The organism is Streptomyces sp. ATLC9 (assembly GCF_057196705.1).
Map to the genome: position 1 here is coordinate 1 of NZ_JBXUOY010000009.1, position 50,743 is coordinate 50,743.

Below are 50,743 nucleotides of genomic sequence, written 5' to 3' on the forward strand. Positions count from 1 at the left end.
GACGGTGGCAGGAACAAGGACCTCGACAATCCTCATTCTCGCTGGTCAGAGGCACTCTCTGTTTTCCTGACCGCCTGTCGGACAGCCCACCTCATGAAAGCCCGAGGCTAATGACGACCGACCACGTGCCGTTTCTCGCCGCCCTGCGCTACAAGCCCTCCGGGCTCAAGAAGCGCGCGGACTGGGAGCATGTCTGGGATCTCCAACGGCAGGAGGACGCAGCCCCCGACGAACCCGCCAAGCGCAAGATCAGGGACACCATCCCCGTGCCGCCGAAGTACACCTCGGCCGACTTCCTGCGTCCCTCCTATTGGCGGGCACGCGGCAAGCTGGACGTGCCCAAGGAGCGGTTCATCTCGTACGGGCGGACCAACGCGGCCACCCCCACCCTCTACGGCTGGGCCGGCTGGGACCACCGTGAGCAGGCCATCGCGCTCGACACGTACATCGCCACCCACGAGGGCCTGACCACCGAAGAGGTCACCCCGCTCCTAGCCGGGCTGCTCGAACTCCAGCCATGGCTGGACCAGTGGCACAACGAGCCCGATCCGCTCTTCGCCCCGACCCCAGCCAAGTTCTTCGAGGGCGACCGGCAAATGGAGCAAGGCAAGCACGGCCTCACCGACGACGACCTGCGCGCCTGGCGCCCGGCTGCGGCAACCCGAGGCCGCGCAACCAAGTAGGGAGCCGCCCGCAGACGCGTCGGGAGCGATCAGGCCCGGGGACGCCGTGAGCGTCCCCGGGCGCTTGTTTGCCCAGGGCGCGACGAAGTTGTGTCAGTTCCACCGGCGTATCGGACGTCACCGGTACGGTGGCCGACTCCATCGGCCTCACCGTTCCCGGAGGAGTCTCATGCCCCGTGCGCCCCACACTCCGGCCGAGTACTGGGACACCTACATGCCGCACCGTGGAGAGAGCGACCAGTCCGCCCCCGTGGTGGACCGCTTCGAATGGACCCAGTACCCCGGCCACGGCCCCGGTGCCGAGTTGCTCGGCGAGCCGCGCCGAGCCCTGGACCTCGGCCCCGCGGAAGGCAAGGAGGCCGTGTATCTGGCTCGGCAGGGCGTGGAGGTGACCGGCGTCGATCTCTCCCCCATCCAGGTGGAACGCGCCCGCAGGTGGTGGGACGGCGTGCCGGGACTCGCCTTCGTCCACGCGGACGCATGTGACTACCTCGCCTCAGGCACCCGGTTGTTCGACGCCGTCTACTCGGTGTGGGGAGCCGTGTGGTTCACCGACCCCGAGCAACTGTTCCCTCTGGTGGCCAGGCGCTTGGCACCGGGCGGTGTCCTCGCCTTCAGCCAGGCCGAGCCGAGCCCTGATGCTTACGGCCCGCAGCCGATGCGGGGCAAGTGGCTTGAGGGCCGCGAACACGAACTCACGGTGCTTCGCTGGCAGTACACCACCGAAACGTGGACCGATCTCCTCAAGCGCCATGGATTCACCGATATCCAAGCCTCGGTGCTGGGAGCGCCCACGCCGGGCAAGCTCGGTACGCTCCTGGTGCGGGCCCGCACCAGCACATAGCTACGGCGCTCTCGTTGCTGGGCACAGCCGCTGCGCGGAGGCATTCACGGTCCACGGCAGGCGACAGAGCGGCCCCGCGATCCGAACCGATCGCGGGGCCGACTGTGGCTGTCCCGGCTCAGGCAGTCAGTCGCCCGTTCCTGACCCCTCCGACGAAGGAGGACCAGCAGCCGGCCGGGAACACGAGCACCGGCCCGTGCGGAGCCTTGCCGTCCCGTACCGGCACGACAGCGGTGAAGTCGTCAGAGACCTCGACGCACTCGCCACCGTCCGAGTTGCTGTAGGAGCTCTTGCGCCACGTAGCTGCGCTCAGATCGATGCCTCGCACGGTACTTCCTCCAAGACGGCTAGGACGAACTTCCGCGACTCGGTCGGGGACAACGCCAGGTCGCGCATCGCATCGTATGCACGCTGCAGTCGCTCGACTGACACGTCCTCTTCGATGAGTTCGCCTCGATGTGCGTTCTCCGTGTACGCCACAGTAGCTCCGCCCGGGAGCCGCAGGAACATCAGTGCGGTGCTGTCCAATCCGTGCATGCCAGCGCTCAATGGAAGCACCTGCATGGTCACGTTCGGCCTATCCGCCAGCTCCACCACATGTTCCAACTGCTTCCGCCACTCCCCCACATCCCGCAACGGCGTCCGCAGCACCGCCTCCGACAGGATCGTCCGGAAGGGCGGCGCGTCCTCCCCCTCCAGCAGCTCACGCCGCCCCATCCGGGCCTCGACCTGCTGCTCCAGTTCCTTGCCCTTCAGCCCACCGGCCGCCAGCACCTCCCGTGCGTACCCCGGCGTCTGCAGCAGTCCAGGCAGCACGCTCACCGCGAAGTGCCACAGGCTCACCGCCTTCGACTCCAGCGCCATGTACCGCCGGTACCGCTCGCGGAACTGCGTGTGGTCCCCGGCCGCCAGCTCCCACAGCGCGAGCAGCAGCCCCGGCGTGCCGTAGTGCGTGTCGAGGGCCTGGACGACCTCCGGGCTGCCCAGCGTCTCGCCCTTCTCCATCTTGCCGAACAGGGACCAGTCCCAGCCCATCCGCTCCCCGAGCTGCCGCAGGCTCGTCCCGCTGGCCGCCCGCAGACTCCGCAGTTCCTCGGCGAATCGCTGGCGTGGTTCCTGGCTGCGGCCGGTGATGACGCGACGGGGCGGCATACGGCTGGCTCCTCTCCGGGGTGTCCGTGTGGGCGGCGTGGAACGGCCTCCGGGGCGCGGGGAAGCACGGGCCCGTCCACGGCGTGGCCGTCCTGATCCGGGCGCATTCTCGTAACGCCCGCACTACGCAGCGTAGTTCATCCAGCGCAGCCGGGGTGTGGATTCCGCAGGACCGGACCGACAAGGACGACGGTGCTCCCGCCACGCGACACCCGGACCACGCGACGACGGCCGACCGCGCCACCGTCCCGGACGGTCCGCCACCCGCCGCCCCGGAGAGCCGGGAGGCCCCCGACACCCGTAACGCCCCCGGCCCCACTCCCGGCCGGGCCGGCGTCCGGTTCCCCGCCGCGGACGTCCGCGCCCTCTGGGCGGACGACCCCGAGGGCGAGATCCGGTACGCGCTCGTCCACCTCGGAGTGTGCTGCGCGTCCGTGGCCCTGATGCTCGCGCACCTGATCCGAAAGGGGATCGGCGCATGACGGGGGCCGCCGGGAACGGAGACGGGGAGGGGATCCCGGAGGTCGGCGTGGTCGTCCGCGACACCGCACGCGACCGGGTCGGCCGGGTCATGGGCCATGAGGGCCCCTACCTCCAGCTCCGGCCGCTCGGCGGCGGCCGCGAGTGGGACGCCGATCCGCGCCACGTCCGGGCACTGGGCCGGGACGAGCTGATCAGCGCCCTTCTCTCCGAAGTCAACGCCCGCTCACGCCGGAGCACCAGGTGACCGCGCCGTCCGTCACCCGCCGTGGCCGGGTCCGTACGAAACCCCTCCTCCGGTCGCCGCGCTCACTCGGAACGGCGGCCGGAGATCTCGGCGGCCCGACGGGCCTCCTGATCTCCAACACCTGCAAGGTGCCGCCGACGCGGGCACGGTCGTCCACTCGACGGACCCGGAGACGCGCGAGAAGCCGCGCTCCCTCGTGCACCCCGCGTCCGGGGTGGAGGCGCCCGCGCTCGCGTAGCCGCGTGTGTGCGAAAAGTGGTCATCCGCTGTTGACGGTACGTCATACGATCGGATGAGCCAGCGCAGCCGCCCGTCGGAGAGTGATCGTTCATGGCCCAGCAGCCGCCCCTGCTCCGCGATGTCATCGACATCAAGGAGTCCATCTCCACGTCGGACTTCGTCCTCCAGCTCTCGGAGGCGACGACGGCCGAGGGCGCCGAGCGCGCGCTGCGGGACTACGTGGTCACGGAGCGGCTGCTGGAGAACTTCGACGAGGCGCTGGGGCTGATCCGGGCCGCGCTGGACGGGCGCACCTCGAAGGCGGCCTATCTGCACGGCTCGTTCGGTTCCGGTAAGTCGCACTTCATGGCCGTGCTGCACGCCCTGCTCAGCGGCAGCCCGGCCGCCCGCGCCCGGGTGGACCTGGACCCGGTGCTCACCAAGCACGAGTGGCTCGCCGCGGAGGGCAGGCGGTTCCTGCTCGTGCCGTACCACATGCTCGGGGCGAAGGCGCTGGAGCAGCGGGTCCTCGGCGGGTACGTCAGCCACGTCGGGAAGCTGCACCCCGAGGCGCCGACGCCGCAGGTGTACCGGACGGACGCCCTGTTCGAGGACATCCGGGCGATGCGCTCCCGCATGGGCGACGCGGCCGTCATCGCGGGGCTCACCTCGCCGGACGGCGGCGGGGCGGAGGAGGACGAGTGGGGCGAGGCGTTCGGCTGGACGCCCGGGCTGCTCGACACCGCGCTGGCCGCCGAGGAGGTCCACGAGGGCGGGAGGGCACTCAACCTGGTCAGCCCGTCCACACCCGCCGAGCTGCGGGCGCGTCTCGTGCAGGACGCGAGCACGCATCTGCTGCCCGGCTTCGCGAGGAACGCCGCCGAGGACGAGCACGGGTTCGTCTCGCTCGACGCCGGCCTGTCCGTGATCGCCGAGCACGCCAAGTCGCTCGGCTACGACGGGCTGATCCTGTTCATGGACGAGCTGATCCTCTGGCTGGCCACCCTCATCCACGACCAGAAGTTCGTGGCCCGGGAAGCCGGGAAGATCACCAACTTCGTGGAGGGCGGCGACGCCCGCCGCGCCATCCCGGTGATCTCCTTCATCGCCCGCCAGCGCGACCTGCGCGAGCTGGTCGGCGAGGAGGTCTCCGGAGCCGCCGAGGCGTCCATCCAGGACACCCTCAACCTGGCCTCCGGCCGCTTCGACAAGATCACACTGGAGGACCGCAACCTCCCCCAGGTCGCCCACGCCCGGCTGCTCAGGCCCAAGGACGCGGAGGCCGCCGCCCTCATCGAGGCGGAGTTCGACAGGACCCGCAGGATCCGCCAGGAGGTGTGGGACACCCTCCTGGGGTCCGACCGCGGTGCGGACGGGGTCGGCGCGGACGAGGAGAGTTTCCGGCTGACGTACCCGTTCTCGCCCGCGTTCATGGACACCCTCGTGCACGTGTCCTCCGCGCTCCAGCGCAACCGGACCGGGATGAAGCTGATGGGCCAGCTCCTCGCCGACCACCGCGCCGAGCTGCGACTGGGCGACCTGATCCCGGTCGGCGACCTCTATCCGCTGATCACGGCCGGCGGCGACAAGCCGTTCACCGACAGCCTGAAGGTCGTCTTCGAGGCAGCGGACAAGCTGTACCGGACCAAGCTGCGCCCCTACCTCCTGCTCACGCACAACGTGTCGGAGGAGGAGATAGAGCAGTACGCCAACCGCCCCGGCAGCATCACCGACCCGGAACTGCGCACCCGGATCAAGCAGTTCACCGGGGACAACCGGATCATCGGCACGCTGCTGCTGTCGGCGCTCGCCCCGAGCGTCCCCGCCCTGTCCGACCTGACCATCCGCCGTCTGTCCGCGCTGAACTACGGCTCGGTGACCGCCCCGATCCCGGGGCGCGAGTACGGCATCCTGAAGAACAAGATCGCCGAGTGGGCGGGCCGGTTCCCCGAGATCAAGGAGACCGGCACCGAGGCCAACCCGGGCGTCCGTCTCGAACTGTCCGGCGTCGACGTCGACTCGGTGATCGCCAACGCCGACGTCAACGACAACCCCGGCAACCGCCAGGCCCTCGCCCGGCGCATCCTCGTCAAGGAACTCGGCATCACCCAGGGGCAGTTGGTCGACCATCTGCAGTTCGTGTGGCGCGGCACGGAACGCAGCGTCGAGGCCGTCTTCGGCAACGTCGCCGACAAGGACGAACTGCCCGACCACGACCTCATGCCCCAGCAGGACGGGCTCTGGCGCCTTGTGATCGACCTGCCCTTCGACGACAGCGAGTACGGCGCCGTCGAGGACGCCAACCGGATGCGCGACCTGCGGGGACAGCAGGGAGAGCCGTCCCGTACCGTCGCCTGGCTGCCCACCCACCTGTCAGGCCAGCGCTACGCCGACTTCCGCCGCCTGGTCGTCATCGACAAGGCCCTCTCCGACGGCCGGCGGTTCGACGGCCAGTACGCCGGCCACCTCAGCCCCGACAACCGGGCCCGCGCCAAGGGGCTGCTGGAGACCCAGCGCGAGTCGCTGCTCAAGAACGTCAGAGCCGCCTTCAAGCAGGCGTACGGGCTGGCCGACAAGAAGGCCGCCGACGTGGAACTCGGCTTCTCCGACCACCTGGAGTCCCTGCGCGAGGTCGACGGGCTGACCCTGTCCTTCGGCCAGTCCTTCCGCGACGGCGTCCGCCACATCGCGGGCCGGCTGCTCGCGAGCCAGTACCCCGACCACCCGGACCTGGACCCCGAGGGGAACGGCACGGTGGTCAGGCCCGCCGACGCGAAGAAGGTGTTCACGCACGTCCAGGCCGCCGCCGAGGCCCGCGACGGGCGCGCCGAGGTCCCCGCCGGAGACCGGGGCCTGATGCGGCGGGTGGCGGTCCCGCTGCGGCTCGGGCAGCAGAAGGAGGCGTACTTCGAGCTGTCGCACTACTGGGCGGACCACTTCCGGCAGCTCGCCCGCGAGCAGGGCGTGACCGGTGATCTCAGTCTGATCACCCTCACCGACTGGACCGACCGGCCCGCGCCGCGCGGCCTGCCGGGCTTCCTCGCCCGGCTGGTGGTGGCCTCGTTCGCCGAGATGGACGACCGGGTGTGGGTGCGCGCGGGCACCCCGCTCGACCCCGCGCCCGCGCTGAACGAGATCAAGGACCACGACGCGCTGCGCAGCCAGCCGCTGCCCTCGGAGGAGGACTGGTCGGCCGCCCGGCAGCGGTTCACGGCGCTGTTCGGCGAAGTGGCCCCCACCCTGCGGCGTGGCCGCATGGTGAACCAGCTCGCCCGGCAGGTCGTCCAGCAGGCGAGCGCCCACCAGGAGGCCGCCCGCGAGCTGGTCACCCAGCTGGAGCGGCACGCCGGGTTCCTCCGCCTCGACGAGACCGCCGAGAACGGCCGCCTCGCCGTCGCGCGCCGCGCCGTCGACCTGCTGCGGGAACTCACGCGGTCGGCCGGCCAGGGTGCCGCCGGGGCTCGGAAGACCGTCGAGGCGCTGGCCTCCTTCGACTTCGGAGAGGTCGGCGCGGACCGGTTCGGGACCTCGGTCAAGCAGGCCCGCGCGGTGGCGCAGGCGCTGGACTCGACATCCTGGACCACCCTCGACCTGGCCTCCTCGGAGGGCCCCGAGGGCGAGGCGCTGCTGGAGTCCCTGCGCAACGCCGCCCAGAGCGACCAGCGGACCAACGACCTGAAGGAGGCACTGACCCGGACCCAGCACGAGGTGCTGGCCCTGGTCAAGCGGAACCGAGCGGCGGCCGCTTCGCCGCCCACGCCTCCCGCTCCGCGCTCCGGGGACGTGCCCCTGGACACCCCGACCAGTCACCCGCCCGTCTCCGAGCAGCCGTCCGGCAGGGGCACGTCCGCGCCGGGACGGACGAGGCGCTCCGGCGGCGGACGCACCACCGCGGCCAGGGCGGTGGCCGAACTCCGGGCCGAGATCGCGGAGCTGGCCGCCCGGGAGCCCGGTACCACGGTCGAGATCACCTGGCGGGTCGTCGAGGGATGAGCACGGCGACGACCAGCGCGGTGGCGGTGCGGCTGAACCTCGCCACGATCACCCAGTACCTGTCCGCCCATGCCTCCCTCGCCGACGCCCTCGTCGGCCGGGACCGGCGGCGGGCCGTGCTGCTGCGCTCCGAACCCCGATGGGACGGCCCGGCCGAACACACGTGGGATGACGGGCAGTCCGCCCGCATCGCGGCGGCACCCTCACCGCTCGCCGTGCACGAACTGCTGCTCGGCCACCTGTCGGACACGGCGACCGGCCCCACCGTGCTCGTCGTCCTGACCGACCGCGAGCAGAACGAGCTGGACCCGGCCATCCTGGCCCGTGCCCACAAGCAGCGCATCGACACCGTCGACAGCTGGGACGTCGTACGGGACGCCTTCGGAGCACACCAGGTCGACCCGCGCCTCAAGGACGACAGGTGGGCCGCGGAGGCGCTCCTGGACGCGGCCCCCCCGGGAGGCGGCTGGCCCCGGCTCGGCGGCGGCGTGCTCTCCCGGGGCACCGCCCTGACCGCGCTCGCGCTGCGCCGTCTGAGGCTGGGACGGTACGAGGACGAGACGGCCCGCCAGGATCACACCACGTCCGCCGCCCGGCTCGACACCCACACCCTGCTGGGCTGGTCCCTGGCCTCCGGAGGACCGGAACGGTTCCTGGCGCTGCGCGGCCCGGAGCGCGCCGGCCTGGCGGACTTCCTCGGGGAGGAGGACCAGGCCGGGCTCGCCGGGCGCGCCCTGCTGGCCCTCGTCGAGGCCGAGCACGGTCCTGACGCGGTGGCCTTCGGACTGGTGTGCGCGGCGCTGTGGTGCCACGCCGAACCGGACGCCTCGGTGTACACGGCTCGAGGCCGGGCGGAGCGCTGGTTCGGAGACCGCCCGCCGGTGCGGGGCGAACAGCTCGACGCCATGGCCGCCGCCTTCGGCCGGGCCGCGGAGGACTACGTCGGCACACTGCTCGCCGCGGCGACGCGGGACGGCGGGCCGGCCCCGGAGGAGGCCCGTGAGGCCCGCCGGGCCGGCGACACGGTACTGGAGCGCGCTTCGGCCCTGGCCCGGCAGTTCGGGGCGGAGTCCGCCGCCCGGACCAGTTCCCTGCTGCCGGCCGGCCTGGACGCCAGGTTCAGCGCGGTCGGAGAAGCCCTCGCGGCCGGTGAGCCCGGACCGCTGGACTCGGCCGTCCGCTCCCTGAGCGAACACCGGCGAGCCGGCGGACCGGAGGTGCGGAGCCGGATCGAGCGGGCGCGCATGGGCCAGCGGCTCGTCCGGTGGCTGGCCACCGGCCCGGCGGTCGACTCGCCCCACGTCGACGCGGCCATAACGCGCCACATGGACGAGACCGCATGGGTCGACCGCGCCCTGGAGCACATCGAGGCAGGTGGAGATCCCGACGACCGGTTGAGGGCCGCCTACGACACACTGGCCGCACGCGTGCGGGAACAGCGGCACGAGATCGACCGCGACTTCGCCCGCACGCTGGCGACCTGGACAGCGGCAGGCACCGATCCCGGCGGCATGCTGACGGTGGAGACATTCCTCGAACGCGTGGTGAAGCCGGTCGTCCGCAGCGCCGGGAGCCGGCGCGTCCTGCTGATCGTGCTGGACGGGATGAGCGCGGCCATCGCCACCGAGCTGGCCGAGGAACTGTGGGCCTCCTGGGCCGAGTTCGATCCCATGGCCGGGCAGGGAACTCCGCGGCGCCGCGCCATGGCCGCGGCACTCCCCACCCTCACCTCCGTCTCGCGTACCTCACTGTTCGCCGGAAGGCTGATGCGGGGATCGCAGAAGGACGAGGTCCGGTTGTTCCCCGCCCTGCCCCTGTGGGGCGGAGCGCCCGCCGCCGTGTTCCACAAGGACGACCTGAGGGCCGGGAGCGCGGGGGACGTGTTCGGACCCGCGCTCACCGAGGCGCTCATGGACGGCCGCACGCATGTGGCGGTCGTCCTCAACGCGATCGACGACCGGCTGGCCAAGGAACATAAACTGGGGGACGGCGCCTGGCGGGCCGAGCACGTCCCGGGCCTGCCCGATCTGCTGCGGATCGCGGCCTCGCAGGGCATGGCGGTGGTGATCACCAGCGATCACGGGCACGTCGTCGACCGGCACGGCACCAGGGTGGAGGCCGACTCACCGCTGTCCGCCCGCCACCGCGGCCCGGGCGGCGAGGTGGGCCGGGCCGAGGTGGCGCTGCACGGCGCCCGGGTGGTCGCACCGGAGCCGGGCGGCTCGATCGTCGCCCTCTGGGACGCCGACTCCCGGTACACCGCCCGCAAGGCCGGCTACCACGGCGGAGCCTCCCTGGCCGAGTTCGCCATCCCGGTCCTGGCCTTCCTGCCGTTCGGGGCGGCCCCTCCCGCGTCGTGGCGTGAACTGGGTGACCAGCGGCCGGCGTGGTGGCTCCTGGACGCCCCGCCGCCCCGGCCCTCCGCTCCCGTTCCGTCCGAGCGCACCGCCACCGCGGAGCGGGCCGCCCGGCAACGGCCGGCCAAGGCGCGGACCCGGCTCGCCCGTACACACGACGCGCTGTTCGACGTCGCCATGGTCCCTTCGCCCGATGACGACGGGACACTCGTCACCGCCGCGGCGGTGAGCCCGGACGACGCGCTCGTCACCGCTCTCTTCGCTTCGGAGACGTTCCAGGGGCAGATCGGCCTGCTCGCCCGCAGACCTCCGATGGAGAAGGTCGAGGGCGCGGTCCGGGCCCTGGCCGAGGCCGGAGGCACGCTCCCGGTGACGGCGCTCGCCCAGCGTGTGTCCTATCCGGCCACCCGCGCCGACGGGTTCGCCGCGATCCTGCGTCAGTTGCTCAACTACGACGGAGTGCAGGTGCTGGAGACACTGCCGGACGGCCGGACCGTCCGTCTCGACCTCGCCCTGCTCCGCACCCAGTTCGACCTGGGATGACGCCCCGTTCACCCTTTCCCACACCGATGAGCCGGGAGCCATGAGCGCCAACGACCGTGTGTTGATCAACCAGATGATCGAGGAACGACGGAACGCCCGCGCCGTCCCCCTCTCGTTCGACGCGGCCTTCGAGCGGTTCACGAGCGAACACGCCCTGCACGGCTTCGGTCTCTCCGAGGAGGAGATCGAAGCCGGCGTGATCGGCGGCGCGAACGACGGCGGCATCGACGGCGTGTACGTCTTCCTCGGCGGCCGCCTGCTGCACGAGGACAGCGAGATCTTCCAGCAGCACTCCGCCGTGGTGAACGTGGAGCAGGGAACCCAGCTGACGCTCTGGCTCGTCCAGGCGAAGACCAGCGCCGGCTTCTCCGAGGTCGCCCTCGACAAGGTGGCGTCCACCTGTAAGAACCTCCTGGACACGACCGAGCTCGGGTACGGCGGCCTCCACCGCAGATGACTCCGACGCACGGCCCGCGGCCGGCGGAGGTGGGACAATGGGCGAGTGATCGGCCCTCCTCCCTCTCCCGTCTCCGCCGCCCGGCGGCGCACCGTCATCGACGCGCTGCGGCGCGGTGCCGTGCCCGAGAGCGGCCTGGACCTCCTCGCCACCGGACTCGGCCGTTTCGAGTCGGCCCTCGACGCGGAACTCGACGCGGTCGCCTCCGGTGCCTCGGTCTTCAAGGCGGTGCGGGGCGAGTACGGCTCCGGCAAGACGTTCTTCACCCGATGGCTCGGGGAGCGCGCCAAACAGCGCAACTTCGCCGTCTCCGAGATCCAGGTCTCGGAGACGGAAACCCCGCTCCACCGGCTGGAGACCGTCTACCGGCGCCTCACCGAGCGGCTGTCCACGGCGAGTTTCCCGCCGAGCGCACTGCGTCCCGTCATGGACGCCTGGTTCTACGCCCTGGAGGAGGACGCCCTCGCGGCGGGAGCGGACGAGGACGGCCTGAGTGACGCGGTCGAGCGTTTGCTGGCCGCCCGCCTGACCGAGGTGTCACGGCACGCACCGTCCTTCGCGGCGGCACTGCGCGGATACCGGTCCGCGCTGGCCGACGGCGACGAAACGACGGCGGCGGCCGTCCTCGCCTGGCTCGGTGGCCAGCCCCACGTGGCGGCAGCGGCCCGCCGGGCCGCGGGGGTACGCGGCGACCTCGACCATTTCGGGGCCCTGGGTTTCCTGCAAGGGCTGCTCACCGTCCTGCGGGACTCCGGCCATCGCGGGCTGTTCGTCGTCCTCGACGAGGTGGAAACCCTGCAGAGGGTGCGGTCGGACGCCCGCGACAAGGCACTGAACGCCCTCCGGCAGCTGATCGACGAAGTCCACTCCGGGCGGTTCCCCGGCCTGTATCTGGTCATTACCGGAACCCCTGCCTTCTACGACGGCCAGCAGGGTGCGCAACGGCTCGCACCGCTCGCCCAGCGGCTCGCCACGGACTTCACCACCGACCCGCGGTTCGACAACCCGCGGGCGGTCCAGCTGCGCCTGCCCGGGTTCACCCTGGAGTCGCTGACCGGACTGGGGATGACCATCCGCGATCTCTACGCTTCCGGGGCCGACGCACCCGACCGGATCGAGGCGCTGGCCGACGACGCGTACATCGCCGACCTCGCCCGTGCGGTGGGCGGAGCCCTCGGCGGCAAGGTCGGCGTGGCGCCCCGGCTCTTCCTCAAGAAACTGATCGGAGACGTCCTCGACCGCATCGACCAGTTCCCGGACTTCGATCCGCGGCAGCACTACCGGCTGACCGTGGACGGCAAGGAACTCACGGACGTCGAAAGGAACCTGGCCGCATCGCCCTCGGCCGGCGATGTCGATCTGGAGCTGTGATGGCGCCGACCGCGGACCCCGCCGACCGGCTCGCCCCCGTCATCCTGCACCACGTGGTCAACACGCTCGGCTGGCCGGATCTGCGGCCCCTGCAGCGGGCCGCGGTCAACCCGGTGATGGACGGCGAGGACGCCGTACTGCTCGCTCCCACCGCCGGCGGCAAGACGGAGGCGGCCTGCCTGCCGATCCTGTCGGCCATGTCCGCACAGGGCTGGACCGGTACCTCGGTTCTCTATCTCTGCCCGCTCAAGGCGCTGCTCAACAACCTGGTGAGCCGCATCGACGGTTACGCGCAGTGGCTGGGACGCCGCGCGGCGCTGTGGCACGGGGACACCAGGGAGTCACAGCGCCAGCGCCTCCGGGCGGAGCAGCCCGACATCCTGCTGACGACGCCCGAGTCACTGGAGGCCATGCTGATCGGGGTGAAGACGGATCACGCGCATCTGCTGGGGGGTGTCCGGGCCGTCGTCGTCGACGAGGTGCACGCGTTCGCCGGGGACGACCGCGGCTGGCACCTCCTGGCGGTCCTCGAACGCCTCCAGCGGGTCACCGGGCGTCCCATCCAGCGCATCGGCCTGTCGGCGACGGTCGGGAACCCCGGGCAACTGCTCACCTGGCTGCAAGGGTCCGGCGCCGACCGACGCCCGGGCCGGGTCGTCGCCCCGGGACTCACGGCTCTCTCCGCGACATCGTCCGCCCGGGTGCCGGTGGACGACTCGGCCGGCCCCCCGCCGGGAGAGGTCGAACTCGACTACGTCGGTTCCCTGTCCAACGCCGCCAAGGTCATCGCGGCCCTGCACAAGGGCGAGAAGCGACTGGTGTTCTGCGACTCCAGGCGCCAAGTCGAAGAACTGGGCGCGGCACTGCGGGCACGCGATGTCACGGTGTTCCTCTCCCACGCCTCTCTCTCGGTCGACGAGCGGGTGCGTTCCGAGCAGGCGTTCGCCGAAGCGCGGGACTGCGTCATCGTGGCCACATCCACTCTGGAACTGGGCATCGACGTCGGCGACCTCGACCGGGTCGTCCAGATCGACGCGCCCGGCACCGTCGCCTCGTTTCTCCAGCGCATCGGCCGCACGGGGCGCCGGGCCGGAACCACCCGGAGCTGTCTCTTCCTGGCCACTTGCAAGGACACCCTTCTGCAGGCCGCCGCGTTGCTGCTCCTCCGGGGTCGCGGCTGGGTCGAACCGGTCATCGCACCACCTGAGCCGCGGCACCTCGTCGCGCAGCAACTGCTCGCCGCCACGCTCCAGGAGCACAAGCTGGGCGACCGGGTATGGTCCGAGCAGTGGAACGGCCTGGCACCCTTCGACCGTTCGGCCGCTCCCATCCTCCGCCATCTGACGGACGAAGGCTTCCTCGACACCGACGGCGGGATGCTGTTCATCGGCCCCGAGGCGGAACGCCGTTTCGGACGGCGCCACTTCATCGAGCTGACCGCGTCCTTCACCGCACCCCCGCAGTTCACCGTCCTGTCCGGCCGTGCCGAGATCGGACGGATGGACCCGTCCGTACTCACCGATGAGCGCCCGGGTCCGCGCCGACTGCTGTTGGCGGGCCGCAGTTGGCAGGTCACGTTCGTCGACTGGGGCCGCAAGCGGGTCTTCGTCGAGCCGGTCGAGAGCGGTGGGATCGCCAAGTGGTCCGGAGGAACACTCGCCGGACTCTCGTACGAGCTGACGCGCGCCATGCGCGACGTCCTCCTGGGCACCGACCCGAAGATCTCGCTCACCCGGCGAGCCGAAGCCTGCCTCCAGGAGTGGCGTACCGAGGACGCCCCGCACCTCGTCCACCCCGGCGGGACGCTGGTCGTACGGCGCGGAAACGACGTCCGCTGGTGGACGTGGGCCGGGTACCGGGCCAATGCGACGCTGGCCGCGACACTGCCGTCCGTCTCCGACCCGGTCCAGCGCCCGACGGACTGTTACCTGCGGCTGCGGGAGGATCTCACCCCGGACATGTGGCGCGCCGCCCTGGACGCTGTGGATGCCGAATCGGCGCTGGTTCTCCCCGATGTCGACCCCAGGGCGGTGCGCGGGCTGAAGTTCTCGGCGGCGCTTCCCCAACGGCTGGCCGTGGCCACCTTGTCGGCGAGACTCGCCGACTTCGACGGCGCACTCGCTGTTCTGGCGGAGCCCGCACGCTTTTCGACCGCGCGGTGACCCGAGTTCCGCCGCCTTCTCACCACCCCCTCGTCCGGCGGTGGTTTCCCGCCCAGGACTCGGATCGCCCCTGGCGAGCGGTACACGCGAACGACCGCGTATCGCGCACGTGACGACTCGTGATCCCCTGGGTGCGGAGCACATCCGTTCGTACAGACCGGGAACGATATCGCTTCCCCGACGGCGAGCACGGGTTCGTCAGATCGACCACGCGGCGTTCCTCCGGGACCTCCTGCAACGACATCGCCGTCGCGTGGCCCCCGAAATCCGAGCCGCTGGTCATCGCGATCATGTCCAGCAAGGCCGCACAGGACGCCGGGAAGGACCAGGCCCTCCTCGCCGAGGCCGCCGCGTACGTGGCGGAAACCCTGGTCTGACGTGCTGGCTCCCTGCGGGCGCCGGCCTCCCCGCCATCGCTCCGCGGGGAGGGCCGACGCCACGTCACGGTCGCTTCGGAGCCCTATGCCGGGGCGGCGGACAGGGCCTTCTCGTCCTGGCGGAGGATGGCCTGCATGACACTCGTCATCCTCTCCCCCGGACTGATCCCGATCTGCTCCCGCAGGATGTCCTTCGCCCGGTGGAAGACCTGGATCGCGTCGGTCTGCCGGCCCTCCGCGTAGTAGGCCCTCATGAGGCTGACGTACAGGTCCTCCCGGTAGGGGTCGCGGTGGACCAGCTCCGACAGCCGTGCGATCGCGTCGCTGTAGTACCCGAGGCCGAAGTCGACCAGGGCGCGCAGTTCGGCTGCCGCCGTTCGCTCGTCCTCCAGCGACTTCGCCCTCAGGCGCAGGCGGCTGGAGGTGACGTCGGCGAAGGCCGAACCCTTCCACAGGGTCAGCGCGGCGTCGAGCCGCTCGGACGCCTCCTCGTACCTCCCCTGTTTGTACGATTCACGAGCGCTGCGTACGGCCTCCCGGAAGGCGAAGAGGTCGACTGACGCCAGAGGTACCCGCAGCTCGTAGCCACGGTCGCTCGAGCCGAGGGCGTCGCGGCCGACCCCTGCCTCCCGCAGCGCGGTACGGATCATCCAGGCCGTGGTCTGCAGTTGTCCCGAGACGGTGACCGGCGGGTCGTCGCCCCAGGAGTCCTCGATGATCGCTTCCTTGGAGATGACCTGGCCGGGCCTCAGGGCCAGGGAGGCGAAGAAGCGGCGCTGCCGCTGCCCCCGGATGGGTATCCGGACGTTTCCCTTCAGAAGGGAAACCGACCCCAGGAGCTGGATCGTCACGCCATTCCAAGTACTCATCACGAATCCCCCTCGTGAAATCATGCCTCTGCCTGATGGGAGCGGATATGGAATCGACATGTTTCCGTTTCGACGGCTACGCGAACGGGGAGGCACCGAACCTCGGGAGGTGTGCTTGATCTTCCGGACAGAAGAGCGGCACACGCGGTGAGGCGACCTCGTCGGCCGGTTCGGTGTGTGCTCCCCCCTGACACTGCACAGTTTTTCCCACGGCAACCGGCCGACGGGACAACGCTGTGTTCATCCTTGCGGAAATGTTTTCACCGGCGTCCCGGAGCAGCGCCGGCCGCGACTCCCGGCTTCACCGGACCGAGCCCGCCACCTGCTTCCGAGAGTTTCGCCTGCGATGGATTTCCATGGGGAACCACGGTTTGACGACCTGCTTGATCGCTGTCACTCTCGACGACCCCGGTCTGCACGTTCCAGCCCCGGCCGGCCACTCGTCCGCGGAAGGTGGCGCGTCATCACAGCGGAGGATTCGGTGCCCCTTGGCCCTCTCCTTCTGTCACCGGCACAGGCCCCGGCGGCCGGCCGTCCGAGGTCCTCGCGGCGGGATCCGGCCGAGTACGGCTCCGGGGCATCGGTCGGCGGCCGATCCGCCGAGCGCGGCCCCCGGGATCTGGGCCGACGGCGATCGCCGAGCGTCCCGGCCGGGAACTCGACACCTTTGGAGCCCAGCAGCCCCACAGCGAAAGGTTTCCTCACATGCCCCAGGCTAACCACACGCACCCGTCTCCCGGAGAGGCATATTCAAGACAGCGGGAGGGCGGGCGGCCGGAAAGAACCGGGGGCCGACCGGCCGGAGTCACCGGCGGGAGGGCGTCGGCAGGGAATGTTTCAGCCAGGAGAACGCGCTGACGGGGCGGGACATTCCGCTTGCGCTCCCGTCGCTCATTGGTCAAGACCACTGAAGAGCAAGGCGCCGTATCGAGCCTTCTTCCGAACCGAGCTGGCTCAATCTCATCCATCCGAACGGCACTCCGGGGCGTCTGTCCCAAACCCCGCCGAACACCCTCTCCGGACATGGCCATCGCGGATGATTCGCCCATAGCGGCCAGACCCCGGTACCGCTGCGGGCACGGGCGGACGGCAGCCGGTGCCGATCGGCGCGGTCCCCTTCGGCCTCGGCGCGCGCCCGGCGGGCCGGCCCGGTCAGCCGCCCGCGTCGGCGCGTTCCGCCAGTTCCAGTTCCGGGTACACCGGGCAGCCGTAGGACGATTCGAAGGGTTCGAAGACGTCCCAGCGCCGCTCTTTCCCGGGATGTTCCGCAAGGGCGTTGCCCCGGCTCCAGAAATCACCGGCGAGCACCAGTGCTATGTCCTTCCTCCCGATGTTCTCCGGCAGCTGGTCGTGGTACTTCCCGAGGTCGGAGTCGAACTCGTAGAAGGCGTGGATGAGGCGGAAGTAGGTGTCGTACCCCGTCTTGTGGAAGGACTCGTACCTCTGCCTCGCCGCGCCCCGCGAAGACGGGTCCCCGAGTACGTCCAGGATTTCGAGCCCCGCTGTCCGGCCCAGGGGCATCGGGAGGTGATCTTGTGTCCGGGTTCGTCATGCCAGCCCGGGGGCGGTGAGGGGCCGCGGGTGGTCTCGGGCGGTGCGGCGGAGGGCGGCGGCGATGTTGGTGTGGCCGTCCTGGCGAAAGACCCTGGGAATTTGGCCGGTACGGCGCGGCCCGGCCCCTCCCGGGCGGCTTCACGTCCGTCTCGTTCACGTCCGTTCCGTTCACGCCCTGCCACCGCGGGCGGAACCGGGGTCGTAGGCGCCGAGGAGCGCGACCACCAGGACGAACGCGACCAGGACGGGTACGGGCATGAGCCCGCCACCCGGGCGGTCGACGTCGTCGACGTACATCAGGGAGACGCCGACCCACAGCGGTGTACCGAGGAGGATCTGGAGCCAGGTGCGCCGTTCGCCGAGGAGGCGCATCCCGATCCACAGCAACAGGGGCATGAGTATCCACGTGGCGAGGACGGTGGCACCGAATTCGAACAAACCGGCCCAGTCGTCCGGGTGGTCCGATTCCTGGCCGCGGGCCCACGCGAACCCGGCGCTCATCGTGAGGTGGCAGGCCGCTGTGGCGGTGATCGTGACCACGGCCGCTTTCAGGGTGCGTGCGTAATTCATGATCGTTCCAAAGAGAGGGAGCGGGCCTCCATCGTCGTTGCCCGGTGGAGGCCCGCTTCATGGTTTCCACGGCCGGTCGGGCCGTGGTGATCGTACGGTTCAGCCGAGGACGCGCTCCAGGGCGTCGGCGTAGAGCCGGGCCCCCGAGACCTTCGGGTGGAAGGACTTCATCGACGGCTGGACGCCGCCGTTGTCGTACGCCGCCTTGCCCGAGAGCACGATGCCGTTGATGGTCTCCGGGTCACCGCAGATGGCCTTGCCCTCGAACTCGGCGGCCGGGTCGACGAACCTCGCGCCCGTCGCGGCGGCCGCGTTGCCCATCTCCTCCGCCAGGTGCGGGGCCACCTCCTCGTTCAGCCAGGGAGCTTCACCGGTGCCGATGCCCGGAACGCACTGGCCGTTGCCGCTGAGCAGCGGCGGGTAGCCGACCAGGACGATCTCCGCGTTCGGCGCCCTGGCCTCGATCTGGTTCAGCACCTTGATGATGCGCGGCTTGACCTGGTTGGTGATCCAGTCCGGAAGGAAGTCCTTGAGCGGGCCGGTCATCTCACCGGTCTTCTCCCCGGTGTCCGGGTCGACCTTCTCGATCTCCGCGTCCTGGCACAACTTCAGCCCGGCCGCGTAGACGCACTCCTGGATGACGGGAGTGAACAGCGAGTCGTTGCCCCCGATGGCGATGGTGACCATGCTGGTGTGCTGGTCGAGGTAGCCGAGGTCCACCTGCGGCAGGGAGTCGCTGTTGTACTGCGTCCTCCCTCCGGACCAGATGTTGTAGGTGCGGGCTCCCGAACAGGCGATGAAGGACAGGTCGATGTCGCCGTACCGGTCGGCGACCGCGCCGATGGACTCCGAGCGGCCGGGCAGCTTCGCCTGGCGGACCCAGGCGTGCCGGGACCTGTGGCAGCCGTTGCCGATCTCCGAGCCGGTGTCCTCCCGGTAGTCCGTCTCCGGGTAGTAGCTGTCGCCTCCCTCCGGTGACGCGCCCTCGCCGGAGGCGAAGGAGTCACCGAGGCCGACCACGTGCGTGGGCTTGGAGCCCAGCGGCTGGAAGGCGACGGCGTCCCAGGCGATGTCCCGGCCGTCCTCCTGGGTGATGTTCGACAGGGACACCGTGCCCCGGCCGGTGAAGTTGAACGTGCCCAGGGAGCGCCACTCGTTGGAGCGGATGCGCTGCGGCGCCACGCGGTGCGGCGAGTCGGAGTCGGTGCCGGAGACCGTGTACTTCGCCTGCTGGGAGCGGGCGGCGATGCTGGGCATGTGGACCAGGACGCGGGTCCAGCCGGAGACGGAGGTGGGTGCGGTCCAGGTCCCGGTGACCTTCATCCGGTCCGCATTGGCGTCTCCCGGTTTGAGCGTGGTGCTGAACCACAGGTGGTTTCCGCGGCCGGCACCGATCTGGTGGGTGTTCATCCGGCCGGACGCGGTGGCGAAGTCGAAGTCGAACGTGCCGCCACTGGAGGCGGACGACGAGCAGCGCCGTGCGTCACTGCCTGCCAGTTGCGTACCGCTGTTGACGTTGTCGACGACCACGGTGCCGCTGGGGAGACCGTCCGAGCAGCGAGGCGGATGCGCGTTGCCGTCCGCCTCCTCCGGGTAGGTGTTGTCGAACCGGAACAGCTCGTACCCGCAGTGGCCGGCGTCGCAGTTCTTCCACTCCACGCTCTGGTTCCACCAGCACCTCCAGTCGTCGCGCTGGCACGGTCCCGTGGCGGGCGAGTCGTTGGACGCGCCGTCCCCGATCTTGGAGGGGTCGCACTCGTTGCTGCCGCCGCAGAACAGGTCGGCCGGGGGCTTGACGGTCGTACGGTAGAGGCTGTGGGTCCACCAGGCGGCACGGTAGCCGTGGACCATCTTGCCGGGCTCCTCCAGCGCCTCCAGGGGGCGGGCCGCCCAGCCGAGGACCTTCTCCGGGTAGGGCCAGAACTGCGGCTCCGCGGCGTGGCTGTAGTCGTCACCGCCGGCCGAGTTCTCCAGGAACGGCGTGCGGTTGGGCCGGTAGTTGGGGTTGGCGGGGTTGTTGGCCCAGCCCACGCCCCACTTGCCGCCGTTGCTCCCCGCCGCCGACTCCGGGTAGAAGCCGGAGTTGTAGGCCCACAGGGCGAAGAACCAGTTCTCCAGGCTGGACGGATCACCGTTGTTGACGGTCATCCCCGCGTTGCGGGTCTGGTTCCACTTCTCGGCCAGGATGTTCACGCCGGCCGCGACGTTCGCGGTGTAGTCCAGTGCGACCGCCTCCTGGTAGGCCCGCGGCATGGAGGGCCTGACCGAGCCGTCCTCGTACGGCTTGCCGGGCAGGCGCATCCCGTCGGTGACCTGCGTGATGCCGTAGCCGCAGTCGGCTGCCCGCCAGTTGATGGCCCACGGGTCGTCCACCTCGCCGTGCGCGTCGTGCACGAGCCCGTAGTAGTTGCCGATCAGGCTGTTGGCGGTGGTGCCGGGCGCCGCGTAGCGGGTGGCCTGCCACATGTTGGATTCCTGGGCGGTGATGCCGAGGAACACCTGGGCCGGGATGCGTCCGCCGCCGGAGAGCGGCGTCAGCCCGCCGACCAGGGCCTGCGGGCTGTAGGAGCCCATGCCCATGTTCTTCCAGTCGGCGGACCGGCGTACGTGCTGGTCGAGGGTCCCCTCGATCGCACGGTTCACGGCCCACTCGATCTGGCGGGGCTTCGGCTGGAACGCCTGCTTCTCCGGGTTGCCGCGCTCGACCGAACACGTGCGGACGCTCTCGGGCTCCGCGATGGAGGTCACGGAGGCGGCGTTCACGTCCGACGCCGCCGAAACGCCCGGGGCCGACGGTCCGGTCCGCGTCCGCGTACCGGGGCTCCTGCCGGTGGCGGAGGGGGAGACGCCGGCGCCCTCGGCCGGGTCCTCGTTGAGGGAGGCGCCCTCGGGGTGGGCCTCCATCACCTGCTCGTTGCCCGTCGGGAGGTGGTGCAGACGGATCTTCGCCGTCCGGGCGCTGTCGTACTCCTCCGCGCGGATGCGGTGGTCCCTGCCGTCCGCCCAGGCGGAGTTGGTCGCCGCGCGGCCCTTGGTGGAGGCGACGGCGTCCTTCTCGATGCCGCCGGGGTTCCGGACGCCCTTGGGCAGGGTGCCCACCGTCTTCGCCTTGCCGGTGACGATCGCGGTGCCGTCGGCGCTGCGGGTGAGGTCGAAGTCGGTGAGGTTGCCCTCCGCCAGCACCTTGGCCCTGCCGCCGCCGGGCGCGAGGTACTTGACCCTGGACGTGGACCTGACGGCGCCCGGCTGCCCGTCCGCGCCCTGCGAGCCCGTCTTCGTGCGCTGCCGGTCGAGGTAGGCGACACCGCCCTCGGCGGTCAGCGAGAGGTTGAACGGCACGTTGTCCGTTCTCGTCAGGAGTTCGGTCCTGCCGTTCGCCCTGACCTTCACGACCGCGTTGCCCTGCGCCGCGACGATGCCGCGCTTGGTGGGTATGGCCGAGGTCACCTGCCCCTGGGCCGTGACCGGCTTGGAGGTCCTGCCGGTACGGGCGTCCACGGTGATCAGGCGGGTCTCGTTCCTGTCCGGCGTCGTCCTCTCGTCCGTGAACTGCGAGATGACGCCCTTGTCACCGGCGCCGCAGCCGGGGGAGAAGTAGGCGAGGCTGGCCTGGTACGGCAGCTTCCTGACCTCACCGCTCGTCAGGTCGACGGCGGCGGTGAAGGCGCCCCGCGCCATCAGTTCCTGCTCGTTGGTGAACGTGCGCGGCGCGTAGGCGACCAGTGCGTGCTTGCCGGACTCGGTGACACACGCGTTGCCGATCCACGTGTCGGTGTCGAGGAAGCCGGGCTCCACCAGCGTCGCGGCGGTCTTCCACCGGTAGCCCTCGGCCTCCTCGGCGACGAGCAGGTGGAAGCCGGTCGCGTCACCGGTCGTGGTCCAGGCCAGGTCGTCGGAACTCCTGTAGCCGGAGCCGAGGACCTTCCCGCGCTGGTCGGCCGGGACGCGGTCCTTGTTCCCCTCCTTGTCCTTCGTGGCCTTCGGCTGCGGCGTGTCGCTCCACCCCGACACCGCTCTGTCGGGCTTGTCCTCGGCCAGGGCCGGTGTGGCGGTACCGAGCGCGACCGCCGAGGCGACGGCGCAGGTGAGCGGTACACGCGCGGGTCTGAGGAACCGGCGCAAACGCATCAAGGGCTCTCCTTGGGTTGTCGGGTGCGGCGGAAGGCCATCCGCCGCCGGCCACCTCCTCGGCGCGCGCCGGGAGGGACGCGACGCGGCGAGGCGGGGGTATGTGTCCCCGCGGGCCGAGCGGGGTTCGCCGTCAGGTACAGCCGGCGCTTCATGTCGCCGGTCTCCAGCCGGCCCAGCTCCACGGCGCTCTTGCCGGTCATGGTGTTCACGGCGGTCTGGATCTCGCCGATGGCCGCGCCGACACTCGTCGCCGACTGGTCGTCGTGGTCGACGATCTGGAGGGGTTCCTCGCCCCACTCGAAGCGCAGCCTCGGCGTGGGGTACTTGCGCCGGGCGTGCTGCCACGCCTCCCGCATCAGGTCGGGACGGATGCGGCAGTGGTAGCGGTGCACCGACTGCATGACGTACGCGTCGTCGCCGTGTCCGCGCTTGAGGGCGTGGTACAGCAGGCCCTGCTGGAGGCCGTTCGCCGGAAGCCGGACGGACCCGCCCTCGCCCTGGACCGGCTCCGCGATGAAGCAGGCGATCCTGCCGTCCGCCGCGCGGAACTCCGCCTCCGCGGCCTCCAGCGCCCGCCGCTCGGCCTCCTGGCTGGCGGCGGAGTGCTCGGCCGCCGCGCCAAGCTCCCGCATGAGTTCCGGATCGTCGACGATGCAGGGCGGGTTAATTCCGAGCGGCGCCGACGCGAAAAAGGAGAAGAGGTCGAGACAGCTCGTCCCCGTGACCGCGTCGACAAGCCGGCTTCCCGAACTCGCGGAGAGGTCGACCAGGTCGTAGCCGTCCACAAGCACGTGACGCCCAAGCACACTGTGCACGTCCCGCGCCTTCAGGGGTGCCGCCTTCGAGTGGATGAGGTCGGACCGGGGTTCTTGTGCACTCATGGCGAGGACTCCTGCGGAGCAGCACGGCTTGGCAGAACGGTCGAACACAGTCCGGACACCACGTGAACCGGGAGCCGAGGCACCGGCCACAGCGTTCAAATGGCTCTGGGAGACCCGGCGAATCGCCGCGGAAGCACTACAGCGAGAACCCCAGGGGTTTCCCGGCGATACAGGCTGCCCTGCACTTCTCTTGGAACTCTCTTCCGACTCTCTTCGGATTGTCTTCGCGTTTTCCGAAAGACAGCGGAGGAAATCTGTCGAAGACAACGCGGCGGATGCTACCGTGCTTCACGCCGATCGAATGCGGGCGCCTCTCTTTACTGAGCGTTTTCCAACCTCATGCTGATGTGTCGAGGTGGAGGGTGAGGACGGCCTTGACCAGGCCGGTGATCCGGGTGGTGGAGCAGCGGAGCTTGCGCAGCAGCCGCCGGGACCTGAGGGCGGCGAGCGCCTGCTCGCCCGGGGCGCGGATGCGGGCGTGGGAGCGGTTGTGGGCCTGCTGGCCTGCGGAGAGCGTCTCCCAGCGGCCCCAGTAGGGCACCCGGACGGCAGGGCCGGCGCCTCGGTGGGCCTTGTCCGCCCAGCAGGCCGCGCCGGTCTCGGTCAGGGCGTCGATGATGCCGTGGGTGCGGGCCGCGCGGAGGTCGTGGACCGCTCCGGGCAGTGCCACGGTGAACCACTCGGGGCGGGTGCCCCTTGCCCAGGGCGTGAAATTCTCCGGTTGAAAGGGGAGTTCGTCCTGAGCCACCGCGGCGCGGCCCCCGCAAGTCCCCGAGGAGGCCGACCGGCCGGCCCGAATCCGCCGGGCCGGAGAACGGTGGCGCCAGGTCCGCGGCCCGCGGGCCGAGCCGCGGACGGCGGCCGTTCACCGCACTCGCCGCGGCGCGGTGAACGGCACGGACCGGATCGGGCCTCTTCGGCCGAGCGGGGAGGAACGGGCCACCACGGCGGCGTGAGCGCGGCGGTGTTCCGCGCATTAATGTTGGAGCCGATGAGAAACGACATATCAGCGACCGGGCGCCACGACGCGCCCGGTCGTGACGGATCGCGGGTGGAAGCCGTCGAACCACCCGAACGGAAGGACCCCCCGGCGGAGACCGCGGGAGCAGGGCCGGCGGGCGGAACCACCGACCGGGCGGCCGAGCCCGACTCCTCGGTGGCGAGAGGGTTAGTGGATGCCCCGGCCCGGGGCCCCGCCGCGCCGACGGGCGGTGACGGCGACGGTGTCACGGACCCTCCCGGCACGGACACGCACACCGGCCCCCGCACGGCCGAAGAGGACCGGGAGGACACCGACGGCGCGGCGGCCGGAGGGAACACCGGGACGGCCGACGCGCCCGGGTTCAGGATCTGGGCCCTGCTCGCGGCGCTCCTGGGACTCGCCACGGTGGCCGCGGTGACCGTACAGGTACAGCGTCCGCTTCCCCGGCCGGCCTTCACCCTTGGTGAGGCCGCATCCGTCGCCCCGGCCAAAGACAACGGATTCTCCTTCCCCTGGCCAGGGGAAGGGCAGGCCGCCGTCGCGGTCGAGGGGCTGGGCACCGTAGGAACGTTCGGGAAGCAACAGCCCGTTCCGACGGCGAGCATCGCCAAGATCATGACGGCCTACGTGATCCTGAGCGAGCACCCCCTGGAGAAGGGCGAGAAGGGCCCCGGGATCAAGGTCGACGCCCAGACGGTGGAAGACGGCAGGTCCGTGCACGAATCGCGCATCACGGGACTGGAGGTGGGCCAGACGTTCAGCCAGCGGGACATGCTGAAGATGCTGATGATCCCGTCCGGGAACAACATCGCCCGGCTGCTGGCCCGCTGGGACACCCGCTCCCCGGACGAGGCCGCGTTCGTCGGCAAGATGAACGACGCCGCCAGGGCACTCGGCATGGAGAACACCACCTACACCGACCCCAGCGGCCTGGACGAGGGAACCGTCAGCACCGCGGTCGACCAGCTCGAACTGGCTCGCGCGGTCATGAAGTTCGACGCCTTCCGCGAGGTCGTCGCCCTGCCTCACGCCGACATCGAGGGTCATGGGCGCATCCACAACAACAACGACCGCCTGCTCCTGGCCGGGCTCGGTATCAGGGGCATCAAGACCGGCTCCAACACACCGGCCGGCGGCACGCTGGTCTGGGCGGCGTACAAGACCGTGGGCGGCAAGGACCGGCTGATCCTCGGCGCGATGATGGCCCAGCGCGTCACCGGGCCGGACCCGAACGGCGCCAACAGCCTCGTCCTGGCGCAGGACAACAGCAAGAAGATCGTCGAGGCGGTGCGCGAAGCGCTCACCTCCACCACCGTGATCAGGAAAGGGCACGTCGTCGGCCACGTCGACGACGGGTTCGGCCGCCGGACTCCGGCCGTGGCCGCCCGGGACCTCACCGCGGTCACGCTCCCCGGCCTGTCGCCCGAGTTCACCTTCGACGACGGTGACAGGAGCCTCACCCACTCGGCGCGGGCCGGCACCGTGGTCGGCGAACTGACCGCGGACACCGGAGGCGAGGAGCACAAGGTGCCGGTCGTTCTCGAGGAGGACCTCACCGAGCCCTCCTTCGGCGAGAAGCTCACCCGTACCGGGTGACCCCCGGGGGCGGGGCCCGGTGGGTCCGCGTTCCTCGGCCGTCCGCCGGTGATGACCCTGATGACACGGTGCCGTGGAGCGCCGGAACGCGTGGAGGCCGATGACGTTCCCGGCGCCGGTGGACGGTGGCCTCCACCGTCCACCGGACGCGGTCGTCCCCCTCCGGGTGCCGTCGTCCCCGTCCGCGCGGCTCTCCGCGCCCGCACCACCGCCCCGTACCGCCCCGCCCCGGACACGGGCCGCCGTGTCCGGGGCGGGGCGGGTGCCGAGGGCAGGCGGCTCAGCCGAGGTTCCGGAGGAACTTCGCGGCGATGGGGCCCGCGTCCCTACCCCCGGATCCGCCGTCCTCCAGCAGCACCGCCCAGGCCAGATCGCCGTCCCCCTGGAAGCCGATCATCCACGCGTGCGTACGCGGCGGGTCCTCGTTGCCGAACTCGGCCGTACCGGTCTTGGCATGGGGTTGGCCGGGGACGTCCCTCAGCTCCGCTCCCGCTCCCTCGGTGACCGTCGCCCGCATCATCATGCGCAGATCGGAGACCACCGCCGGGTCCAGCGCTTGCGGCGCCTCGTGCTTCTCCTTCACCGCGTCCGGCACCAGAACCGGCTGCCTGAACTCACTCTCCTTGACCGTCGCCGCGACCGAGGCCATCACCAGCGGAGACGCCTCGACGCGTGCCTGTCCGATCATGGAGGCGGCCTTCTCGTTCTCGTTCTCGGAGACGGGCACCGCACCGTCGAAGGTCACGGCGCCCACGTCCCACACCCCGCCGATCCCGAAAGACCGGGCCGTGTCCCGGAGGGCTGAATCCGACATCTCCTCCCGTGCGTTGACGAAGAAGGTGTTGCACGACTCGGCGAAGGAATTCTTGAAGCTGGAACCCTCCGGCAGCGTGAACTGGTCCTGGTTCTCGAAGCGCTGGCCGTTGACGTGAGCGAATTTGGGGCAGTCCGCGACGTCCTCGGGACGCATACCCGTCTTCAGCAGCGCGGCGGTGGTGATCACCTTGAAAGTCGATCCCGGCGCGTAACGACCCGCCAGCGCGCGGTTCATACCACCCGGGACGTTCGCGGCGGCCAGAATCCGGCCGCTGCTCGGAGCTATGGCGACGATGGCGGCCTTCTTGTCCACGCCTTCCAGCGCTTCGGCGGCCGCAACTTGGACACTCGGGTCGATGGTGGTCTCGACCGGCTCGCCCCGGCGGCCTTTCTCCTCACCGAGCCGCTTCACCGCACGGCCTGAGTCCCGGTCCGCGACCACCACCGACTTCGTTGCGCCGCCGCCCCCCGTGAGCTGCTCGTCATAGCGGCCCTGCAGCCCCGAGACGCCCTTCCCGCTCTTCGGGTCGACGGAGCCCGTCAAGGACGACGCCTGGAGCTCGGCGCCGGTCGAGTCGAGGATCTTGGCGCGTTCCCGGGACTGCAGAGCCAGGGTCTGCCCGTGCTTCATCTCCGGATGGACCATGGGCGTGGTGAAATCAACCTCCCACTCCTCGTCCTTTTCCCTCAGGGCCGTGGCGCTTGATTTCCACGCGTATTCACCCACGCCGGGAATCCGCATTTCCACCCTGAAGGGGACCTTCACCTCCTCTCCCACTCGTTCGGCATCGCCGTCAACGGCGATGCCGGTCTCCGCCGGCTTCAGATTCGTCAACACCGAGTTGATGAGCGATTCGGCGGCGTCCGGGGTATCCGTGTGAGAAGCGGCTTCGTCGGCCTTCCCGGCCTCCCACGCCGCGAGGAACTCCTCCACCCGCTCAGTGGCCGCCGCCACCTCCGCATCGCCGTCGTCGCCCCACGCGTCGAACATCCAGTAACCGGCACCGGCCACAATGGCGACCGCGAATAAAATCCCGAGGACCGGACGTCGGCGCGCAGACCGTCTCCTCCGCGGAAATTGAACCTCGTGTGTCATGCCTGCATTGTAGGAGCTACCCCCTCGGCTTCCTTAAGGGAAGATATTTTCAAGCCGGCACCGCGGCACACCGCCGACGGCAACACCGCACGACGTGAGGCGACGGGGAAGCCCCGTCGGGGCAGGGTGACCAAAGGGGTCCCCTGCCCTGGCGGGGCTCGGTCGGCCGGGCGGCGGGTTACCGGTGCCCGACCGGGGTCGGTGCCGTGTGCGGCGCTCTCCGGCTCAGCCGAAGTTCACGTCGCTGCACCACATGTAGGCCTGGTCGAGGTGCGATGCCTGCCAGATCACGAACAGGATGTGGTGTCCGGTGTAGCCGGAGGTGTTGACGTTGAAGCTGATGTTCTGCGCCGGGGCGAAGCGGCCGGTCTGCGTGATGAAGTCGAGGTTGCCCCAGCCCAGGGTCTGGGTCCTGGGGTTGAAGCCCTGCTTGCTCACGTAGACCCTGAAGTAGTCGGCGCCGTGGGACGCCTGGTCGTACAGCTGGACGGTGAAGTTGTTGCTGACGTTGGTCGTCTTCCACTGCCCGGGCCTGTTCAGGCTGGCGTTCCGCGAGAGGTTGTTGCTGCAGAGCGTCCCGTCGGGGGTCCGCGCCTGGAACTGGCCGCCGAGGCCGTCGCGGAGCGCGCTCATCCAGTTCCACATGGTGTCAGGGTTGGCCTGGAACGCCTGATAACACATGGGGTCCTGGGTCTGCATGGCCGGGTCCATGTGGTTGCTGCCCCAGGTCTTCCAGCACTGGTACGCGCGGGAGGCGGGGTTGACGATGGTGCCGTGAGCCTGGGCGGGGGCCGTCCAGGTCAGTGCGCCGACAACCACGGCGAACAGCATGACGAGCGTCTGGAGAGGACGGCGGATGACCGACCGGGAACGCCCGGTTAACGGGCTCTGGTTGCGCATGTGGGGGGAACTCCTTCCAGCTACGAAGCACTATGGGAGCGCTCCCAACAGTACGGCTTCTGAGTGAAATGTCAATGAAACAAACGGAGTTGATACAGGAGTGGGCGGTGAGCAGGGAATCCGCCGAGAACCGGGGCCGGACCCCTTGCGGAGAGCGGAGAGCGGAGACCGGAGAGCGGGGTGCTGCCCGGACCGGCGTGCGGGGTGACGCCGGGGAGGGGCGTTCGCGGACCAGGTGCCGGAACGCTTCCCCCGCCGGACAGTCGGCCCGGACACCCGCGCGGTCGTTAGGTGGCGGGTGGCCGGGCCGGTGCCCGTGCGATGAGGCAACGGCCCGGCCGGTGGCCCCGGGGAGGTTTTCCCGTCACTGAGCACCCCTCACGCGTGACGGCCCGGGAGGAGCGGGGCGGCGCGTCGCGCGCCCCGCTCGGTGGCAGGATCGTCGTCCGCGACCGGTGCGCAGGGCAAACGGGGGCAGATGCGAATGTCACTTTCCCGGCAGTCGCCGGGCCGCTTTGTGCGGTGTTTGGCCGCGCTTTGAGTCGCCGCCCGCAGCATGGGGACGTGGCTCGGCAGCCACCACGTCGGAATGCGAGACGGGAGAATCGAATTGGGCAGCGAGTGGTTCCGAACGTACGCCCCGGCCGGGTTGGCGTCCGGCGGTACAGGCTCACGGGTACGGCTGGTCTGCTTCCCGCACGCCGGTGGCTCGGCCAGCGCCTTCGTGCCGTTCGCCCGGCTCCTGGCGCCCGTGTGCGAGGTGCTGAGCGTGCAGTACCCGGGGCGGCAGGACCGGCGGCGGCAGGAGCCGGTGCCGGACGTCGGACGGCTCGCCGACACCATCGCCGAGGAGGTGACCCGGCACGTCCCGGAGCCATACGCCTTCTTCGGGCACAGCATGGGCGCCGTCGTCGCCTATGAGACGGCCCGCCGCCTGCGGGCGGGCGGCGAGCCCGCCCCGGTGCGGCTGTTCCTGTCCGGGCGGGGCGCGCCCTCCGCCGAGCCCAGCCCGCACGACGGGCTCCGCACGGACGGCGAACTGATCGCGACCGCGGCCCGGTTGGGTGGCACCGCACCCGATCTGCTGGATGATTCGGAGGTGCGGGACATGGTCCTGCCGGCGTTGCGGGCGGACTATCGTGCCCTCGCCGACTACCGCTGGATCCCCGGGCCCCGCCTGGACGTTCCGTTCACCGTGCTGGTCGGGGACAGCGACCCCGTGGTGACCGTCGCCGAGGCAGCCGCCTGGGAGGGCTTCACCGCCTCGGGCGCCGAGCTCCGGGTCTTCGCCGGCGGGCACTTCTACCTGAACGACCACATCGACGCCGTCGGCCGGACCATCACCGCCGCGCTCGCCGCACCGGGTCGGCAGCCGGCGCACGCCGGGTTCCCGAGCGCGGGCGGCGGGGCGCGGACCGGATCCTCCGCCGCCCCGGGCGACGTGCCGTCGGGGCGGGGTGGCCCGTGGCAGTGACGTTCTCCCCCGAGCTGCACGGTGCGGAGGTCACCGTCTGGCCCGACGTGTGGATCGGTGCGGTGGCCACCTCGACGGGTGCGCCGCCGCCGTACGTCCGAGCGACGGAAGCGGGACGCCGCGGCGCCGGCCGACGGAGGTCGGCCGACGGAGTCGGGGCGGGTGACGAGGGCGCCTTGCTGCGTGCCGCCCGTGCCGCGCGGCGGCAGTCGGGTGTGCCGGAGGGAGAACTGGACCTCGTCATCCACGCCCCGGCCGGGGACGCGGGTGGGCCGGACGGCACCGCCGCCGCGGTGGTGCGCGGACTCGGGTGTCCGCGAGCCACCGCCTGGGAGGTGCGGCGGCCGGCCGGCGGCCCGCTGGTGGCACTGCACCTGGCGGCGCAGTACGTGTCGGGGCGGGCCCCGACGTCGCTGACAGCCCTGGTCACCACCGAGGGCAGAGGTCCGGCGCTCTCCGGCCGGCCTTCCGCGAGGCAGGCGACCGGGCTCGTGCTGACGGCGTCGGCGGGCGTGGCGCGCGTGCTGGCGACCGCCCTGCTGGGCGGCGGCCCGCCCCACGGATCCCTCCTCCGCTCCGACCTCGCCTGGCGCGTGCCCGAGCGGCGGAGGATCCGGTCCGCGCCCCGCCGACGCAGGGGAGGTGATCGCCCTGACGCGGCCGTGGCGGCCGGGCTCGGGGAGCGACAGCGCGAGGTGGCGCGACAGGCGCTGGTCGCCTGCGGGCGCGCGACGGACGACACCGTACGGTTCCTGCCGCCTCCGACCGAAAGCGAGCCTTCACGCGATGAGCAACTCGATGCGTTGAAAAGGCGGTTGGAGCAGGCTGGAGCCCGGCGACGCGAGACGCTCGTGCTGCTCGGCGGGGACGCGGGCGGTGTCGCGTGCGCCGTCGTGGAACTGCCGTCCGTAGTTGTATGGTCGCTCTAGTCCTACGCGTGATTTTTTGTGCTCCTGACTGATTCCCACCCCTGACCAGCGGAGATTCGGACATACTCCAGTGACTCACACCCCGGTTCGACCACTTTTGTTCCACATTAAAGAACGTTTCAAGCTGTACAAACAACTGTGCTGATGGTTTCTTGAGACCTGACCGGACGCTGGCTGAAAAGTGCGTTCGTTCTAGTCGGCGTCAGGCGATGCTGTGGGAGGCTCAACAATGTGGCATGCACAAGCGCATGCGCGTACGACACGGGGACCGTACGTACCGGCATCACTGATCGACGAAGCAGGCGATGATCTGTTCGCCTCCCTGATGCGCAGCGGGTACCGGCCCAAGGCCGGGCGTTATGTGCGATCCCTGCTGGACGCACCGGGACCGAAGACCTTACGGGCCGTAGGCGCCCAGTGGGGCGGCACTGCGGCCGCCCAGCGGGTGCACCACTTCATCACCGCGTCCCCGTGGGACTGGCGGCCGGTGCGGCGAGCCCTCGCCCGGTACGCACTGCGGACGCTGTCGCCGCGGGCCCTGGTGGTCGCCCCCGCCCACCTCGAGCGCGCGGCCCGCCCGCAGGGACCGGGTCCGCAGGCGCTGGGGGCCTGGCTGACATCGGCTGCGGGAACCGTTCCCGTGGACTGGTACCTGATGCCGCTGCGACGGTTCGGCGGCGCGGCCGGCGGATGTCTGTCCGGCCGCGCCCCGACGGCGGCCGACGACCCGCACCTCCTGGACGCGGTTACCGGCGCCACCGGCCTGCTGCCGCCCTGGGAAGGCCCCGTCGTCGTCGACGCCGACGTGCTCGACGCTCCCGCCCTCGCCCATCGGCTCGGGCGGCACGGGCATCGTTTCCTCATCCGGACCGCCCCCGGCACCGCGCTGCGAGTCCACCCGGGCCTGCCCCCACGGCACGACGCCTCGGCGCGCACGGCCGCCGAAGTCGCCGATGCGCTGAGCAGGCTGCGGCGCCCCGTCCGCCTGCGCGGCGCCCCCGTGACAGCGGTGGCCGTCCCGGTCGTCACCGGCCGTCCCTCCCCCGGGCTGCTGCTGCTCGGGGAGTGGGAGAGCGCGCGGCGGCCCCGCGCGCTGTGGCTGACCAATATCCGCTCCCTGCCCCTGCCGGCGCTGGTCCGCCTCACCCGACTGCGGGACCGCGTCCGGCAGGACACGGCCGACCTCACCGAACCGCTCGGCCTGCGCGACTACGCCGGGCGGTCCTACTGCGGCTGCCACCGCCACCTCACCCTCGTCTCCGCGGCCCATCTCCTGACCGTCGTGCACAGATCGGCCGTGGGCCCACCACGTCCCCTCCCCGCGTGACCCCGTGCCGCGGCCGGCCGGACGACAGACCCCGGCCCCGGAACGCGCCCCCACATCCGTCTCCCGCTGCACCGATTCTGCGGAACCCCCCACCGGCCCCCGACATGAGCACCGGCCGTACCGGAACAGGAGCGTGTGTTGTGAAGTTCAGGCTCAGCGGACCTTTCGAGGTCGTCACCGACGACGGAAGGGTACACGCGCCCAGAGCCCCCAAGGTCTCCCGGCTCCTGGCCGTCCTCGCGCTCCAGCCGCGCACCCCGGTCGCCGCCGGCACCCTCGTCCGCGAGCTGTGGGGCGACGCCCCCCCGGCCGGTGCCCTCCGGACCCTGCAGACGCACGTGTACCACGCGCGCAGGACACTGGCCGACCTCTCCTGCCCGCCCGGCCGCCCACTGCTGGTGACCGACGGCCCGGGCTACAGGCTCGACGTGGACGACGACGACGTCGACGCCCGCGTCTTCGAATTCCTCGTCCGCCGCGCGCAGGGCGAACGGGACGCCCAGCTCCTCGACGCGGCCTCCCACCATGTCACCCAGGCCCTGAACCTGTGGCGCGGGCCGCTGCTGAGCAACCTGCCGGTCGGCTCGGTCCTCGCGGGCCGCGCCGTCTGCCTGGAGGAACTGCGCATCCGCGCCCTGGAACTACGCGTGGAGATCGGCGCGGCACGGGGCCGGTTCCGGCACATGCTGCCCGACCTGCGCGCCCTGGTCGAGGAGTACCCGTTGCACGAATGGTTCCACGGCCAGCTCATCCATGCGCTGCACCAGGTGGGCCGCCGGGCCGAGGCACTGCGGGCCTACCGCAACCTGTACACCGTCCTCCGCGCCGAGCTGGGCCTGGAACCCTCCGCCGAGCTGAGACGGCTGCACGCGGAGATCCTCGGCCAAGCCTCCGCCACCGAGCTGCGCCGGGCGGCCCACGAGGCCGCCTGACCGCCGTACCCCACCCGTCGTCGACAACCTCGCCCATGCGCGCAACGCCGTGCGTCAGGGCCGTCCAGGAACCGCGGGCGGCACAGGCCCACCACCTTTGGACCGGCTTTGACCGTCCTTGCGCCCACCGAGACCAAGGGGCCGGACGATGGCGTCCGAGCTCCTGCTGTGGTGACCGGGGCCGTCATCCGACGGCTCGGCCCCGGCCCGAGTCACCGTGTGGACATCCGTGCTGTACCCAAAGGGGGAAGCCATGCAATTCCGCATACTGGGTCCGCTGGAAGTGACCGATCAGAACAAACCGGTGGTGCTCCGCGGCACCAAGCAACGGGCCACCCTGGGGTTCCTGTTGCTGCAGACCAACCGGGTGGTGCCCGTCAGCCAGTTGCTGAACGCGCTGTGGGGCATCGACGAGGCGCCCACGACGGCACGCAAGATCCTGCAGAACGCGGTGTACGGCATTCGCGGGTTCCTGTCCCCCCGGTCCGCCGCCTCGCTGCCCGACACCTACGCCCAGACCCGACCGGCCCTGCTCACCCAGCCCGCCGGCTACATGATGCGCGTGGCACCCGAGCACGTGGACGTGCACCGCTTCCACCAGCAGGTGGCCCAGGGGCGGGAAAAGCGGACGCAGGGCGCGCCGGAGCAGGCGGCGGCCCTGCTGCGTGAGGCGCTCGCCCTGTGGCGCGGGCCCGCCCTGGCCGACCTGGTGGAGGCCGGCATCGACTGGCCGGAACTGGCCGCGCTGGAGAAGACGCGGCTCAACGTCATGGAGGACTACTTCGACGCCCAGCTGGCCTGCGGGCGCCACTACGAGATCATGTCCGAGCTGGAGACCATGGTGCAGGCCGAACCGCTGCGGGAGAGGTCCTGCGGCCAGCTGATGCTCGCCCTGTACCGGTGCGGGCGGCAGGCCGACGCCCTCAACACCTACACCCGGGTACGGGCCGAACTCGTCGAGAACCTGGGGCTGGAGCCGGCCCGCGAACTGCAGGACCTCCAGCAGGCGATTCTTACCCAGGACCTGTCGCTCTCCCCCGGACGGGGCAGTCCGCTACCCGAACCCGGCGGCGAGGCGGGGGCCCGTGAGAGCGTCCACGGGGGCGTGATCACCACCACGCCCGCCCCCACCGCACCGCCCCGCCCGGCGCTCGCCCGCACTCCGGCACCGCGCCCCACCGACCCCGTCCGCCACAGCGTCGGCATCCTGGCCGTGCGCACTCGGCTGGCGCCCTCGCTGGGCGGCGGTGCCCAGGAGAACCTCGACGACCTCCTGGACGGCACCAGCCTGATGGTGCGGGAGCAGATCGAGCGGTTCGGCGGCAAGGTGGCGGCGTCCATCGGGTCGGTATCGCTGGCGCTGTTCGGCCTCGACAACCCGGCGGAGGAGGACCTGAGCCGGGCCGTGCTCGCCGCGCTCGCCATCCGCGAGATGCTCGACATCGGTGCGGAACCCGCCCAGCTGGCGGTGAACGCCGCCGTGACGGCGGGCGACGTGCTGCTTCGCTACGGTGACCCAGGCGACGCGCCGACGGTCGTCGGCACCGCCCTGGACGAGTGCCACGCGCTGCTCTCCGCCGTGCCCACCGGCGAGGTCTGGGTCCACGAGAAGGTGTGTCACGCCACCGTCGACACCATCACCTACCGAAAGCTGGAGGAGGCACCCCACCTTTGGCAGGCGACGGAGCGCCGGCGGTCCACCGCCGACCGGCCGGATGGCCAGGGCGCGGGACAGACCTGGGAACTCGACGTGCTGTGCGGTCTGGTGCGGCGGACCTGGCACCGGTCGGTGCCGCACCTGGTCACCGTTCTCGGCGAGGCGAGCAGCGGCAAGAGCCGACTGCTGGACGACTTCCGCAGGTGGACCGCGCACCAGCCGGACGCGGTGCTGTTCCTGACCGGGCGCACGCCGTCGGCGCCCGGCGACGACTCGCTGCGGGCGCAGGCGGAGATGCTGTCCGCCTACTGCGGCGTCCGCCCCGGCGAGGACGGCACGGCCGCCCTGGTGCGCAAGGCGCGACCGCTGTTCCGGTCGGAGCTGGACGTGGAGTCGATGGTGTCCCGGCTCGCGCCGCTGGTCGGCGGGGCGCCGGAACCGGCCGACGGCACCACCGACGACGACCGGCTCGCCGACATCCTGCACGCCTGGCACACCTTCTTCCAGGAGGTGGCGCGCCGCAAACCGGTCGTCCTGGCCCTGGAGGACCTGCACTGGGCCTCGGACCGGGTGCTGGAGGCCATCGAGGAGTTCGCCAACTCCGCGCGGCCGTGCCGGCTGTTCGTGGTCGCCGTCGCGGGCCCGGAACTGCTGCTGCGCCGGCCGTCGTGGGCCGGCGGGCGGCAGCACGCGACCACGGTGACCCTGGACCACCCCGAACGCATCACCACCGAGCACCTGGTGGAGTTACTGCGGTCCGCCGCCAGTAACTAGACCCCGGTAACCAGACCACCGTCTCCGCCCGCCCCCTCCCCCTCGGCTCCCGCCCCTCTCGATCCCCCCGGTCACTGGTTCCTCGGTGTGCGTCACGGGCGCGGGCCGGCCGTCGCCGCCGGTCCGCGCCGACGTGTGCCCGCACGCCGTCCCGCCGGAACGCGGGCCGGAACAGCGGAACAACGGAAGCGCCCGGAGGACGGCGCTCCACCGTCCGGTCATCGCGCGGGAATCCATTCCACGGTAATCGCACGACCGGCCTTCCCGATGACTTCGCCGTGACTGACCACTGGTTTCCGCAAGCACAGGATGTCATGACGACAAGGAGTGCCATGAATGCGGAAACCGCAGTACCCGAACTGGCCGAACCGAATCTGCGCCGGCTGCTGGGCACCGCCGGACTCGACGTCGAGTACGTCTCCGGGGAGGGAAACGTCCTGCACCGCCGCACCGCGGACGGCTCGCTGACTCCTGTCCTCGACCTCGCCGGCGGCTACGGTTCCCTGATCCTCGGTCACAACCACCCAGCGATCGTCACCCGGGCCCGGGAACTGCTCGACGCCCGTTCGCCCGTGCACGCCCAGTTCTCCTCCCACCCGTACGCCAACGAGCTGGCCGCCGAGCTGAACCGGATCATCCACCGTGAACTCGGCGTCTCCGAGCCCTACTACGCGACGTTCGCCAACAGCGGCGCGGAGGCCGTCGAAGCGGCCGTCAAACACGCCGAGCTGGACCGGGGCCTGCGCCTTTCGGCCGTTCTGGACACCATCGCCGCCCGCGCCGAGGAGGCGCGGACGGCGGTGCTCTCCGGTGCGGCGACGGTGCCCGCCCCCGTCTACGAGCGGCTCGGGGTGACGCGTCCGGCCCGTGACGAGGACGGTGTCGCGCTGCTGATCGCCGAGGCAGAGCGGCGCAACACCGCGGTCGCAGGGCGGGCGCCGGTGCTGCTCGCCCTGGAAGGCGGCTTCCACGGCAAGCTGATCGGCAGCGTCCAGCTCACCCACAACGAGGGCTACCGGGCGCCGTTCGCCGCGCTCGGCCTGCGGACGCGGTTCGTGCCCATGGACCGTCCCGATGTGCTCAAGGAGGTCATGGAGCAGGAGCGTGGCATCCTCTACGGGATCCGGCAGCAGGCCGGCCGGGTCGAGGTGGCCGAGCACGACCACCCCGCGTACTGCGCGTTCCTGCTCGAACCGATCCAGGGCGAGGGCGGCATCCGGCCGCTGTCGCGGAAGTTCGCCGAGGACATCCAGCGGTTCGGCCGCGACGCGGGCTGCCCGGTCGTGGTCGACGAGGTGCAGAGCGGCATGGGCCGCACCGGCGCCCTGCTGGCCAGCTCCGCGCTGGGCCTGCGCGGCGACTACTACGTCCTCGCCAAGGCGTTGGGCGGCGGGATCGCCAAGGCCGCCGTGATGCTCGTACGCGAGACCCGCTACCGGCCGGAGTTCGAGCTGGTGCACAGCTCCACGTTCGCCAAGGACAGCTTCTCCTGCCACATCGCCCTGAAGGTGCTGGAGCTGCTCGAGGCGGAGGACGGCCGGGCCTACCGGCGGGCGGCGGAGCGCGGGGAGGCCCTCGCCGCGATGCTGCGACGGATCGGTGCGACGTTCCCCGAGGTCGTCAGGGAGGTGCGCGGCCGGGGCCTGATGCAGGGGTTCGAGTTCCACGACCAGTCCCGGGCGCGGGATGCGCGGCTCGCCGAAGCGGCGCGCTCCGGCTTGTTCGGCTACGTCATAGCCGGCCACCTGCTGCACGCTCACGGCATCCGCACCTTCCCGACCGCCAGCGCGGTGCACACCCTGCGGTTCGAACCTTCCCTACTGCTCACCGACGAGGAGATCGGCCGCCTGGAGCGGGCTCTGACCGATGTGTGCCAGATCGTTCGGGAGCAGGCGTCGGAACGGCTCGCCGTTCCGTCCTGAACCGGGCGGCCCGCCCCGGAAACGGCCGTCGGAGAGCACAGCTGCCGGGAGCACGGCTCCCGCGAACACGGCCGGCCGGAGAACGGGCAACGGCCGCCGGGTGGAGAAACCGAATTCAGCAACGAAAGGGCAGCGGAACGTCATGACGAGTGAGCAAGCTCCGGCGAGCAGCACGCCAGGCCACGACCGTACCGAGCCGATCGCCGTGGTGGGTCTGGCCTGCCGGCTGCCGGGCGCCGACACTCCGTCGGCCTTCTGGTCGTTGCTGACGGACGGCTCCAGTGCCATCGGGGAGGTGCCCGCCGACCGCTTCCCCCCGCCTGCACGGGCCGCCGTGCGACGCGGCGGTTTCCTGGACGCCGTGGACGCCTTCGACGCGGGCTTCTTCGGGGTGTCGCCGCGGGAGGCCGCAACCATGGACCCGCAGCAGCGCCTCGTCCTCGAACTGGCCTGGGAAGCGCTGGAGGACGCCGGTCTCGTCCCCGCCGCGCTGCGGGACACCCGCACCGCCGTGTTCGTCGGTACCCTGCGCGACGACTACACGAGCCTCCTCTACCAGCGGGGCGCCGAGGCGGTCACCCAGCACACCATGACCGGCGTCAACCGCGGCGTCATCGCCAACCGGGTCTCCTACCACCTGGGTCTGCGCGGCCCGAGTCTCACGGTGGACGCCGCGCAGTCCTCGTCGCTGGTCGCGGTGCACCTGGCCTGCGAGAGCCTGCGCAGCGGGGAGGCCACCGCCGCACTGGCCGCCGGGGTCAACCTCAACCTGCTCGCCGAGCACACCCTGACGGAGGAGCGGTTCGGTGCCCTCTCCCCCGATGGCGTCAGCTACGTCTTCGACGCGCGCGCCAACGGGTTCGTACCCGGCGAGGGAGCCGGCGTGGTCGTGCTCAAGCCGCTGAGCAGAGCGGTGGCGGACGGGGACCGCGTCTACGGCGTCGTCCTCGGTAGCGCCGTCAACAACGACGGCGCCACACCCGGTCTGACGGTACCCAGCGAGGAGGCCCAACGCCAGGTGCTGCGGGCCGCCCGCACCCGGGCCGCGGTGGCCGCGGACGAAGTCCAGTACGTGGAGCTGCACGGCACCGGCACACCCGTCGGGGACCCGGTCGAGGCGGCGGCACTCGGAGGAGAGCTCGGTACGGGACGCGCCCCGGACGCCGCGCTGCACGTCGGCTCCGTGAAGACCAACATCGGTCACCTGGAGGGCGCGGCGGGCATCGCCGGGCTCATCAAAACACTGCTGAGCATCCACCACCGGCTGCTGCCGCCGAGCCTGAACTTCGACACGCCCCACCCGGCCATCCCTCTGGAGGAGCTGGGCCTGACCGTACGGACCCGCACCGGCGCCTGGCCGCGCCCCGACCGCCCGCTGGTGGCGGGCGTCAGCTCCTTCGGCATGGGCGGCACCAACTGCCACGTGGTGCTGGCCCAGGCGCCCGAGGGCGGGGAGCGGACCGGGGAACCGGTGCGCGGCGCGGACCGGGCGGGCGCCCGCGCCGGCGGCAGGCCTTCGAGCACGGCCGCCCCCGCCGGTGCCGAAGACACCGCCCCCGCCCGCGAGTCCGGTGACGCCGCAGTGCCCGGCCGTGCCGGCGAGGTCGGCCCGAGCGGCTCCGGTGGTCTGCCCTGGCTGGTCTCCGGGGCCGATCGCGGTGCGCTGCGGGCGCAGGCGGCGCGGCTGCACGCGTTCGTCACCGATGCCGAACCCGCGCCGGCGGACGTGGCCTGGTCACTGGCCACCACGCGCGCCGCGCTGCGGCACCGTGCCGTCGTCCTCGCACCGGACGCGCGTGCTCTGCTCGACGCCACGCGGGCCCTGGCCGCGGGCCGGACGCACCCGGCGGTGGTGACGGGGACGGCCCGCCCCGGCCCAGTCGGTTTCGTGTTCACCGGCCAGGGCGCCCAGCGCATCGGCATGGGCGGGGAGCTGTACGCCGCGTTCCCGGCGTACGCGGCGGCGTTCGACGAGGTGGCGGATGCCCTCGCGGCACATCTGCCCGTTTCCCCGGCCGAGGTCGTCCGCACCGGCCGGGGCCTCGACGACACGGTCAACACCCAGCCGGCCCTGTTCGCCGTGGAGGTCGCGCTGTACCGGCTGGCCGAGTCGTTCGGGCTGCGGCCCGACCTCGTGGCCGGGCACTCCGTCGGCGAACTCGCCGCCGCGCACGTCGCCGGGGTACTGGACCTGCCGGACGCCGCCGCGCTGGTCGCGGCCCGGGCACGACTGATGCAGGCCGCGCCCGGCGGCGGGGCGATGATCGCGGTCGCGGCGGACGAGGCCGAAGTGGCCGAGCTGCTCGCCGGACGGCCGGGGCTGTCCCTCGCCGCGGTCAACGCGCCGCAGGCCACCGTGATCGCAGGGGACGCCGAGGATGCCGCCGAAGTGGCGGCGCTGCTGGGCGACCGGGGGCGCCGGGTGCGGCGGCTGGCGGTCAGCCACGCTTTCCACTCGCCGCACATGGACGGCGTCCTGGACGACTTCCGCCGAGCCGCGTCCGCCCTCACCTACCACACGCCGCGCATCCCCGTGGTGTCGACGCTGACCGGTGCCGTGGCCGGCGGTGACGACCTGCGCACCGCCGACTACTGGGCCGCCCAGCTGCGCGGCACGGTCCGCTTCTCCGACGCCGTGCGTACGCTGCACGCCCGGGGCGTGGCCACGCTGGTCGAGGTCGGTCCCGACGCGGTGCTGGCGCCGCTGTCCGGACAGTCGGTCGAGGAACTGGCCGCGGTGCCGCTGCTGCGCCGGGACCGCCCGGAACCGACCGCGTTCGTCACCGCGCTGGCCACCGCACACGTCCACGGCGCACCGGTCGACTGGGCCGGCTTCCTGCACGGGACGGGCGGCCGCCGTATCGCCCTGCCCACGTACGCCTTCCAGCGGACCCGGCACTGGCTGGACGACATCGAGAACGGGCCGCGCACCGCCCACCGGACGCCGGACGGGCCTGCCGGGGCCGGCGGCCCACGTCCCGGACGAACACCCGCCCGGGACGTGGCCGACGAGGCGGCACCCGCGGCGGCCCACGGCGGCGAGTTCGCCGAGCGGCTGCGGGTGATGTCCGAGGCCGACCGCCGCCGGGCCGTGGCCGACCTGGTCGCCGAGCACGTCACCGCGGTGCTCCGGTACACGGGCGACGAGCCGGTCGACCGGCACACGCCTTTCCGGGAGCTCGGCTTCACCTCCCTGATGACGACGGAGCTGCGCACGGCCCTCGCCGACGCGATCGGCCTGCGGCTGCCCACCGGGCTGGTCTTCGACCACCCCACCCCCCACCGGCTGGCCGCGTTCGTCGAGGCGGAGCTGCTCGGCGCCGCCGACGACGTACCGGAAGCCGCCGCGGACGCGGACGGTGACGAGCCGATCGCCATCATCGGCATGGCGTGCCGCTACCCCGGCGACGTGGCCTCGCCGGAGGATCTGTGGCAGGTGGTGTCCGAGGGCGTCGACGCCGTCGGACCCTTCCCGCGGGACCGGGGCTGGGACGACGACCTGTACGACCCCGATCCGGGCCGGCCGGGCAAGAGCGCGGTCCGGCACGGCGGGTTCCTCGCCGGGGCCGGCGAGTTCGACGCCGACTTCTTCGGCATCTCGCCGCGCGAGGCGCTCGCCATGGACCCGCAGCAGCGGCTGCTCCTGGAAACCTCCTGGGAGGCCGTGGAGCGGGCCGGGCTGCTCCCCGAGGAGCTGCGCGGCACCCGCACCGGCGTCTTCGTCGGCGCGACCTCCCTGGAGTACGGGCCCCGGATGCAGGACGCGCCCGAGAGCGTACAGGGGCATGTGCTGACCGGCAGCACGGCGAGCGTGATGTCGGGCCGGATCGCCTACCAGCTCGGCCTGCTCGGTCCGGCGGTGACCGCGGACACGGCCTGTTCCTCCTCGTTGGTCGCACTGCACCTGGCGATCCGGTCGCTGCGGTCCGGGGAGACGAACCTGGCGCTCGCGGGCGGCGCCGCGGTGATGTCGTCCCCCGGCATGTTCGTGGAGTTCTCGCGGCAGCGCGGGCTGGCCGCGGACGGCCGCTGCAAGTCCTTCTCCGCCTCCGCCGACGGCACCGGCTGGTCCGAGGGCGTCGGCATGCTGCTCGTGGAGCGGCTCTCCGACGCCCGCCGCAACGGCCACCGGGTCCTGGCGGTCGTCCGGGGGTCGGCCGTCAACCAGGACGGCGCCAGCAACGGGCTGACCGCCCCGAGCGGCCTCGCCCAGCAACGGGTGGTCGGCCGGGCCCTGGCCGACGCCGGCCTGGGCCCGGCGGACATCGACGCGGTGGAGGCCCACGGCACCGGCACCACGCTCGGCGACCCGATCGAGGCCGAGGCGCTCATCGCCACCTACGGCAGCGACCGCGGCGGGCTCGGTCCCGTCTGGCTCGGGTCCCTGAAGTCCAACATCGGCCACGCCCAGGCCGCCGCCGGGGTGGGCGGTGTGATCAAGATGGTGGAGGCCATGCGGCACGGCGTGCTGCCGCGCACGCTGCACGTGGACGAGCCGACCCCGCACGTGGACTGGTCGGCCGGGACCGTCGCCCTGCTGACCGAAGCCAGGCAGTGGCCCGCGACCGGCCGGCCGCGCCGCGCCGCCGTCTCCTCCTTCGGTATCAGCGGCACCAACGCCCACGTCGTCCTGGAGTACGACGGGCAGGGCGCGCACGACCCGCAGGGCACGGCCGCCCCCCGGACGGACGGCGAGGACGCCGGGAGTCCCAAGGGCGCCCGCACGGCCGAGGAGGCGCCGGCCGGCGCCTCCTTCCCGACCCCGTGGGTCCTCTCGGCCCGTGACACCGCCGCGCTCAGCGCCCAGGCGGACCGGCTGCGGCGGCATCTGGAGCCCGGCGCCGACGACGCGGCCGTCGGCTGGTCCCTGGCCGCCACCCGTACGGCGTTCGAGCAGCGGGCCGTGCTGCTCGGCACGGGCCTGCCCGAGCGGCTCGCCGCGCTGTCCGCGCTCGCCGGCGGGGACGCCCCGGACCACCCGGGCCTGATCACGGGCAACGCGGCGGGCGCGGGCCGCACGGCGTTCCTGTTCACCGGGCAGGGTGCCCAGCGCATCGGCATGGGCCGTGCGCTGCACGCGGCGCACCCGGTGTTCGCCGCCGCCCTGGACGAGGTGTGCGCCGCGTTCGGGGAACTGCTGCCGGTGCCGCTGAGCGAGGTGCTGTGCGCCGCGGCGACCAGCGAGGCCGGCGCCCTGCTGGACGAGACCCGTTACACCCAGCCCGCGCTGTTCGCCGTGGAGACCGCGCTGTTCCGCCTGCTGCGCCACCACGGGATGACGCCTCATCTGCTGGCCGGTCACTCCATCGGCGAGGTGACAGCGGCCCATGCGGCCGGTGTGCTCTCCCTCTCCGACGCCGCCGCGCTGGTCGCCGCCCGGGGCCGGTTGATGCAGGCCGCTCCGGGCGGCGGCGCCATGATCGCCGTGCAGGCCGCGGAGGAGGAGGTCCTCGCAGACCTCGCCGGCCGGCCGGAGCTGGCCGTCGCCGCGGTCAACGGCCCGCGTTCCGTGGTGATCTCGGGGGACGCCGGGGCCGCTGAGGAGGTGGCCGCGGCGTGGCGGGAGCGGGGTCGCAGGACGACACGGCTGACGGTGAGCCACGCCTTCCACTCGCCGCACATGGACGGCGTCCTGGACGAGTTCCGGGCGGTCACCGCCGAGCTGGACTACCACCCGCCGGTCCTGCCCGTCGTCTCCGCCGTCACCGGCCGGCTCGCCACCGCCGACGAGCTGACCTCCCCGGACTACTGGACCGGGCAGATCCGTGCGACCGTGCGCTGGCTGGACGCCGCGCGCGAGCTGCGGCGACAGGGCGCCACCGTGGCCGTCGAAGTCGGCCCCGACGCCGTGCTGGCACCGCTCGCACGCACCGCCGTCGACGATGACGCGTTCACCGCCGTACCGCTGATGCGGGCCGGCCGCCCGGAGGCGGAGAGCGTCGCCGAGGGCATCGCCCGCGCCCACACGGCCGGGGCGCCGCTGGACGCGGCGACGTTCTTCCCCGGCGGCACACCGGTCGACCTGCCCACCTACGCCTTCCACCGCCGCACCTTCTGGCTGGCGCCGCAGTCCGCCGCCGGAGCGCGTGGGCTCGGCCTCGACACGGCCGGCCATCCGCTGCTCTCCGCGGTCGTGGACCTCGCCGAGCGCGGGGAGGCGGTACTGACCAGCCGTGTCTCGGTGGCCGCCCAGCCGTGGCTGGCCGACCACGTCATCGCGGGCACCGTGCTGCTGCCCGCCACCGCGTTCCTGGAACTGGCCTTCGCCGCCGGCGACCGGCTCGGTGTCCCGTGCGTGGAGGACCTGGCACTGGAGTCGCCGCTGCCGCTGCCCGCGACCGGGGCGGTACGGATCCAGGTCGGCGTGAAGGCGCCGGACGCCTCGGGCCGACGGGCGTTCACCGTGCACTCCGCACCGGACGGCGACGACATGCCCGTACGGGCCTGGACCCGGCACGCCTCCGGCACGCTCGGCGCCCAGGCCCCCGCCGGCCGCCCGGTCGCCGGCCCCGCGTCCGGCGCCCCGCGTCCGGTGGACGATGCCTACGCCCGTCTCGACGCGCTCGGCTACGGCTACGGGCCCGCGTTCCGCAACCTCGTGTCGGTGCGGGACGACGGTGCGGACGTGTACGCCGAGGTGCGGCTGCCGGAGGAACTGCACGAGACGGCCGGCCGGTTCGGGGTGCACCCCGCCCTGCTGGACGCCGTGCTCCACCCGCTCGTGCTGGCCGCGGCGCCGCCGGACGACGACGGCGCCATCCGGCTGCCCTTCGCCTGGTCCGGCGTGGCCGTGCACGCGAGCGGCGCCACCGCGCTGCGGGCCCGGATCAGCCGCCTGGGCGCCGGCACGGTGAGCGTGTCGCTGACCGATCCGGCCGGGGCGCCCGTCGCCGACATCGAGTCGCTGACCCTGCGCCCGGTGGCGAAGGACCGCCTCACGACGTCCGTCGCGGCCGGGTCCCTGTACCGGCTCGACTGGAAGCCCGCCGCCGACGGGCCGGCCGGGCCGCCTCCCGTGTGGACGGAGGCCGGTGAGGACCTCGCGCGGGCGGAACCGGCAGAGGTGGTCGTCCTGCGGGCGGCCGGGGTCCCGGGCGACCGGCATGCGGCGGCCGCCCGGGTGCTGGCCGGTCTCCAGGTGTTCCTGGCGGACGAGCGGTTCGCGAACTCCCGGCTTGCTGTCGTCACCCGGGGTGCCGTCGCGGCGTCGCCCTCCGAGGACATCGCCGATGCGGCCGCCTCGGCCGTCTGGGGCCTGGTCCGCGCGGTGCGCTCCGAGCATCCGGATCGGCTGCTGCTCATCGACGTCGGCCCCGCCGACGAGGACGGGCCGGGCGGGACCGCGCTGCGGGCGGCGTTGGCCGGCGGGGAGCCCGAGACCGCTGTACGCGCCGGTACGGCGCTGGTCCCGCGGCTCGCCCCCGTCCGCCCGCTTCCCGACGCCGCGCCACCGCGGCTCGACCCGGACGGCACCGTCCTTGTCACCGGTGGCACAGGCGGGCTCGGTGCCCTGTTCGCCCGCCACCTGGTGACCCGCCACGGCGTACGGCACCTGCTGCTGGTCGGCCGACGCGGACCGGGCGCGCCGGGCGCCGCCGACCTCGCCCGCGAACTGGGCGAACTGGGTGCCGAGGTGCGGCTCGCCGCGGTGGACGTCGCCGACCGCGACTCCCTCGCCGCACTGCTCGACTCCGTTCCGGACGCACACCCGCTGACCGCCGTCGTGCACGCCGCCGGAGTCCTCGACGACGCCACCGTGCTGTCCCTCACCCCCGAGCGGCTGAGCACCGTCCTCCGCCCCAAGGCGGACGCGGCCTGGCACCTGCACGAGCTGACCGCCGGCGCGGACCTGGCGGCCTTCGTCCTGTTCTCCTCGGTGTCCGGGCTGCTCGGCACCGCCGGTCAGGGCAACTACGCCGCGGCCAACACCTGCCTGGACGCCCTGGCCTGCCACCGCCACGCCCTGGGGCTGCCGGCGGTCTCGCTGGCGTGGGGTCTGTGGGACACGGGCAACGGCATGGGCGCCGCCCTCACCGACGCCGAACGCGCCCGCTGGAGGCGGGCCGGTCTGCCGCCGCTCACCGCCGAGGAGGGCCTCGCCCTGTTCGACTCGGCGCTGACGGCCGGCGACCCGCTGCTCGCCCCGGTCACGGTACGGCCTCCCGAGACGGGCCCCGCGCACCCGCTGCTGCGCGACCTGCTGCCGGCCCGTACGGCCCGGCGCACCGCGGCACGCCGTACGGACGGCGCCGACGGATCCGACTGGGCCCGGCAGACGGCGGCGCTTCCCGCCGACGAGCGGGCCGAGGCCGTGCTCGACCTGGTGCGCGCCAAGGTCGCCGCCGTTCTCGGGCACAGCGGGGCGGGGGCCGTCGTCCCCGAACGGGCTTTCAAGGACATCGGATTCGACTCGATGGCCTCGGTGGAACTGCGCAACGAGCTGGGCCGGGCCACCGGGCTGCGGCTGCCCGCCACGCTCGTCTTCGACCACCCGGCGCCACGCGCCGTCGCCGAGCACCTGCTGACCCTGGTGACGGCCGAGGAGCGGCCCGCGCCGGCCACGCCCGTCCGCTCCCGGCCGGCGGACGGCGAGCCGATCGCGATCGTCGGCATGGCCTGCCGCTATCCCGGCGGGGTCGCCTCTCCGGAAGAGTTGTGGCGGCTGGTGGCCGAGGGGGTGGACGCGGTGAGCGAGTTCCCCGTGAACCGCGGCTGGGACCTGGCGGCCCTGTACGACCCCGACCCGGAGCGCACCGGCACCAGCTACACCCGGCACGGCGGTTTCCTGCACGACGCCGACCTCTTCGACGCCGCGTTCTTCGGGATGTCGCCGCGTGAGGCGACGGCGACCGATCCGCAGCAGCGGCTGCTGCTGGAGACCGTGTGGGAGGCGTTCGAGAGTGCCGGAATCGACCCGGCCGACCTGCGGGGCAGCTCCACGGGCGTGTTCGCGGGCGCCATGTACGACGACTACGCGGCGCGGATGTCCGCGGCGGCGGGCGAGTTCGAGGGCTTCCTTCTCGCCGGGAACCTCTCCAGCGTGCTGTCGGGCCGGGTGGCGTACAACTACGGCCTGCAGGGCCCGGCCATCACCGTGGACACGGCCTGTTCCTCCTCCCTGGTCGCACTCCACCTGGCGGCGAACGCGCTGCGCGGCGGCGAGTGCGACCTGGCCCTGGCGGGCGGAGTGACGGTGATGGCTCAGCCGACGACCTTCGTGGAGTTCTCGCGGCAGCGCGGGCTGGCCGCGGACGGCCGCTGCAAGTCGTTCTCGGCGTCCGCCGACGGCACCGGCTGGTCCGAGGGCGTGGGCGTGCTCGTGCTGGAACGGCTGTCCGACGCCCGGCGGCGAGGTCACCAGGTCCTGGCGGTGGTGCGCGGCTCGGCCGTCAACCAGGACGGTGCGAGCAACGGCCTGACGGCGCCCAACGGCCCCTCCCAGGAACGGGTGATCCGTGAGGCGCTGGCCGACGCCGGGCTCGGCCCGTCGGACATCGACGCGGTCGAGGCGCACGGCACGGGCACCACGCTGGGCGATCCGATCGAGGCGACGGCGCTGCTCAACACGTACGGGCGGGAACGGCCCGAGGACGGCCGCCCGCTGTGGCTGGGCTCGCTGAAGTCGAACATCGGTCATGCGCAGGCGGCGGCGGGCGTCGGCGGTGTCATCAAGATGATCAAGGCGATGGAGCACGGTGTGCTGCCCGGGTCACTGCACCTCGAGGAGCCCACCCCGCACGTCGACTGGACATCGGGCGCGGTGGAGCTGCTCACCGGCCCCCGGGCCTGGCCCGGGGAGGACGGGCCGCGCCGGGCCGGTGTCTCCTCCTTCGGCATCAGCGGCACGAACGCCCACGTGATCATCGAGCAGCCCCCCGCGCCGGCCCCTGACGCGCGCACGGGCACCGGCTCGTCCTCGGGTGCGGTCCCCTGGATCCTCAGTGCCCGCGACGAGGACGCGTTGCGCGCACAGGCGGGACGGCTGCACGCCCACCTGAACGGGCATCCGGACGTCGGGGCCGCGGACGTCGCCCGGACACTGGCGAGCGGACGGTCCGTCATGGAGCACGGCGCCGTCGTCGTCGGCGGCGCGCGGGACGACCTGCTCGACGGGCTCGACGCGCTCGCCCAGGGCCGCCCCTCCCCGCGGGTGCTGCGCGGCCGTGCCGTCCCGCCGGGCCGTACGGCCTTCCTGTTCACCGGGCAGGGCAGCCAGCGGCCGGGCATGGGACGTGGGCTGTACGCGCACTCCCCGGTGTTCGCCCAGGCCCTCGACGAGGTGTGCGACCACCTCGACGGAGCGCTGGAGCAGCCGTTGAAGGACGTTCTTTTCGCCGCCGAGGGCAGTGCGCAGGCCGCGCTGCTGGACCGCACCGACTTCACCCAGGCCGCACTGTTCGCGCTGGAGGTGGCACTGTTCCGCTGGTTCGAGCACCACGGCGTCACCCCGGACGTCGTCCTCGGCCATTCCGTGGGCGAGGTGGCCGCCGCGCATGTGTCGGGCGTACTGGACCTGGCCGACGCGGCCGTCCTGGTGGCCGCGCGCGGCCGGCTGATGCGGGCCGCCCGCGCCGGCGGGGCGATGGCCGCCGTCGAGACGGGCGAGGACGAGGTCCTGCGGGCGCTGCGGGAGCGCGGCGAGGACGCCGGGACGGTGGCCGTGGCCGCCGTGAACGGCCCGCGCGCGGTGGTGGTCTCCGGCGACGCCGAGGCCGTCGACGAGTTGGTGGCGCAGTGGGACCGGCAGGGCCTGCGCACCCGGCGCCTGACGGTCAGCCACGCCTTCCACTCACCGCACATGGACGACGTCCTCGACGCGTTCCGGGCTGTGGCGAAGGGGCTGACCTTCCGGCCGCCGACGATCCCGGTCGTCTCCGATGTCACCGGTGACCTCGCCACGGACGAGGAACTGGCCTCGCCCGACTACTGGGCGCAGCACATCCGGCGGACGGTGCGTTTCCACGACGGTGTGCGGTCCCTGCGGGCGCAGGGGGTGGCACACTTCGTCGAGCTCGGTCCCGACGGCGTCCTGACCGCGCTGACGCGCACGGCGCTGGCCGAGGAGACCGGCGTGCTGGCCCCGGCACTGCGCCGTGGCAGGCCCGAACCGGAGACGGTCGTGGCGACCCTGGCGCTGCTGAGGCTGCAGGGCGCAGCGCCCGACTGGTCGGCGCTGCTGCCCGGTGCCCGCCGGGTGGAGCTGCCCGGGTACGCCTTCCAGCGCCGGCGCCACTGGCTCGACGTCCCGGCCGCCACCGCCGGTGACGCGGCCGGGCTGGGTCTGGGCGCGGTGGACCATCCGCTGCTCGGCGCATCGGTCGGCCGGGCCGGCCGGGACGAGGCGCTGTTCACCGGAGTGTTGTCACTGCGCACCCACCCGTGGCTCGCCGACCACGCGGTCGCGGGTTCGGTGCTGCTGCCGGCGACCGCCCTGCTCGAACTCGCGACACGCGCCGCCGGGCAGGTGGGCTGCGACCGGGTCGCGGAACTGAACCTGGCGGCACCGCTGGTGGTGCCCGAGCACGGCGGCGTGCAGGTCCAGGTGTTCGTCGGGGCACCCGGTCCGGACGGCGAACGCCCGCTGGAGATCCACGCCCGCCGCGGCGACGAGACGTGGACACGACACGCCGACGGCACGCTGGCCTCCGGTGCCGCTGCCGCCGAGGGGCTGCTGGTGTGGCCGCCGGCGGGCGCCACGGAGATCGCCCTGGACGGAGCCTACGAGGCGCTCGCCACGCACGGGTACGCCTACGGTCCCGCTTTCCGCGGTCTGCGCCGGCTGTGGCGCGCCGGGACGGACGTGTTCGCCGAGGTGGCGCTGCCCGAGTCGGTCCGCGAGCAGGCGGCGCGGTACGGGCTGCACCCGGCGCTGCTGGACGCGGCGCTGCATCCGCTGTTGCCCGGCGTGGTCCAGGAGTCGGTCCCCGCCCGACTGCCGTTCGCGTGGGCCGATGTCACGGTGCACGCCACCGGGGCGTCGGCACTGCGGGTCCGGCTCAGCCTGCCCGACGACGAGGCGGGGGACACGGCGACGGCACGGTTGACCGTGGCAGACGGCTCCGGGCTGCCTGTGGCCCAGGTGGGCGCGCTGGCGCTGCGCCCGCTGTCCGCAGAGGCCGTACGGGCCGCCGGCGCGGGACACGCGGGGCTGCTGCCACTGTCCTGGTCGCCCCGCCCGGCACCGGACGGCCCGGTGGATACGGCCGGCTGGACGGCCCTCGGCGCCTTCCCGGCGGCGTCGCTGCCCTCTTGCGCCGATCTGGAGGCGGCGGCCGGGACGCGGCCCACGACGCTGCTGTGGGAGCCGCCGACGGCGGACGGCGCCACCGTGCCCGAGCGGGCACAAGCCCACCTGGAAGCGGCGCTGGCGCTGCTGCGGGCCTTCCTCGGTGACGACCGGTTCGCGGACACCCGGCTGGTGGTGATCACTCGCGGGGCGACGGCCGTCGAGCCCGGCGAGGAGGTGCACGACCTGGAGCGGGCCGGGCTGTGGGGGCTGCTGCGGGTCGCGCAGACCGAGCACCCGGGCCGGGTGGCCGTGGTCGACGTGGGTGCCGGCGAGTGCGCCGAGGCGGACCTGCTCGCGGCCGTCACCGCCGCGGAACCGCAGATCGCGATGCGCGGTGGCCGGCTGCTGGTGCCCCGGCTGACCCGGGTGGCCGGTGAGGAGCCCGCCGGGGCGGCGCCCCGCTGGGACGACGGTACCGTCCTGGTGACCGGGGCCACCGGCGCCCTGGGCGGGGTACTGGCCCGCCATCTGGTCACCGCGCGCGGGACACGGCGGTTGCTGCTGCTGTCGCGGCGCGGAGAAGGGGCGCCCGGCGCCGCCGCGCTCCGCGCCGAACTGGAAGGGCTCGGCGCGGAGGTGACGTTCGCGGCCTGCGACGCCGCGGACCGGGCCGCGCTGGCCGGGGTCCTCGCGGCGGTGCCCGCGGAAGCGCCGGTGCGGGCCGTGGTGCACACCGCCGGTGTGCTGGACGACACGGTGGTCACCGACCTGACGCCCGAGCGGTTGCGCCATGTACTGCGGCCGAAGATCGACGCGGCGTGGAACCTGCACGAACTGACCCGGGACCTGCCGCTGTCCGCGTTCGTGCTGTACTCCTCCGTCGCCGGCCTCATAGGCAACGCCGGGCAGGGCAACTACGCGGCGGCCAACACGTTCCTGGACGCACTGGCCCAGCACCGGCACGCGCGGGGACTGCCCGCGGCCTCCCTGGCCTGGGGTCTGTGGGCGGACACCAGCGCCCTCAGCGCCGGCCTCGGCGAGACGGACCGGCGGCGCCTGGCACGGATCGGGCTGCGCCCGCTCTCCTCCGAGGAGGGCACCACCCTGTTCGACCTCGCTCTGGCGGCCGGCCGGCCGGTGGTGGCCCTGACCGGACTCGATCCGGACGCACTGCGCCGGCAGGGCGAGCAGGCCGCGCCGGTCCTGCGCGGCCTGGCGC

Annotated in this window: 26 protein-coding genes and 2 pseudogenes; 18 read left to right on the forward strand and 10 right to left on the reverse strand. The window is 72.4% G+C overall.

The window, feature by feature from the left end:
* Positions 1–107: 107 nt before the first annotated feature.
* Both AC2CJA_RS02050 and AC2CJA_RS02055 read left to right on the forward strand, forming a co-directional pair.
* A pseudogene (locus AC2CJA_RS02050) lies at positions 108–683 on the forward strand (DUF7008 domain-containing protein); the annotation flags it as partial.
* 169 nt (positions 684–852) lie between these two features.
* The gene (locus tag AC2CJA_RS02055) at positions 853–1,527 is read left to right on the forward strand and encodes a class I SAM-dependent methyltransferase (protein ID WP_484600900.1); all 675 of its coding nucleotides are present in this window, start codon (positions 853–855) and stop codon (positions 1,525–1,527) included.
* A gap of 118 nt (positions 1,528–1,645) precedes the next feature.
* On the opposite strand, the gene AC2CJA_RS02060 is transcribed toward AC2CJA_RS02055, so the two are convergent.
* Both AC2CJA_RS02060 and AC2CJA_RS02065 read right to left on the reverse strand, forming a co-directional pair.
* Entirely contained in the window at positions 1,646–1,855 is a 210-nt protein-coding gene (locus AC2CJA_RS02060) for a DUF397 domain-containing protein (RefSeq protein WP_484600901.1), read from the reverse strand.
* The gene (locus AC2CJA_RS02065; RefSeq protein WP_484600902.1) at positions 1,837–2,679 is read right to left on the reverse strand and encodes a helix-turn-helix domain-containing protein; all 843 of its coding nucleotides are present in this window, start codon (positions 2,677–2,679) and stop codon (positions 1,837–1,839) included. The genes AC2CJA_RS02060 and AC2CJA_RS02065 overlap by 19 nt, the downstream gene beginning before the upstream one ends.
* Positions 2,680–2,834: 155 nt before the next feature.
* On the opposite strand from AC2CJA_RS02065, the gene AC2CJA_RS02070 reads away from it, so the two are divergent.
* The 8 genes from AC2CJA_RS02070 (at position 2,835) to AC2CJA_RS02105 (ending at position 14,885) form a co-directional block, all read left to right on the forward strand.
* On the forward strand, positions 2,835–3,161 hold the full coding sequence (locus tag AC2CJA_RS02070) for a hypothetical protein (protein ID WP_484600903.1): 327 nt from the start codon (positions 2,835–2,837) through the stop codon (positions 3,159–3,161).
* The gene (locus tag AC2CJA_RS02075; protein ID WP_484600904.1) at positions 3,158–3,406 is read left to right on the forward strand and encodes a hypothetical protein; all 249 of its coding nucleotides are present in this window, start codon (positions 3,158–3,160) and stop codon (positions 3,404–3,406) included. Before AC2CJA_RS02070 ends, AC2CJA_RS02075 begins: the two co-directional genes overlap by 4 nt.
* A 330-nt stretch (positions 3,407–3,736) precedes the next feature.
* The gene (gene pglY, locus AC2CJA_RS02080) at positions 3,737–7,618 is read left to right on the forward strand and encodes a BREX-2 system ATPase PglY (protein ID WP_484600905.1); all 3,882 of its coding nucleotides are present in this window, start codon (positions 3,737–3,739) and stop codon (positions 7,616–7,618) included.
* Positions 7,615–10,518, forward strand: a complete 2,904-nt coding sequence (pglZ, locus tag AC2CJA_RS02085; RefSeq protein WP_484600906.1) for a BREX-2 system phosphatase PglZ — start codon at positions 7,615–7,617, stop codon at positions 10,516–10,518. Before pglY ends, pglZ begins: the two co-directional genes overlap by 4 nt.
* A 40-nt stretch (positions 10,519–10,558) precedes the next feature.
* Entirely contained in the window at positions 10,559–10,975 is a 417-nt protein-coding gene (locus AC2CJA_RS02090; protein ID WP_484600907.1) for a hypothetical protein, read from the forward strand.
* Between the two features lie 48 nt (positions 10,976–11,023).
* Positions 11,024–12,346: a BREX system ATP-binding protein BrxD gene (gene brxD, locus AC2CJA_RS02095; protein ID WP_484600925.1), complete on the forward strand. Its 1,323-nt coding sequence runs from the start codon at positions 11,024–11,026 to the stop codon at positions 12,344–12,346.
* On the forward strand, positions 12,346–14,508 hold the full coding sequence (locus AC2CJA_RS02100) for a DEAD/DEAH box helicase (RefSeq protein ID WP_484600908.1): 2,163 nt from the start codon (positions 12,346–12,348) through the stop codon (positions 14,506–14,508). The genes brxD and AC2CJA_RS02100 overlap by 1 nt, the downstream gene beginning before the upstream one ends.
* 131 nt (positions 14,509–14,639) lie before the next feature.
* On the forward strand, positions 14,640–14,885 hold the full coding sequence (locus AC2CJA_RS02105; RefSeq protein WP_484600909.1) for a hypothetical protein: 246 nt from the start codon (positions 14,640–14,642) through the stop codon (positions 14,883–14,885).
* Positions 14,886–14,968: 83 nt separating this feature from the next.
* On the opposite strand, the gene AC2CJA_RS02110 is transcribed toward AC2CJA_RS02105, so the two are convergent.
* The 6 genes and pseudogenes from AC2CJA_RS02110 to AC2CJA_RS02135 all read right to left on the reverse strand — a co-directional run.
* The gene (locus tag AC2CJA_RS02110; protein WP_484600910.1) at positions 14,969–15,754 is read right to left on the reverse strand and encodes an AfsR/SARP family transcriptional regulator; all 786 of its coding nucleotides are present in this window, start codon (positions 15,752–15,754) and stop codon (positions 14,969–14,971) included.
* Positions 15,755–16,906: 1,152 nt separating this feature from the next.
* A complete protein-coding gene (locus AC2CJA_RS02115) occupies positions 16,907–17,275 on the reverse strand; it encodes a hypothetical protein (protein ID WP_484600911.1) in 369 nt (122 codons plus the stop codon).
* 201 nt (positions 17,276–17,476) lie between these two features.
* The gene (locus AC2CJA_RS02120) at positions 17,477–17,878 is read right to left on the reverse strand and encodes a hypothetical protein (RefSeq protein WP_484600912.1); all 402 of its coding nucleotides are present in this window, start codon (positions 17,876–17,878) and stop codon (positions 17,477–17,479) included.
* A 99-nt stretch (positions 17,879–17,977) separates the two neighbouring features.
* Complete coding sequence (locus AC2CJA_RS02125; RefSeq protein WP_484600913.1) at positions 17,978–22,006, reverse strand: GDSL-type esterase/lipase family protein; 4,029 nt, start codon at positions 22,004–22,006, stop codon at positions 17,978–17,980.
* The gene (locus AC2CJA_RS02130; RefSeq protein ID WP_484600914.1) at positions 22,006–22,890 is read right to left on the reverse strand and encodes a hypothetical protein; all 885 of its coding nucleotides are present in this window, start codon (positions 22,888–22,890) and stop codon (positions 22,006–22,008) included. Before AC2CJA_RS02130 ends, AC2CJA_RS02125 begins: the two co-directional genes overlap by 1 nt.
* Positions 22,891–23,227: 337 nt before the next feature.
* Positions 23,228–23,569: pseudogene (locus AC2CJA_RS02135) on the reverse strand (transposase family protein); the annotation flags it as partial.
* Between the two features lie 492 nt (positions 23,570–24,061).
* Between AC2CJA_RS02135 and AC2CJA_RS02140 the strand changes: the two are divergent.
* Complete coding sequence (locus tag AC2CJA_RS02140; RefSeq protein ID WP_484600915.1) at positions 24,062–25,468, forward strand: D-alanyl-D-alanine carboxypeptidase family protein; 1,407 nt, start codon at positions 24,062–24,064, stop codon at positions 25,466–25,468.
* Between the two features lie 280 nt (positions 25,469–25,748).
* Here the strand turns inward: AC2CJA_RS02140 and AC2CJA_RS02145 are convergent, their stop codons facing one another.
* Both AC2CJA_RS02145 and AC2CJA_RS02150 read right to left on the reverse strand, forming a co-directional pair.
* Entirely contained in the window at positions 25,749–27,380 is a 1,632-nt protein-coding gene (locus AC2CJA_RS02145) for a penicillin-binding transpeptidase domain-containing protein (RefSeq protein WP_484600916.1), read from the reverse strand.
* A gap of 225 nt (positions 27,381–27,605) precedes the next feature.
* Complete coding sequence (locus AC2CJA_RS02150; protein ID WP_484600917.1) at positions 27,606–28,280, reverse strand: lytic polysaccharide monooxygenase auxiliary activity family 9 protein; 675 nt, start codon at positions 28,278–28,280, stop codon at positions 27,606–27,608.
* 589 nt (positions 28,281–28,869) lie between these two features.
* On the opposite strand from AC2CJA_RS02150, the gene AC2CJA_RS02155 reads away from it, so the two are divergent.
* From AC2CJA_RS02155 to AC2CJA_RS02185, 7 genes are all read left to right on the forward strand, one after another.
* Entirely contained in the window at positions 28,870–29,754 is an 885-nt protein-coding gene (locus tag AC2CJA_RS02155; RefSeq protein WP_484600918.1) for a thioesterase II family protein, read from the forward strand.
* Positions 29,745–30,683: a hypothetical protein gene (locus AC2CJA_RS02160; protein WP_484600919.1), complete on the forward strand. Its 939-nt coding sequence runs from the start codon at positions 29,745–29,747 to the stop codon at positions 30,681–30,683. The genes AC2CJA_RS02155 and AC2CJA_RS02160 overlap by 10 nt, the downstream gene beginning before the upstream one ends.
* A gap of 325 nt (positions 30,684–31,008) precedes the next feature.
* Positions 31,009–32,010: a transposase gene (locus tag AC2CJA_RS02165; protein WP_484600920.1), complete on the forward strand. Its 1,002-nt coding sequence runs from the start codon at positions 31,009–31,011 to the stop codon at positions 32,008–32,010.
* 140 nt (positions 32,011–32,150) lie between these two features.
* Positions 32,151–32,942 (forward strand): AfsR/SARP family transcriptional regulator, encoded by a 792-nt coding sequence (locus AC2CJA_RS02170; protein ID WP_484600921.1) that lies wholly within the window; start codon positions 32,151–32,153, stop codon positions 32,940–32,942.
* A 253-nt stretch (positions 32,943–33,195) separates the two neighbouring features.
* Positions 33,196–35,373, forward strand: coding sequence for an ATP-binding protein (locus AC2CJA_RS02175; RefSeq protein WP_484600922.1), 2,178 nt, complete (start codon positions 33,196–33,198; stop codon positions 35,371–35,373).
* 332 nt (positions 35,374–35,705) lie between these two features.
* Entirely contained in the window at positions 35,706–37,295 is a 1,590-nt protein-coding gene (locus AC2CJA_RS02180; protein WP_484600923.1) for an aspartate aminotransferase family protein, read from the forward strand.
* A gap of 142 nt (positions 37,296–37,437) precedes the next feature.
* Positions 37,438–50,743: SDR family NAD(P)-dependent oxidoreductase (locus AC2CJA_RS02185; protein WP_484600924.1), on the forward strand; the 13,306-nt coding region annotated here is incomplete at its 3' end.

What these genes read in the sequence shown, in the direction of transcription:
- AC2CJA_RS02115 (WP_484600911.1), bottom strand. Translation starts at nt 17,275, where the DNA reads ATGCCCCTGGGCCGGACAGCGGGGCTCGAAATCCTGGACGTACTCGGG.
- AC2CJA_RS02055 (WP_484600900.1), top strand. Translation starts at nt 853, where the DNA reads ATGCCCCGTGCGCCCCACACTCCGGCCGAGTACTGGGACACCTACATG.
- pglY (WP_484600905.1), top strand. Translation starts at nt 3,737, where the DNA reads ATGGCCCAGCAGCCGCCCCTGCTCCGCGATGTCATCGACATCAAGGAG.
- AC2CJA_RS02075 (WP_484600904.1), top strand. Translation starts at nt 3,158, where the DNA reads ATGACGGGGGCCGCCGGGAACGGAGACGGGGAGGGGATCCCGGAGGTC.
- AC2CJA_RS02110 (WP_484600910.1), bottom strand. Translation starts at nt 15,754, where the DNA reads ATGAGTACTTGGAATGGCGTGACGATCCAGCTCCTGGGGTCGGTTTCC.
- pglZ (WP_484600906.1), top strand. Translation starts at nt 7,615, where the DNA reads ATGAGCACGGCGACGACCAGCGCGGTGGCGGTGCGGCTGAACCTCGCC.
- AC2CJA_RS02130 (WP_484600914.1), bottom strand. Translation starts at nt 22,890, where the DNA reads ATGAGTGCACAAGAACCCCGGTCCGACCTCATCCACTCGAAGGCGGCA.
- AC2CJA_RS02090 (WP_484600907.1), top strand. Translation starts at nt 10,559, where the DNA reads ATGAGCGCCAACGACCGTGTGTTGATCAACCAGATGATCGAGGAACGA.
- AC2CJA_RS02180 (WP_484600923.1), top strand. Translation starts at nt 35,706, where the DNA reads ATGAATGCGGAAACCGCAGTACCCGAACTGGCCGAACCGAATCTGCGC.
- AC2CJA_RS02165 (WP_484600920.1), top strand. Translation starts at nt 31,009, where the DNA reads ATGCGCAGCGGGTACCGGCCCAAGGCCGGGCGTTATGTGCGATCCCTG.
- AC2CJA_RS02125 (WP_484600913.1), bottom strand. Translation starts at nt 22,006, where the DNA reads ATGCGTTTGCGCCGGTTCCTCAGACCCGCGCGTGTACCGCTCACCTGC.
- AC2CJA_RS02175 (WP_484600922.1), top strand. Translation starts at nt 33,196, where the DNA reads ATGCAATTCCGCATACTGGGTCCGCTGGAAGTGACCGATCAGAACAAA.
- AC2CJA_RS02145 (WP_484600916.1), bottom strand. Translation starts at nt 27,380, where the DNA reads ATGACACACGAGGTTCAATTTCCGCGGAGGAGACGGTCTGCGCGCCGA.
- AC2CJA_RS02065 (WP_484600902.1), bottom strand. Translation starts at nt 2,679, where the DNA reads ATGCCGCCCCGTCGCGTCATCACCGGCCGCAGCCAGGAACCACGCCAG.
- AC2CJA_RS02120 (WP_484600912.1), bottom strand. Translation starts at nt 17,878, where the DNA reads ATGAATTACGCACGCACCCTGAAAGCGGCCGTGGTCACGATCACCGCC.
- AC2CJA_RS02150 (WP_484600917.1), bottom strand. Translation starts at nt 28,280, where the DNA reads ATGCGCAACCAGAGCCCGTTAACCGGGCGTTCCCGGTCGGTCATCCGC.
- AC2CJA_RS02100 (WP_484600908.1), top strand. Translation starts at nt 12,346, where the DNA reads ATGGCGCCGACCGCGGACCCCGCCGACCGGCTCGCCCCCGTCATCCTG.
- AC2CJA_RS02155 (WP_484600918.1), top strand. Translation starts at nt 28,870, where the DNA reads ATGCGAGACGGGAGAATCGAATTGGGCAGCGAGTGGTTCCGAACGTAC.